Source organism: Cellulomonas sp. PhB143, assembly GCF_003752595.1.
Taxonomy (GTDB): Bacteria; Actinomycetota; Actinomycetes; order Actinomycetales; family Cellulomonadaceae; genus Paraoerskovia.
Genome location: NZ_RKIJ01000013.1, coordinates 282,969 through 339,948, shown reverse-complemented (window position 1 = coordinate 339,948; position 56,980 = coordinate 282,969). Strand labels below are relative to the sequence as shown.

Here is a 56,980-nt window from a genome sequence, read left to right as displayed (position 1 = left end):
AGGGGCTGCGCGCCGCGGCGGACGCGGACCGCCGGGCCGCGACGGCGACCCAGGCGTCGTCGGCCGCGAAGGCGGACCGCGACCACGCCCGCGCGGACGCGGAGGCCGCGGCGCGCCGCGCGGCGAAGGCCAAGGCGGACCGCGACCACGCCCAGGCGCAGGCCACGGGCGCCCGGGCGCAGGCGGAGCGGGCGCGCGCGGAGACCGAGCGTGCATGGGGCCGCGCGGGCAGCGCGAAGGCGGCGCAGAAGGAGACCGCGTTCCAGCTCGCGGCGGTCCGCGAGCGCGAGGCGAAGCTCAAGCAGGAGCTCGCCGACCGGGACACGGACGAGACCCCGGCGACGATCGAGGCGCCGACGCGCGGCCAGCTGCTCCACCCGAAGGACCGGCTGTTCGGCTTCTACACGGAGCAGGCCCCGTGGTCCTGGTCCACGTACGACATGTACGAGGAGCAGGCGCAGCGGGACACGACGATCGTCGGCTACTTCCAGGGCTGGGACCGCGACTTCCGGCCCGAGGGACCGCAGCGGGCGTGGGCGCGCGGCAAGCTGCCCGTGATGACCTGGGAGATGACGGCGCTGACGGCGGGCAACAACGAGTCCACCGCACCGGAGTACTCCATGCCCCGCGTCCTGTCGGGCGCGTTCGACGACTACCTGCACAAGTACGCCAAGGACGTCGCCGCGACCGGCCTGCCGCTGGGGATCCGGCTCAACCACGAGATGAACGGCAGCTGGTACCCCTGGTCCGAGCAGGGCTGGGGCGGCGGGTCCGTCAACGGGAACCGCCCCGGCGACTACGCGAAGGTCTGGCGCCACGTGCACGACATCTTCGAGGAGGAGGGCGCCAACGAGTACGTCATCTGGATCTGGGCGCCGAACATCGTCAACAACCTCTGGGGCGGGTCGAAGTCCCTCGCCTTCACCCGCTCGCTCTACCCCGGCGACGCGTACGTCGACTGGCTGGGCCTCTCGGGCTACAGCCGCCCGCCGTACCGCAGCGGGTACACGCCGACCTTCTCCTACACCTACGGCGACACGCTCGGCCAGCTCCGGCAGATCGCCCACAAGCCGATCATCCTCGCCGAGGTCGGCGCGTCGGAGAGCGGCGGGTTCAAGCCGGACTTCGTGAAGAACTTCTTCGGGGGGCTGCGCGACCCGCGCAACGACGACGTCATCGGCTTCGTCTGGTTCAACCTCGCGATCACCACCTACGTCGGGGGCGAACGGCTCACGAACGACTGGCGGATCGGGTCGCGCAGCGACTCGCTCGCCGCGTTCCGCACCGGGATCACCCTTCCCGACTCCGGGTTCGGCGACCTGCCGAAGCCCTGACCGTCCCCGGTCGGCCCGACCACACCGGGCCCTGTCCCACCGGGCCCCCGTCCCACCCAGCCCCTGTCCCACCGAGCACCGGGAGGAACCATGAGCACGCAGGAGAGCACCGCCCCCACGACGACGGGGGCCCGGGCGCCCCGACCCCGCGCCGCACGGTCGCGGGCGGCGCGGGAGAAGGCCCCGCGCATCAGCGTCATCGGCACCGGGTACCTCGGCGCCACGCACGCCGTCGCGATGTCGACCCTGGGATTCGAGGTGATGGGGGTCGACACCGACCGGTCCAAGGTCGACGCGCTGGCGCTCGGCAAGGTCCCGTTCTACGAGCCGGGGCTGGACGAGCTCCTCGCCGAGCAGCTCGAGTCCGGGCGGCTGACGTTCACCGCCGACCTCTCCCGGGCAGCAGGCTGGGCCGACGTGCACTTCGTGTGCGTGGGCACCCCGCAGCGCAGGACGAGCCACGCGGCGGACCTGCGGTACGTCGAGGCGGCGGTCTCGGGCGTCGCGCAGCACCTGACGCACGACGCGCTGATCGTCGGCAAGTCGACCGTGCCCGTCGGCACGGCCGCGCGCCTGCGCGGGATGATCCAGCCGCTCGTGCGCCCGGGGCTGGACGTCGAGCTGGTCTGGAACCCCGAGTTCCTGCGGGAGGGGAAGGCCGTGCACGACACGCTGCACCCCGACCGCATCGTGGTCGGGGGAGCGAGCCAGCCGGCCGAGCAGCTCCTGCGCCGGGTATATGCGCAACCGCTCTCCGAGGGCACCCCGTTCGTGGCCGCGGACCTGCCCACGGCCGAGCTGGTCAAGGTCAGCGCGAACGCGTTCCTCGCCACGAAGATCTCCTTCATCAACGCGATCGCGGGCGTCTGCGACAAGGCGGGGGCCGACGTCACGGTGCTCGCGGACGCCCTCGGCCACGACACGCGGATCGGGCGCCAGTTCCTCGACGCGGGGCTCGGGTTCGGCGGCGGCTGCCTGCCCAAGGACATCCGCGCCCTCATGCACCGGGCGCGCGAGCTCGGCGCGGACCGGGCGGCCAGCCTCATGCAGGAGGTCGACGAGATCAACATGGCCCAGCGCGAGCGCGTCATCGCGATGGCGCTCGAGGCCTGCGGCGGGTCCGTGCTCAACCGACGCGTCGCCGTCCTCGGTGCCGCCTTCAAGCCCCGGACGGACGACGTGCGCGACTCCCCGGCGCTCAACGTGGCCGCGGCGCTGCACCTGCGCGGCGCCCAGGTCTCGGTGTACGACCCCGTCGCGGGGGACCCCGCGCGGCGCACCTACCCGACGCTCGCCTACGCGACGTCGGTGGACGAGTGCGTGGAGGACGCGGACGTCGTGCTCGTGCTGACGGAGTGGGACGACTTCCTCCGGTCCGACCCGGCGGAGCTCGCGTCCCGGACCGCGACGCCGCGGATCATCGACGCGCGGGGCAGGCTCGACCCGGTGACCTGGCGCGCCGCCGGGTGGGAGTTCACGGGGCTCGGCCGGGCCGCGGCCTGACGCCGCCCCGGCCCAGCGGCCCGGCCGGCCCCGACCGGCCGGGCCGCGTCAGCCGCGTCCCGCCAGCGGCATGCCCGCCGCGGTCAGCTCGACGTGCCCGACGCTGACGTCCAGGGGCAGGCTCGCCATGGCGCAGATCGCCTCGGCCGCGACGCGGACGTCGAAGGTCGGCTCGGCGCGACGCGTGCCGTCGGGCTGCAGCGCCCCCGAGCCCGTGCCGATCGTGCGGGTGATCTCGGTGGCGACGTTGCCGATGTCGATCTGCCCGCAGGTGATGCGGTAGGGGCGACCGTCGAGCTCGGTCGAGCGGGTCAGCCCGGTCAGGGCGTGCTTGCTCGTCGTGTAGGCGACGGACTGCGGGCGCGGGACGCGCGCGGAGACCGAGCCGTTGTTGACGATGCGGCCGCCCTGCGGCTGCTGCGCGCGCATGATGCGGAAGGCCGCGGCGGTGCACAGCATCGTGCCCGTGACGTTCACCGCGAGCGTCGCGGCGAACTGCTCGGGGTCGATCTCGTCGACGCTCCCCGCCGGGCCGAACGTCCCCGCGTTGTTGACCAGGACGTCCACCCGGCCCCAGCTGGCGAGGACCGTGTCGAAGAGGCGCGCGACGTCGTCGGGCGCGGACACGTCCGCGGGGACGACGAGCGCGGCCGGGTCGCCGGCCGCGGCCTCGACCAGCGGATGCTCGCGCCGTCCCGCGAGCGCGACGCGGAAGCCCGCGTCGAGCAGGGCCCGGGCGGTCGCGCGGCCGATCCCGGTGCCGGCGCCCGTGACGACGGCGACGCGCGCGGGTGCGTCGCTCACCCGACGACCAGCTCGCCGGCGATGGCCGCGCCTGCGCGGCGCAGCAGCGGCACCGCGCGCTCGCCGAACGCGTCGTCGACGCGGGACACCGGGCCGGAGACGGAGACCGCCGTAGGAACGGGCGTTCCCGGAACGGCCATGGCGAAGCAGCGCACGCCGACCTCCTGCTCCTGCTCGTCGATCGAGTAGCCGCGCTCGCGGATCGTGGCGAGCTCGTCCAGCAGCGCGTCGACCGTGCCGATGCTGAACGGCGTCGGGGTCACCATGCCGGTGCGCGCGACGATGGCGCGGACCTCGTCGTCCGCCAGGTCGGCCATGAGCGCCTTGCCCACGCCGGTGTTGTGCAGGTTCGCGCGGCGACCCACCTCCGTGAACATGCGCATCGAGTGCGGGGACGGCGCCTGGGCGACGTAGACGACCTGGTCGCCGTCGAGCGTGGCCATGTTGGCCGACTCGCCCAGGTCCGTGACCAGGCGGCGGAGCTCGGGCAGCGCGATGTTGCCGAGCTGGCGGTTCGCCTGCTCGCCGATGCGGATCAGCCGGGGCCCGAGCGAGTACCGGCGGCTGGGGAGCTGGCGGGCGTAGCCGAGCGACACCAGCGTGCGCAGGAGACGATGGATCGTGGGCAGGGGCAGCGCCGTGGAGGTCGCGAGCTCGCTCAGGGTGACCTCGCCGCCGGCGTCGGTGATGAGCTCGAGGATCTCGAACACCCGCTCCACCGACTGGACGCCGCCCGGGTTCTTCGTCGCCATCGCGAAGGGCCTTTCCGTCGTTGTTTCCATGATGCGAGAGACGTCGCCCGCACAAGGTAGCGCACGGGGACGTGCCGGCCGCCGGGCATGGATGCCTGGTTGCCATTCCGCTACGCAGAACATAGTATCCGAGATACGGAAAGAAGTCAGCCGCGGACGTGGTCACGCGTCCCGGGTCTCGACGAGGAGGACGGGAGCCACCGCATGAGCACCAACAGTCCGGGCAACTCGATCACGCTGCGCATCGACGCACGCTCGAGCTTCAGCACCACCAGCGAGCTCGCGCAGGCCGCGGCCGGCGCGAAGGCCGCCATCACGGCGCTCGACGTCGTCGAGTCGCGCCACGACACGATCACCGTCGACCTGACGTGCGACACGTCGGGCCCCGAGCACGCCGAGCGGATCCGCGCCGCGATCGAGGCGATCGACGGCGCCTCGGTACGCGCGGTCAGCGACCGGACGTTCCTCATGCACCTCGGCGGCAAGCTCGAGGTCCGCCCCAAGGCCCGCATCCGCAACCGCGACGACCTCTCACGCGCCTACACCCCGGGCGTCGCCCGCGTGTGCCTGGCGATCGCCGAGGACCCGTCGAACGCGCGCCGCCTGACCATCAAGCGCAACACCATCGCCGTGGTCACCGACGGCAGCGCGGTCCTCGGCCTCGGCAACATCGGCCCGGCCGCCGCGATGCCGGTGATGGAGGGCAAGGCCGTCCTGTTCAAGCAGTTCGCCGACGTCGACGCGTGGCCGGTCGCGCTGGACACCCAGGACACCGAGGAGATCATCTCGATCGTCAAGGCGCTCGCGCCCGGCTACGGCGGGGTGAACCTCGAGGACATCGCGGCGCCGCGCTGCTTCGAGATCGAGCGCCGCCTGCGCGACGAGCTCGACATCCCCGTCTTCCACGACGACCAGCACGGCACCGCGATCGTCACGCTCGCGGGCATCACGAACGCCCTGCGCGTCGTGGACAAGAGCCTCGAGGACGTCAAGATCGTCGTCTCCGGGGTCGGCGCGGCGGGCAACGCGATCATCAGCCTGCTGCAGATCCAGGGCGCGAAGAACATCGTCGCGTGCGACCGCACCGGTGCGCTGACGACCACCGAGGTCTACGACGACCCGCACCGCAACGAGCTCGCGGCGTCGACGAACCCGGAGGGGTTCACCGGGTCGCTGCACGAGGCGCTCGTGGGCGCGGACGTCTTCATCGGGGTCAGCGGGCCGAACATCCTCGGCGAGGAGCACATCGCGTCGATGGCCCCCGGCGCGATCGTCTTCGCCATGGCGAACCCGACCCCGGAGGTCGACCCGCTGCTGGCGGCCAAGCACGCCGCCGTGGTCGCGACCGGGCGCAGCGACTTCCCGAACCAGATCAACAACGTGCTCGCGTTCCCCGGAATCTTCCGGGGGCTGCTCGACGCCGGCGTCTCGGACATCACCCCGGAGATGCTGGTCGCCGCCGCGGAGGCCATCGCGGACCGCGTGGCGCCCGACGAGCTGAACCCGAGCTTCATCATCCCCAGCGTGTTCGACGCGCAGGTCGCCCCCGACGTCGCCGCGGCGATCGTGCGCGTCGTCGAGGAGGCCAAGTCCGCCGCCGAGTCCCCGAAGGAGCAGTCATGACCCTGACCCACACCCCGAGCGACGTGCGCGGCGCCGAGACGATCCTGACCCCCGAGGCGCTCGACTTCCTCGCGGACCTGCACGCCGCGTTCGCCGGCCGCCGCGACGAGCTGCTCGCCGCCCGCGCGGTGCGGCGCCACCAGGTCGCCGCGGGCGCCGGGCTCGACTTCCTGCCCGAGACCGCGGACGTCCGGGCCGGCGACTGGACGGTCGCTCCCGCGCCCGCCGCGCTGCAGGACCGCCGCGTCGAGATGACGGGCCCCGTCGTCCCCGCCAAGATGGCGATCAACGCCCTCAACTCCGGGGCGAAGGTCTGGCTCGCGGACCTGGAGGACGCGAGCGCACCGACGTGGCGCAACGTCGTCGAGTCCCAGGTGAACCTCTTCGAGGCGGCCCGCGGCACGCTCGCGTTCACCTCGGCCGAGGGCAAGCAGTACGCGCTGCGCGACGACGCCCCGCTCGCCGTGCCGGTCGTGCGCCCGCGCGGGTGGCACCTGCCGGAGGCGAACGTGAGCGTCGACGGCTCGCCCGCCGTCGGCGCGCTCGTCGACTTCGGCCTGCACTTCTTCCACAACGCCGCGCTGCTCGCGCAGACCGGCCAGGGCCCGTTCTACTACCTGCCGAAGACGGAGTCACACCTCGAGACGCGGCTGTGGAACGACGTGTTCGTGCACGCCCAGGACGCCCTCGGCATCCCGCGGGGCACGGTCCGGGCCACGGTGCTCATCGAGACCATCCCGGCGGCGTTCGAGATGGACGAGATCCTCTACGAGCTGCGCGAGCACGCGTCGGGCCTGAACGCCGGGCGCTGGGACTACCTGTTCAGCATCGTCAAGTACTTCCGCGACGCGGGGCGCGAATTCGTGCTCCCGGACCGCGGCAGCATCACCATGACCGCGCCGTTCATGCGCGCCTACACCGAGCTGCTCGTCAAGACGTGCCACGCCCGCGGGGCCTTCGCGATGGGCGGCATGGCCGCGGTGATCCCCAACCGGCGCGAGCCGGAGGTCACGGCGCAGGCCTTCGAGAAGGTCCGGGCCGACAAGCGGCGCGAGGCGGCCGACGGCTTCGACGGCTCCTGGGTCGCCCACCCCGACCTGGTGGGCACGTGCCAGGAGGTCTTCGACGACGTCCTCGGCGATCGCCCCAACCAGCTCGACCGGCAGCGTCCCGAGGTCGAGGTCACGGCCGCCGAGCTGCTCGACGTGTCGTCGGCCACCGGCGAGGTGACCGAGGCCGGCCTGCGCGGCAACCTGTACGTGGCCGTCGCCTACACGGCCGTCTGGCTCTCGGGCAACGGCGCCGTCGCGATCCACAACCTCATGGAGGACGCGGCGACGGCGGAGATCTCGCGCTCGCAGGTCTGGCAGCAGGTGCACGGCGCGGTCACCCTCGCCGACACCGGCCGCACCGCCGACGTGGCGCTGGTCCGCGGGCTCCTCGGCGAGGAGGTCGAGCGGCTGCGCGGGGAGGTCTCGGCAGCGGACTTCGAGGCGTACTACGCGCCGGCCGCCCGGCTCGTCGACGAGCTCTGCACCGCCGAGGAGTACGTCGACTTCCTCACCCTGCCGGCCTACGACCTGCTCGAGCAGCGGTGAGCGCCCCTGCCACGTCCGGGGTGCTCACCGGCGCCGACCTCGACGCGGTCGACGCGTCCCTGGCGGGCACGGACCGCCTGCTGGAGACCGCCTACCCGGGCGACAGCGCGGCGCGTCAGCCCGTGCACACGGTGTACGTGCCGGGGGACCGGTTCACGCCGGGCCTGCCGGGGGAGTGGGCGGACGTCGCCCGCGACGCCGTCGACCGGGCCGGCGGGCTCGAGGCTGTGTGCGCCGTCGCGGGGCTCGAGCCCGCCCTGGTCGAGCAGGTCGCGCCGCGCGTCGCGGCGAAGCTCGCGGCCGAGCCGATCGAGGACCTGCGCCTGGACTTCGAGGACGGGTACGGCGACCGCGGCGACGAGGCCGAGGACCGCGACGTGCGGGCGGCCGCGGAGCAGGTGGCCGCGGCCGTGCGCGACGGCGTCGCGCCGCCGTTCGTCGGGATCCGCTTCAAGTGCTTCGAGGCCCCGACGCGCCGGCGCGGCCTGCGCACCCTCGACCTGTTCCTCGGCGGGCTCCTCGCCCGGGGCGGCCCGGACGGGCTGCCCGACGGGCTGGTGCTGACCCTGCCGAAGGTCACCACGGTGGACCAGGTCGACGCGATGATCAGCGTCTGCGAGACGCTCGAGGCGCGCCACGCCCTGACCCCGGGGCGCCTGCGCTTCGAGGTGCAGATGGAGACGCCGCAGCTGATCCTCGCGGCGGACGGCACGGTGCCCGTGGCCCGTGTGCTGCACCGTGCGCCCGGCCGGGTCTCGGCGCTGCACTACGGCACCTACGACTACTCCGCCTCGCTGCAGATCGCGGCCGAGCACCAGTCGATGGAGCACCCGGCGGCCGACCACGCCAAGCTCGTCATGCAGGTCGCGGTCGCGGGGACCGGCGTGAACCTCTCCGACGGGTCCACCAACGTGGTCCCGGTGGGGGAGCCCGACGACGTCCGCGCGGCCTGGGCGCTGCACGCCCGCCTGGTCGCGCGCTCCCTGCGCCACGGGTACTACCAGGGCTGGGACCTGCACCCCGCCCAGCTGCCGACCCGGTTCGCGGCGACCTACGCGTTCTACCGCTCCGGGTTCGCGGCCGCGGCGCGGCGGCTGCACGACTACACCCACCAGGTCGCCGGCGGCGTGATGGACGAGCCCGCGACGGCGCGGGCGCTGGCGCGCTTCGTCGCGCGCGGCGTCGCGTGCGGCGCCGTCGACGCGGGCGAGGTCGAGCGTGACGCCGGCCTCGACGTCCCCGCGCTGCGCGAGCTGGCCTTCCCGGCGCGGGCAGGCCTCACGCCGTCGGCCACCACCGTCCCCACCCAGCAAGGAGCGAACCAGTGAGCACCTACTACGCACCGACCGGCGGGCTGCCGGGCCAGACCGAGCTCCTCACGGACCGGGCCGTCGTCAAGGAGGCCTACACGGTCATCCCCAAGGGCGTGCTGCGCGACATCGTCACGAGCAACCTGCCCGGCTGGGACCGCACCCGCACCTGGGTGCTCGCCCGGCCCGTCGAGGGGTTCGCGACGACGTTCGCGCAGTACGTCGTCGAGGTCTCCCCGGGGGGCGGCAGCGAGCGGCCCGAGCCCGAGGTGGCGGTCCAGTCGGTCGTGTTCCTGCTGTCGGGGACGCTGGAGCTGACGCTGGAGGGCGCAGAGCACCACCTGGAGCCGGGCGCCTACGTCTACGTGCCCGCGGGCGCCGCATGGGCGCTGCGCAACGACGGCGACGTGCCCGCGGCGTTCCAGTGGGTCCGCAAGGAGTACGAGCCGGTCGAGGGCTACGACACGCCGGCGGCGTTCGTCACGAGCGACGCGGAGGTCGAGGGCAAGGAGATGGTGGGGACGAACGGGGCCTGGAAGACCCAGCGCTTCGCCGACCCGGACGACCTGGCGCACGACATGCACGTGAACATCGTGAGCTTCGAGCCGGGCGGCAAGATCCCGTTCGCCGAGACGCACATCATGGAGCACGGCATCTACGTGCTCGAGGGCACGGCCGTGTACCGGCTCAACGACGACTGGGTCGAGGTCGAGGCGGGCGACTTCATGTGGCTGCGGGCCTTCTGCCCGCAGGCCTGCTACGCGGGCGGGCCCGGCCGGTTCCGCTACCTGCTGTACAAGGACGTCAACCGGCAGGTGCGGCTCACCCGCCGCTGACGGCCGGCCGGGCTCGCTGCCCGGATGCTGCTGTGCGGACCCTCGTGCCGTCCTCGCCCCGACCGGGCGGGGGCGGCACGTCGTCGTCCCGGGACCCGCCGCCCGGCGGCGCCGCGTCTCCCCCACGTGTTGACTCCCGCCGACATCCGACCTAGGCTTTTCGCAGAACAGAAGAGAACTTCCACGAAACGGAATTGCCGCAAGTGGAGCACAGCGAACCGACCCAAGGAGCGACGATGCCCTCGACGTCCTACACCGTGAACTGCTCGATCCTGCTGACGGACCTGCCGCTGCTGGAGCGTCCCGCCGCGGCGCGCGCCGCCGGGTTCACCCAGGTCGAGCTCTGGTGGCCGTTCGCCGGGTCCGTGCCCTCCGACGCCGAGGTCACCCGCTTCGAGCGGGCGATCACCGACGCCGGGGTCCAGCTCACCGGCCTGAACTTCGACGCCGGCGACATGCCGGCGGGGGACCGCGGGCTGCTCTCCTCCCCGGCGACGAGCGCGCGCTTCCGCGACAACATCGACGTCGTCGTCGGCATCGGCGAGCGCCTGGGCTGCCGCGCCTTCAACGCGCTCTACGGCAACCGCGACGACGGCTCCAGCCCGCAGGAGCAGGACGAGGTCGGCGCGGAGAACCTCGCGCTGGCCGCCGAGGCCGTCGCCCGCATCGGCGGGACCGTCCTCCTCGAGCCCGTCTCCGGCGCCCCCCGGTACCCGCTCCTGACCTCCGGCGACGCGCTCGGCGTGATCGACCGCGTGCGCGCCGCGGGTGCCGGGGAGAACCTGCGCCTGCTCGCCGACTTCTACCACCTCGCCGTCAACGGCGACGACGTGGACGCCGTGATCGAGCAGCACGCCGCAGACTTCGGGCACGTCCAGGTCGCCGACGCCCCGGGCCGCGGCGAGCCGGGCACCGGCGACCTGCCGCTCGAGCGCTGGATCGCCCGCAGCGCCGAGCTCGGGTACGACGGCGTCGTCGGGCTCGAGTACAAGTCCACCGCGGCCGACCCGTTCGCCTGGCTGCCCGCCGCGGACCGGTCCTGACGCCGGCGCACCCCGCACCCCCACGCCTCGAAGGAGAAGCACCATGACCAACGTCACCGTCATCGGACTGGGCATCATGGGCCTGCCCATGGCCCGCAACCTCGTCGACGCGGGCCACGCCGTCACCGGCTTCAACCGGTCGCCCGGCGCGACGCAGAAGCTCGCCGAGCACGGCGGCACCGCCGCCACGAGCATCGCCGACGCCGTGCGCGACGCGGACGTGATCATCACGATGGTCCCCGACTCGCCCGACGTCGAGGCCGTCGTCCTCGGCGAGGACGGCGTCCTCGCCCACGCCAGGCAGGGGGCCGTATGGGTCGACGCGTCGACCATCCGCCCCGACGTCAGCGTGCGCCTCGCCGCCGCGGCCGCCGAGGCCGGCGTCCGCGCCGTCGACGCCCCGGTCTCCGGCGGCGAGCAGGGGGCGGTCGAGGGCGTGCTGTCGATCATGGTCGGCGGGGACGCCGACGACGTCGAGACCGTGCGACCCGTGCTCGAGGCCGTCGGCAAGACCATCGTGCACGTCGGGCCGGCGGGCTCCGGGCAGACGGTCAAGGCCGCGAACCAGCTCATCGTCGCCGGGACCATCGAGCTCGTCGCCGAGGCGCTCGTGTTCCTCGAGGCGCACGGCGTCGACACGGCCGCCGCGATCGAGGTGCTCGCTGGCGGCCTCGCCGGCAACCGGATCCTCGACCGCAAGGCCGCGTCGATGGCGAAGCGGGAGTTCCAGCCCGGATTCCGGGTCGACCTGCACCACAAGGACCTCGGCATCGTCACCGCCGCGGCCCGCGAGGCCGGTGTCGCGATCCCCCTCGGCGCGATGACCGCCCAGCTCATGGGCGCGCTGCGCGCCGAGGGGCACGGCGACCTCGACCACTCGGCTCTCCTGCTCCTCGTCGAGCAGCTCTCCGGGCGCTCCGGCGCCACCAGCACCGACTGACCACCGACAGACCTACGGGCAGGAGCAGGACCATGGCAAAGATGCGCACCGTGGACGCCGCGGTGAAGATCCTCGAGATCGAGGGCGCGACGGAGGCGTTCGGCCTCCCCGGCGCCGCGATCAACCCCTTCTACTCCGCGATGCGCGCGCACGGCGGGATCCGGCACACCCTCGCCCGGCACGTCGAGGGCGCCTCGCACATGGCCGACGGCTACAGCCGCGCGGCCGCCGGGAACATCGGCATCTGCATCGGCACGTCGGGGCCCGCGGGCACGGACATGATCACCGGGCTGTACGCCGCGGCGGCCGACTCGGTGCCGATCCTGTGCATCACCGGGCAGGCGCCGGTCGCGAAGCTGCACAAGGAGGACTTCCAGGCCGTCGACATCGAGTCGATCGCGAAGCCGCTGTGCAAGATGGCCATGACGGTCCTCGAGCCGGCGCAGGTGCCGGGCGCGTTCGCCAAGGCGTTCCAGCTCATGCGCTCGGGCCGGCCGGGCCCGGTGCTGCTCGACCTGCCGATGGACGTCCAGCTCGCCGAGATCGAGTTCGACCCCGACACCTACGAGCCGCTGCCCGTGGAGAAGCCGCGCGCCTCGCGGCGCCAGGCCGCCAAGGCGCTCGACATGCTGCTCGCCGCCGAGCGCCCGCTGATCGTGGCCGGCGGCGGGATCATCAACGCCGACGCCTCCGACCGGCTCGTGGAGCTCGCCGAGCTGCTCGACGTCCCGGTGATCCCCACCCTCATGGGCTGGGGCGTCATCCCCGACGACCACCCGCTGATGGCCGGGATGGTGGGCCTGCAGACCTCGCACCGCTACGGCAACGCGACGATGCTCGCCGCCGACTTCGTGCTCGGCATCGGCAACCGGTGGGCCAACCGGCACACCGGCAGCATCTCCACGTACACGGCGGGGCGGACCTTCGTCCACGTCGACATCGAGCCCACGCAGATCGGCCGCGTGTTCTCCCCGGACCTGGGCATCACGTCCGACGCCGGCGCGTTCCTCGACGTCGTCCTCGAGGTCGCCCGCGAGCGCCGCGACGACCCCGACGGCGGGGGCCTGCCGGACTACACGGGCTGGGTCGCGGACTGCGCCGAGCGCAAGGGGCGCATGCAGCGCAAGACGCACTTCGAGGTGCAGCCCATCAAGCCGCAGCGCGTGTACGAGGAGATGAACAAGGCGTTCGGCCAGGACACCACCTACGTCTCCACGATCGGCCTGTCGCAGATCGCCGGCGCCCAGCTCTTGCACGTGTTCGGCCCGCGCCGGTGGATCAACGCGGGCCAGGCCGGCCCGCTCGGCTGGACGGTGCCCGCCGCCCTCGGCGTGGTGCGCGGCACGCCGGACGCGACCGTCGTCGCGCTGTCGGGCGACTACGACTTCCAGTTCATGATCGAGGAGCTCGCCGTCGGCGCGCAGTTCAACCTGCCGTACGTGCACGTCGTGGTGAACAACTCCTACCTGGGCCTGATCCGTCAGTCCCAGCGGGGCTTCGAGATGGACTACCACGTGTCCCTGGCGTTCGACAACGTCAACTCCCCGGAGACCAACGGCTACGGCGTCGACCACGTCAAGGTCGCCGAGGGCCTCGGGTGCAAGGCCGTGCGCGTCGAGGACCCGGAGCAGATCGCCGCGGGCCTCGCCGAGGCGAAGCAGCTCGCCGTGACGCACCGCGTCCCGGTGATCGTCGAGGTGATCCTCGAGCGCGTCACCAACATCTCGATGGGGACCGAGCTCGACAACGTCGTGGAGTTCGAGGACCTCGCCGAGCGGGGCGCGGACGCCCCGACCGCCACGATCGCGCTGCTGGACTGATCGTCGTGCGGGTGGTGGTCGCGGTCGACAAGTTCAAGGGGTCGGCGAGCGCCGTCGAGGTGGGCGCCGCGCTGCGGCGCGGCCTCACGGCGCGCGGCGACGGGATCACCGTCGATGAGGTGCCCGTCGCCGACGGCGGCGAGGGCACCTGCGACGCCGCGCTGCGGGCCGGGTTCACGTCCCGCAGCGTGCGGGTCGCGGGGCCGACCGGGCAGCCGGTGGACGCCGTGATCGCGGTGCGGGGCTCCGAGGCGGTCGTCGAGATGGCCGCGGCCTCCGGGCTCGCGCTCCTGCCGGGCGGCGTCCTCGCGCCGCTGGAGGCGACGAGCACCGGCACGGGCGAGCTCGTCGCGGCCGCGCTGGACGCCGGCAGCGAGCACGTCGTGCTGGCGGTCGGCGGCAGCGCGTGCACCGACGGGGGAGCGGGCATGCTCGCCGCCCTCGGCGTCCGGTTCCTGGACGACGACGGCGCGCCCGTCGGTCCGGGCGGCGGCGGGCTCGCGCGTCTCGCCCGCGTCGACGTCACCGGCCTCGACCCGCGGATCGCGGGCACCCGCATCACGCTCGCGTCCGACGTCGACCACCCCCTCCTCGGCGAGCACGGCGCCGCCGCGGTGTTCGGCCCCCAGAAGGGCGCCACCCCCGCCGACGTCGAGCGGCTCGACGCCGGCCTCGCGCGGCTCGTGCGCGCCCTGGGCGCGCAGGACGTCGCCCGGGCCCCCGGCGCGGGGGCCGCGGGCGGCGTCGGCTTCGCGGCGCTCGCGGTCCTGGGCGCCGACCGCGTCTCGGGCGTCGACCTGGTCCGGGACCTCACGGGGCTGGCGGACCGGGTCGCCGGGGCCGACCTCGTCGTGACGGGCGAGGGCAGCCTGGACGCCCAGAGCCTCGGTGGCAAGACCCCGGTCGGGGTCGCCCAGGTCGCGCACGCCGCGGGTGTGCCGGTCGTCGCGGTCTGCGGCGTGTCGAGCCTCGACACGACCGCGCTGGGCGAGGCAGGGTTCGACCGGGTGCACCGGCTCAGCGACCTCGAGCCGGACCCCCGCCGCAGCATGGCGGACGCCGTCCGCCTGCTCGAGCTCGTCGGCTCGGCGATCGCCGACGAGCTGCGCGGCACGACGGCCCCACCGCACGAGCGCACCGCACGAGCGCACCGCACCGACGACCGACCGACCGACGACAGGACGGACCGACACGCGTGAGCACCGACGACCTGACCCCCCGACCGACCGCCACCGACGGACCGGACGCGTTCGACCTCGTCCTGCGCGGTGCGCGCGTGCTGACCGCCGCGGGGCTCGCCCCCGCCGAGGTCGGCGTGCGCGACGGCGCGATCGCCGCCGTGGAACCGCTCGGCGCGGGGCTGCGGGGGCGGCGCGTCGTCGAGCTGGGGGCGGACGAGGTCCTGCTGCCCGGGCTCGTCGACACCCACGTGCACGTCAACGAGCCGGGGCGCACCGAGTGGGAGGGCTTCGCGTCGGCGACGCGCGCCGCCGCGGCGGGCGGCGTCACGACCATCCTCGACATGCCGCTGAACAGCATCCCGCCGACCGTCACGGTCGACGCGCTGGAGACCAAGCGCGCCGTGGCCGGGCCGCAGGCGTTCGTCGACGTCGGCTTCTGGGGCGGTGCGGTGCCGGGGAACGACGGCGACCTGACGCCGCTGCACGAGGCCGGGGTCTTCGGCTTCAAGTGCTTCCTGCTGCCCTCGGGCGTCGACGAGTTCCCCCCGCTCGATCCGCCCGAGATGGAGCGGGACATGGACATCCTCGCGGGCCTCGACTCCCTGCTGATCGTGCACGCCGAGGACGCCGAGACGATCGACGCGGCGCCGCAGCCGCACGGCGCCGCATACGCCGACTTCCTCGCCTCGCGTCCCCGCGACGCCGAGAACCGGGCGATCCGCGCCGTGATCGAGGCGGCCCGCCGCACGGGCGCGCGGGCGCACATCCTGCACCTGTCGTCGTCGGACGCCCTGCCGGAGATCGCGGCGGCGCGCGCGGAGGGGGTGCGGCTGACCGTCGAGACGTGCCCGCACTACCTGACCCTGGTCGCGGAGGACGTGCCGGACGGTGCGACGGCCTACAAGTGCTGCCCGCCGATCCGGGAGGCGGGCAACCGCGACGCGCTCTGGGCGGCGCTGCAGGACGGCACGATCGACTGCGTCGTCTCGGACCACTCGCCCGCGACCGTGGACCTCAAGCAGCCCGAGGGCGGCGACTTCGGCGTCGCGTGGGGTGGGGTCTCCTCGCTCCAGCTCGGGCTCTCGCTCGTGTGGACCGAGGCGCGCAGCCGAGGCGTCGACCTCGAGACCGTCGTGGCCTGGATGTCCTCACGCCCCGCGGCGATGGCGCGCGTGCCGCGCAAGGGGAGCATCGCCGTCGGGAACGACGCCGACCTCGCCGTCTTCGGCCCCGAGGACACCTACGAGGCGCACGTCGCCGAGCTGCACCACAAGAACCCCGTCTCGCCGTACGACGGCAAGGGGCTGACCGGGCGGGTGCGCGCGACGTACCTGCGCGGCGAGCAGATCGACCTCCAGCGCCCGACCGGCCGGCTGATCACCCGCGCCGGCTGAGCGGCGCCCGGCCCGCCCGGACGGTCAGCCCGCCGCGTCCGGCCGGTCCTGACCGGTCGGGCGGGCCCGGGCCCGCTCCTTCTCCCACGCGTCGAGCTGCTTGGTCAGGGCGCTGGCGAGCTCGAACACCTGGTCGGGCGGGATACGCACGCGCGAGACGACCTTCACCGGCGTCGTCATCACGCCCTCGCCCGTGTCCGGGTCGTTCTTCAGCGACGGCGGGGACTTCATCGCGACGAAGTCGATGACGAACGACGACGGCGTGTGCCACAGCGACGCGAAGTCGGCCGGCACGCCGGCCTCGCACTCGGGCGGCAGCTCGATCTGGAAGTTGCGGCGGGTCCGGTCGGGCTCGGTCACGGTCGGCCTCTCGTCAGGGTCCGCGCCGTGGGTGCGGCGCGTCCGTCCGACGGTACCTGCACCGGCTCCGGGCGCCCGGCGTGCGGGCGCTGCCCCCGGGGGCTAGAACCGACCCATGTCGACGACGACGAGACGAGGGACCGACGACGGCCGCGCGCGGAAGGAGCCGGGGGACGGGCTGGGCACCATCACCACGGACATCCCGGCGCGGATGGACCGTCTGCCGTGGGCGCGCTGGCACTGGATGATCGTCATCGGCCTCGGGACCGTGTGGGTCCTCGACGGCCTCGAGGTGACGATCGTCGGCAACCTGTCCGAGGTCCTCAAGTCCTCCGACGGCCTGGGCCTGACGAGCTCCCAGATCGGCGTCGCCGGCGCGGTGTACGTCACGGGCTCGTGCCTCGGCGCGCTGGTGTTCGGCCAGCTCACGGACCGGTTCGGTCGCAAGCGGCTGTTCATCATCACCCTGCTCACCTATCTCCTGGGCACGGTGCTCACCGCGTTCTCGATGAACCCGCTGTACTACTTCGCCATGCGGTTCGTCACCGGTCTCGGCATCGGGGGCGAGTACGCGGCGGTGAACTCCGCGGTGGACGAGCTCATCCCGGCGAGGTACCGCGGCCGCATCGACATCACCATCAACGGCTCGTACTGGCTGGGCGCCGCGGCCGGGGCGCTCGTGACCATCCCGCTGCTCGACCCGGCCCTGGTCCCGGCCGGCCTGGGGTGGCGGCTGTGCTTCGGCCTCGGCGCGGCCCTCGGGCTCGCCGTGCTCTTCGTGCGCAGGCACGTGCCCGAGAGCCCACGCTGGCTGTTCATCCACGGCCGCCAGGAGGAGAGCGAGACGATCGTCCGCTCGGTGGAGGACACCGTCGCGCGCGAGACCGGCAGCGAGCTCGAGCCGGTCGAGACGACGATCACCGTCAAGCAGCGCCACACGGTCGGGCTGGCGCGGATCGCCCGGACGGTGCTGCGCGACTACCCGCGGCGCACGGTCCTGTGCCTCTTCCTGTTCGTCGGCCAGGCGTTCTTGTACAACGCGTTCTTCTTCACCTACGGCGACACCCTGCAGACGTTCCTCGACGTCGACCAGACCGGCGCCTACCTCGCGGCCTTCGCGCTGAGCAACTTCGTCGGGGCGCTCGCGCTCGGCCCGCTGTTCGACAAGGTCGGTCGCGTGCGGATGATCTCGGGCACGTACATCGTCTCCGGGGTGCTCCTCGCCGTCGCCGGCCTGCGGCTCGACAGCCTGACCGCGCTGAGCCTGACCGCGTTCGGCATGGTCGTGTTCTTCTTCGCCTCGGCCGGCGCGAGCTCGGCGTACCTGACGGCGAGCGAGGTCTTCCCGATGGAGACGCGCGCGCTGTGCATCGCGCTCTTCTACGCCGTGGGCACCGCGGTCGGCGGCATCACCGGTCCGTTGCTGTTCGGCCGGCTCATCGAGTCGGCCGAGTCCGCGGGCGACATCGGCGGCATCGCGGTCGGGTACTACATCGGCGCCGGGCTCATGGTCGCGGGCGGCGTCGTGGCGATCTTCCTCGGGGTCGGTGCCGAGCGGAAATCGCTCGAGGACATCGCCACCCCGCTCACCGCCCAGGACGCCCAGGACGATCAGGACGACGAGGCCACGCAGGGCACGCGGGGCACGCAGGACGACGGGCGCTGAGTGTCGCGGTCCCCGGCACCGGGCCGGACGTCGTTACGATCTTCGGGGCGCCGACCGGTGGCGCCACGACCTGCGTCCCGCCGCCGGCGACCGGCGCCGCGGGACCCCATCGACCGAGGGAGAGCCCCATGCCCAACCCCGTACGCCTCGCCGCCCGCGCCCTGACCGCCTCCACCTACGTGGTGATGGGCGCCGACGCGCTGCGGCAGCCGGGCGGGCGGCCCGACGTCGCCGCCGACACGCTCGCGGCGATCCGCAAGGTCGTCCCGCTGCCCGCGGACGACGAGCTGCTCGTGCGCGCCAACGCCGCCACCCAGGTCGTCGCGGGCTCGCTGCTCGCGATCGGGCGGCTGCCGCGCCTGTCCGCGCTCGCGCTCGCGGCGTCGCTCGTCCCGACGACGCTCGCCGGCCACGCCTACTGGAGCATCGAGGAGGAGGGCGCGCGCAAGGCGCAGCGGACCCAGTTCCTCAAGAACCTCACGATGCTCGGCGGCCTCCTGTTCGCCGTCCTGGACACCCCGGGCGGACGGGCCGGCACCTCGACCGACGGCTGACCGGCAGCCGACCGACTGCCGACCGGCAGCCGTTCTGGCCCCGCAGGCGTCAGTCGGTACGATCGTCAGGGCACCGCCGGTCCGGCGGTGCCCTGACCACTGCCCGAGGAGAAGCTCCGTGTCCGACGCCGCACCCCCCCTGTCCATCACCGTCGACGGCGAGCAGGTCACGGTGGGCACGGGGACGACGGGCACCGACCTGTTCGGCTCGCGGCGCGAGGTCGTCGCCGCGCGGGTCGACGGCGCGCTGCGCGACCTGTCCGCCCCGATCGCCCCGGGCTCGGTCGTCGAGGCGGTGGAGATCGGCTCGCCCGACGGGCTCGACATCCTGCGCCACTCGGCCGCGCACGTGCTCGCCCAGGCCGTGCAGCAGGTCAACCCCGAGGCCAGGCTCGGCATCGGGCCGCCGATCACGGACGGCTTCTACTACGACTTCGACGTCGAGACCCCGTTCACCCCGGACGACCTCAAGGCGCTCGAGAAGGCGATGACGCGCATCGTCAAGGAGGGCCAGACCTTCGTGCGCCGCGTCGTCACCGAGGACGAGGCGCGTGCGGAGCTGGCCGACGAGCCCTACAAGCTCGAGCTCGTCGGCCTCAAGGGCGGCTCGGCGAGCGCGAGCGACCAGGACGCCGGCGTCTCGGTCGAGGTCGGCGCCGGCGAGCTGACGATCTACGACAACGTGCGCGGTGCCGGCCGCGAGACCGAGACCGTCGTCTGGAAGGACCTGTGCCGCGGGCCGCACCTGCCCAGCACGCGGCTCATCGGCAACGGCTTCGCCCTGACCCGCAGCGCCGCCGCGTACTGGCGCGGCAGCGAGAAGAACCCGCAGCTGCAGCGTGTCTACGGGACCGCCTGGCCGACCAAGGACGCGATGCGCGCCCACCTCGACCGGCTGGCCGAGGCCGAGCGGCGTGACCACCGCCGGCTCGGCACCGAGCTGGACCTGTTCTCGTTCCCCGACGAGATGGGTTCGGGGCTCGCCGTCTTCCACCCCAAGGGCGGCATCATCCGCACCGAGATGGAGGACTACTCGCGGCGCAAGCACATCGAGGGCGGCTACTCGTTCGTCAGCACGCCGCACATCACGAAGGAGCGGCTCTACCAGGTCTCCGGCCACCTGGACTGGTACGCGGACGGGATGTACCCGCCCATGCACCTGGACGCCGTCGTCGACGACGAGGGCAACGTCACCCGCCAGGGGCAGGACTACTACCTCAAGCCGATGAACTGCCCGATGCACAACCTGATCTTCGACGCCCGCGGGCGCTCCTACCGCGAGCTGCCGCTGCGGCTGTTCGAGTTCGGGACCGTGTACCGGTACGAGAAGTCCGGCGTGATCCACGGCCTCACCCGGGCCCGCGGGTTCACCCAGGACGACGCGCACATCTACTGCACCCGTGCGCAGATGAAGGACGAGCTGAGCACCACGCTCACCTTCGTCCTCGACCTGCTCAAGGACTACGGGCTCGACGACTTCTACCTCGAGCTCTCGACCCGCGACCCGGAGAAGTCCGTCGGTTCCGACGAGGTGTGGGAGGAGGCCACCGCGACGCTCGCCGAGGTCGCCCGCGCCTCGGGCCTCGACCTCGTCCCGGACGAGGGCGGCGCGGCGTTCTACGGCCCCAAGATCTCCGTCCAGGCCCGCGACGCCATCGGCCGCACCTGGCAGATGTCGACCATCCAGCTCGACTTCAACCTGCCCGAGAAGTTCGGCCTCGAGTACACGGCGGCCGACGGCTCGCGCCAGCGCCCCGTGATGATCCACCGCGCGCTGTTCGGGTCGATCGAGCGGTTCTTCGCCGTCCTCCTCGAGCACTACGCGGGCGCCTTCCCCGCCTGGCTCGCCCCGGTGCAGGTCGTGGCGGTCCCCGTGGCGGAGCCGTTCAACGACTACCTTCACGACGTCGTGGCGCAGCTGCGGGCGCAGGGGATCCGCGCGGAGGTCGACGTCTCCGACGACCGGTTCGGCAAGAAGATCCGCACGGCGAGCACCCAGAAGGTCCCCTTCGTGCTCATCGCCGGCGGCGAGGACGCCGAGGCCGGTGCCGTCTCGTTCCGCTACCGCGACGGGCACCAGGACAACGGGGTACCCGTGGCCGAGGCCGTCGAGCGGATCGTCGCCGCCGTCCGCGACCGGGTGCAGGTCTGATCGCATGACGCACGAGAGCCCCGTGCCGCAGGAGGGCGCTGCGCCGCAGGAGGATGTGCGGGTCGACGCCGCGACGGACTTCCCGCCGGCCGAGGACGCGGTCCAGCGCCTGTGGACGCCGCACCGCATGGTGTACATCGGCGGGCAGGACAAGCCTGCCGACGCGACGGCGGGCGAGTGCCCGTTCTGCCGGATCCCGGCGCGCGACGACGAGGACGGCCTCGTGGTCGCGCGCGGGACGACCTGCTTCGTGGTGCTCAACCTCTACCCGTACAACCCGGGGCACCTGCTGGTCTGCCCCTACCGGCACGTGGCCGACTACACGGACCTGACCGCGGCGGAGACCCACGAGCTCGCCCGGCTCACCCAGACCGCGATGCGCGTGGTGCGGGAGGTCTCGGGGCCCGCGGGCTTCAACCTCGGCATGAACCAGGGCGAGGTCGCGGGCGCCGGGATCGCGGCCCACCTGCACCAGCACGTGGTGCCGCGCTGGCTCGGCGACGCGAACTTCCTGCCCGTCGTCGGACAGACGAAGGCGGTGCCGCAGCTGCTCGCCGACACGCGCGCCCGGCTCGCCGCCGCATGGCCTGCCGAGCCTGCCGAGCCTGCCGGGCCTGCCGAGCGGGGGGACGCCTGATGTTCGGCCGCCTGCGCGCCTTCTTCACCTGGCTGTTCACCCCGCTGGGCGCCGCCCTGCTGCGCCTGGGCGTCAGCCCGGACGCGGTGACGATCACCGGCACCCTCGGCGTCGTGGTCAGCGCCCTGTGGCTCTTCCCGACCGGCCACCTGTTCTGGGGGACCATGGCGATCATGGTCTTCGCGTTCTCGGACGTGCTGGACGGGAACATGGCGCGCCAGCGCGGCACGAGCGGGCCGTGGGGCGGGTTCCTCGACTCGACCCTCGACCGCGTCGCGGACGGCGCGGTGTTCGCCGGCGTGCTGCTCTACCTGTGGACGCAGGACGGCGCCTGGGCCGCCTGGGGCGTCGCGTTCGCCCTCGCCTGCCTGGTGCTCGGCGGCGTCGTGCCCTACGCCCGGGCGAAGGCGGAGAGCCTCGGCCTGACGGCGTCCAACGGCATCGCCGGCCGCGCGGACCGGCTCGTCCTGACCCTCGTGGCCGCGGGCCTCGTCGGCCTCGGCGTCTGGTCGGGCCTGCTCGTCGTCGTGCTGGGCCTGCTCGCCGTCGCGAGCCTCGTGACCGTGGTCCAGCGGATGCTCACGGTGCGCCGGCAGATCGACGCCATGGACGACAGGGCCGCCGGCCCCGGAGGCGTCGCCGGATGAGCGTCGACACCGGCGCGTTGTTCACCTTCGCCTGGAAGCACGCCCACCGGGTCCCGCAGCCGCTGCTGCGCGCGGTCTTCGGCACGGTGGCGGACGTGGCCTGGTTGCGCCACGGCGCGGGGGTGCGACGCCTGGAGGCGAACCTCGGGCGCGTGCGCCCCGAGCTGTCGGACCGGGCGCTGCGCCGGCTGAGCCGGGCGGGGATGCGCTCGTACATGCGCTACTACCGCGAGGCCTTCACGCTGCCCGCGTTCACGCCCGAGCAGATCGCGGCCCGGGTGCGGCTCAGCAACGGCGAGGCGCTGCGCGCCCACATCGCGGCGGGCCGCTCGCCCGTGCTCGCGCTCGGGCACCAGGGCAACTGGGACCTCGCGGGCGCCTGGGCCAACCCGCACCTGAGCCCCGTGCTGACGGTCGCGGAGCGCCTCGAGCCCCCCGAGCTGTTCGCGGAGTTCCTGCGCTTCCGGAGCTCGATCGGCATCGAGATCCTCGCGCTGGGGGACGACGACGTCTTCCGCTCGCTCCTGCGGGCCAGCCGGCAGCCGGGGCACATCCTGCCCCTGCTCGCCGACCGCGACCTGGGCGCGAGCGGCATCGAGGTCGACCTCTTCGGCGAGCGCGCCCGCGTGGCCGCCGGCCCGGCGGCGCTCGCGGTGGCGGGCGCCCCGCTGTTCGTCGCGAACATCTACTACGAGCGCCTGCGCGGCGCGCGGCGCCGCGCGGCCGGCTCGCCGTGGGGCCTGGTCGTCGAGATCTCCGACGAGATCGAGGTCGACCGCACGCTGCCGCGCCGGGAGCAGGCGACGGCCGTGACCCAGGCGTGGGTGCGGGCCTACGAGGGGCCGCTGCGCGAGCACCCGCAGGACTGGCACATGCTGCAGCGCGTGTTCGTCGCGGACCTCGACCCGCGCCGGGACGCCGCGGTCCGCGCCGGCGTCGCGGAGGCCGCCGCATGAGGGTGGGTCGACGGCGCGGGCGCCTGCGGGTCGGCATCGTGTGCCCGTACTCGTTCGACGTCCCGGGCGGCGTGCAGTTCCACGTCCGCGACCTCGCGGAGGCGCTGATCGCCGAGGGGCACGAGGTCTCCGTGCTCGCCCCGGCGGACGACGGCGCGGACCTGCCGGACTGGTTCACCACCGTGCCCGGCGCGATCCCGGTGCGCTACAACGGCTCGGTCGCGCGGCTGACCTTCGGGCCGCGCGTCGCCTCGCGCGTGCGCCGCTGGCTCGAGACGGGCGACTTCGACCTCATCCACCTGCACGAGCCCGTCACCCCGAGCCTGAGCATCCTCGCGCTGTGGGCCACGTCGACGCCCGTCGTCGTCACCTGCCACAGCGCGCTCGTGCGCTCGCGCGCCCTGCAGGCGGCGCTGCCGCTCGTGCGCTCGAGCCTGGAGAAGATCGACGGGCGGATCGCCGTCTCGGAGGACGCGCGGCGCACCGTCGTCGACCACCTGGGCGGGGACGCCGTCGTCATCCCCAACGGCGTGTACGTGGACACCTTCGCCCGGGCGCTGCCCGACCCGCGCTGGACGGGCACGCCGCAGGCACCGACCGTCGCGTTCCTCGGGCGCCTCGACGAGCCCCGCAAGGGCCTGCCGGTCCTCACGGCGGCGGTCGGCCAGGTCCTCGCCCAGGTGCCGGGCGCGCGCTTCCTGGTCGCCGGGCGCGGCGACGCCGGTCGGGACGCCGCGATCGAGGCGCTGGGCCCGCACGCCGGGTCCGTGGAGTTCCTCGGGTCGATCACCGACGAGGAGAAGGCCAGCCTGCTCTCCTCCGTGGACCTGTACGTCGCCCCGCAGACGGGCGGCGAGAGCTTCGGGATCGTGCTCGTCGAGGCGATGAGCGCCGGCGCGTGCGTCGTGGCCAGCAACCTCGGTGCCTTCCGCCGGGTGCTGGACGACGGCGCCGCGGGCGCCCTCTTCGAGGTCGGTGACGGCGACGACCTCGCCCGGGCCGTGCTGGCCACCCTGGGCGACCGCGCGGCCCGGGACCGCTACGTCGAGCAGGCCTCGCGCTTCGTGCGGCGGTTCGACTGGTCGACCGTCACCGCCGAGGTCGTCGCGGTCTACGAGACCGTCCTCGCGGCGTCCGACGCGTCCGCGGGCGTGCGGGCCGACCCGACGCTGCGGGGCCGGCTCGGCCTGCGCCGGCGCGCCGAGCCGGAGGTGCTCGGATGAGCATGACGCAGACGGCCGAGACGGTGCTGATGCTCGCGCTCGCCGTGGTCCTCGTGCTCGGCTGGCTCCTGTGGGTCTCGGCCTCGCGCCTCGACCGGCTGCACCGCAAGGTCGTCGCCTCGCGCATCGCGCTCGACGGGCAGCTCGTCCGCCGGGCCTCCGCGGCCGCCGACCTCGCCTCCGCCGGGGTGCTCGATCCCGCGAGCTCGATGCTCGTCGCCGAGTCGGCGGCCGCCGTGGTCCTCGACGACGACCTGGGCGACCGCGAGCTGGCGCTCGCGGTGCCGGACCTCGCTGCGTTCCTGCACGAGCGGTCCGCGGCCGGCGCTCGGGTCGCGGACGGCCCGGGACCGGCCCCGACCGTCCGTGACCGGCTCGCCCAGGGTTTCGACGCCGAGCGCGCGACGGCGGAGAGCGAGCTCTCGGCGACCCTGCGCGAGGCGCTCGGCGGCCCGGACGAGGTCCGCGAGCTGTGCGCCGACCCGCACGCGGATGCGCTGGTCCGGGCGCTCGGGGCCGCCTGGTTCCGGGTCCAGCTCGCGCGCCGCTTCCACAACGAGGCGGTGCTGCGCGCCCAGCACGTGCGGCGGCAGTGGTACGTGCGCCTCTTCCGCGTCGCCGGGCACGCGGCGATGCCGGTGACGGTCGAGCTGGACGACGCGTGGCCCGACGGGCTCGGTGCCGCGTCCGGCGTCGGCCCGCAGGCCTGAGCACGCGCGAGGGGGCCGGGCCGCCGCGCGTAGAATCGACCCGATCGACGCGGCCGCCCGCAGGCGCCGCGAAACCCAGTCAATCGGATGTGAGGTTGCGGTGAGCAGCGAGAACAGCCCCGAGCCCGCGAGCGTCGGCACGGCACGCGTCAAGCGCGGCATGGCCGAGATGCTCAAGGGCGGCGTCATCATGGACGTCGTCAACGCGGAGCAGGCGAAGATCGCCGAGGACGCCGGCGCGGTCGCCGTCATGGCGCTCGAGCGGGTGCCCGCGGACATCCGCGCCCAGGGCGGCGTCTCCCGGATGAGCGATCCCGACATGATCGACGGCATCGTCGAGGCCGTCTCCATCCCGGTGATGGCCAAGGCGCGCATCGGCCACTTCGTCGAGGCGCAGGTCCTGCAGTCGCTCGGCGTCGACTACGTCGACGAGTCCGAGGTGCTGACCCCCGCCGACTACGCGAACCACATCGACAAGTGGTCCTTCACGGTCCCCTTCGTGTGCGGTGCGACGAACCTCGGTGAGGCGCTGCGCCGCATCACCGAGGGCGCCGCGATGATCCGTTCCAAGGGCGAGGCCGGCACGGGCGACGTCTCGAACGCGACGACGCACATGCGCCAGATCCGCCAGCAGCTGGCGCGGCTCGCGTCGCTGCCCGAGGACGAGCTGTACGTCGCGGCCAAGGAGCTCCAGGCCCCGTACGAGCTGGTCAAGGAGGTCGCCGCGACGGGCAAGCTCCCCGTGGTGCTCTTCACCGCCGGCGGCATCGCCACCCCGGCGGACGCCGCGATGATGATGCAGCTCGGTGCGGAGGGCGTGTTCGTCGGCTCCGGCATCTTCAAGTCGGGCAACCCGGCCGAGCGCGCGGCCGCGGTCGTCAAGGCCACGACGTTCTACGACGACCCCGACGTGATCGCCAAGGTCTCGCGCGGGCTCGGCGAGGCCATGGTCGGGATCAACGTCGACGAGATCCCCGAGCCGCACCGCCTCGCCGAGCGCGGCTGGTGACGAGCAGGCACGCATGACCCAGGGCTCCGAGCAGGTGCCCGGGACCCGGCCCGGCCCCGAGGCCGGGCCGGGTCCCGACTGGGTGCGCGGCGCGGACGGGCTGCTGTTCCGGCGCGCCGCGCGCGTCATCCTTCTCGACCCGGACGACCGCGTGCTGCTGGTCCGTGGGCACGACGTCGACCAGCCCGCCCGCAGCTGGTGGTTCACGGTGGGCGGCGGGATCGACGCGGGGGAGAGCGCGCGCGAGGCCGCGCTGCGCGAGGTGCGCGAGGAGACCGGCATCGTCCTCGCCGACGACGCCCTGGTCGGGCCGGTCGTGCGCCGCTCCGCGATCTTCGACTTCTTCGCCGCGCACTGCCGCCAGGACGAGGTGATCTTCCTCGCCCGCGTCGACGCGGCGGCCGCGGCGGCCCTGAACCGCGACGGGTGGACGGACGGGGAGCGCGACGTCCTCGACGAGCTCGCGTGGTGGGACCTGGCCGCGCTGGCGGCCGTCGACATCGAGGTCTTCCCGGTCGGGCTCGCGGAGCTGGTGCGCGGCCTCGTCGGCGGGTGGGACGGCGTCGTCGTCGAGCTCGGCCTCGCCCGGGAATGACCTGTGGCACCTGTGGCACCTGTGACCAGGGGCGGCGACCCGGGGGCCGTCGGGCGCTGACTAGGATGTCCCGGTGATCCCTACCGTCGGAGTCCTCGCCCTGCAGGGAGACGTGCGCGAGCACGTCCGCGCGCTCGAGCGGTCCGGGGCGCGCGCGGTCGGGGTGCGCCGGCCCGCCGAGCTGGCGTCCGTGGACGGCCTGGTCCTGCCGGGCGGGGAGTCGACGACGATCGACAAGCTGCTGCGGATCTTCGAGCTGCGCGACCTGCTGCGCGAGCGCATCGCTGGCGGGCTGCCGGTCTACGGCTCGTGCGCCGGGATGATCCTGCTCGCGGACCGCGTCCTGGACGGCACGGCGGACCAGGAGACCCTCGGCGGGATCGACATGACCGTGCGGCGCAACGCGTTCGGCCGGCAGGTCGACTCCTTCGAGACGCACCTGGACGTCGTCGGCCTCGAGGGCGGCCCGGTCGACGCGACGTTCATCCGTGCGCCGTGGGTGGAGGAGGTCGGCGCCGGCGTCGAGGTCCTCGCCTCGGTCCCGGCCGATGAGGCGGCGGGCGCCGCCGGTAGGATCGTCGCAGTACGTCAAGGAGCTCTGCTCGCCACCTCGTTCCACCCGGAGATCACCGGTGACGCACGGGTGCACGAGCTGTTCGTCACGATGGTGAAGGAGTAAGTCGGGCAATGTCAGGTCACTCCAAGTGGGCTACGACCAAGCACCAGAAGGCCGCGAAGGACGCCAAGCGCGGCAAGCTCTTCGCGAAGCTCATCAAGAACATCGAGGTCGCCGCGCGCACCGGCGGCGGTGACCCCGCGGGGAACCCGACCCTCTTCGACGCCATCCAGAAGGCCAAGAAGACCTCGGTCCCCAACGACAACATCGACCGGGCCGTCAAGCGCGGCTCCGGCCAGGAGGCCGGCGGCGCCGACTACCAGACGATCCTGTACGAGGGCTACGGCAACGGCGGCATCGCCGTGCTCGTCGAGTGCCTGACGGACAACAAGAACCGCGCGGCCGCGGACGTCCGCCTGGCGTTCACCCGCAACGGCGGCCAGCTGGCCGACCCGGGATCGGTGTCCTACCTCTTCTCGCGCAAGGGCGTCGTCGTCGTGCCCAAGGACGGCACGACGGAGGACGACGTGACCGAGGCCGTGCTCGAGGCCGGCGGCGAGGACGTCACCGACCTCGGCGAGGCGTTCGAGGTGCTCTCGGAGGCGACGGACCTGGTCCCGGTGCGCACCGCGCTGCAGGAGGCCGGGATCGACTACGACTCGGCCGACGTCGTCTGGCACCCGTCGATGCAGATCGAGGTCGACGCCGACGGGGCGCGCAACATCCTGCGCCTGATCGACACGCTCGAGGACAGCGACGACGTGCAGAACGTGTACGCGAACTTCGACGCCCCCGACGAGGTCCTGGCCCAGCTCGACGAGGACTGAGCCGCGAGAGCGGGCGCGCGGGGCGCGGGGCCGCGCGCCTGACCGGGCCCTCGCCGGCGGCGTGAGAGCCTGACCGGCGTGCGCGTGCTCGGTGTGGACCCAGGACTGACCCGCTGCGGGATCGGCGTCGTCGACTCGCTGCCGGCGCGGCGCGCCGAGCTCGTCGCGGTCGGGGTGCTGCAGAGCCCCCCGCAGGACAGCGTCGACCTGCGCCTCCTGCGCATCTCCGAGCGCCTCGACGTCTGGCTCGACGAGCACATGCCCGACGTCGTCGCCGTCGAGCGGGTCTTCGCCCAGCACAACGTCGGCACGGTCATGGGCACCGCCCAGGTGGCCGGCCTGGCGATGGTCGCGGCCGCGCGCCGCGGGGTCCCCGTCGCCCTGCACACCCCGAGCGAGGTCAAGGCCGCGGTGACCGGCAGCGGGCGCGCGGGCAAGGAGCAGGTGCAGCGCATGGTCGCCTCGATCCTCGGGCTGGCGGAGCCGCCGCGCCCCGCGGACGCGGCCGACGCGCTCGCGCTCGCGATCTGCCACCTGTGGCGTCCCGCCGGCGCGCTGCAGGGCGGCGAGCGCAACCAGCTCACGCCGGCGCAGCGGGCCTGGGCGGCCGCGGAGCACGCGGCACGCCGGGGTGTGGGCTGAGCCTTGCGCTCGCGCGTGCGGTGCTAGGGTGACGGCCAGTCGTACAGGTGTTCGGTCGGGAGGCTCTGCGTGATCGCGTCGTTGTCCGGGACGGTCGCGTCCGTCTCGCTGGAGGCCGCCGTGCTCGACGTCGGCGGGGTCGGCTATCTGGTGCACGGCACGCCCGCGACGCTCTCGGCGCTGCGCGTGGGCGAGGCGGCCCGGCTGGCGACCTCCCTGGTGGTCCGCGAGGACTCCATGACGCTCTACGGCTTCGCGGACGACGACGAGCGGGCGGTCTTCGAGAAGGTCCAGACCGTCAGCGGCGTCGGCCCACGGCTCGCGCTCGCCATGCTGGCCGTGCACACGCCGGACGCGCTGCGGCGAGCGGTCTCCGGGGAGGACATCGCGGCCCTCGTGCGCGTGCCCGGCATCGGCCGCAAGGGTGCACAGCGCATCGCTCTCGAGCTCGGCGACCGGCTCGGCGCCCCGGGCGCCGTGGCCGGCGAGGCACCGTCCGTGGCGGCCGGCGACCAGCGCGAGCAGGTCGTCGAGGCGCTCGTCGGGCTGGGCTGGACCGCGAAGGTCGCCCAGGACACCGTCGCCGCCGTGCTCGCCGATGCGGGGGAGCAGCCGTTGGCGCCCGACGACGTCGCGGGCACCCTGCGGGCGGCGCTGCGGCTCCTCGGGGCCCACCGTGGCTGAGCACGCCGACGCCGGGTCGGCCGGGCACACCGACGGGACCGGCGACCCGGTCTCCTCGGAGCGGATCGTCGCCCCCGGGGCGGACGACCTGGAGCGCGCGGCGGAGGCGGCGCTGCGCCCGCGCAGCCTCGACGACTTCGTCGGCCAGAAAATCGTGCGCGACCAGCTCTCGCTCGTGCTGCACGCCGCGCTCGGACGCGGCGCGGCACCCGACCACGTGCTGCTCTCCGGCCCGCCGGGGCTGGGCAAGACCACCCTCGCGATGATCATCGCCACGGAGCTCGGCACGTCGCTGCGCGTGACGTCCGGCCCGGCCATCCAGCACGCTGGCGACCTCGCGGCGGTCCTGTCCTCGCTCGAGGAGGGCGAGGTGCTGTTCATCGACGAGATCCACCGCCTCGCCCGGCCCGCGGAGGAGCTGCTGTACGTCGCGATGGAGGACTTCCGGGTCGACGTCGTCGTCGGCAAGGGGGCGGGGGCGAGCGCGATCCCGCTCAGCCTGCCGCCGTTCACCGTCGTGGGCGCCACCACGCGCGCCGGCCTGCTCCCGGCGCCGCTGCGCGACCGGTTCGGCTTCACCGGGCACCTCGACTTCTACGACAGCGAGGACCTGGAGCGCGTCGTGGTGCGCTCCGCCGGGCTGCTCGGCGTACCGCTCGCGCACGCGGCGGCCCACGAGATCGCCGGGCGTTCCCGGGGTACACCGCGTGTGGCGAACCGGTTGCTGCGCCGGGTCCGGGACTGGGCGCAGGTGCGCGGCGACGGCACCCTCGACCTCGCCGCGGCGCGTGCGGCGCTCGAGGTGTACGAGGTCGACCGGCTCGGCCTCGACCGCCTGGACCGCGCGGTGCTGCGGGCGCTGTGCACCCGGTTCGGCGGCGGCCCGGTGGGCCTGTCGACGCTGGCCGTCACGGTGGGGGAGGAGGGCGAGACCGTCGAGACGGTCGCCGAGCCCTACCTCGTGCGCGAGGGGCTCATCGGGCGCACGCCGCGCGGCCGCGTCGCGACGCCCGCCGCGTGGGCGCACCTGGGCCTCGAGCCGCCGTCGGACGGGCTGTTCGCGGCCGTCTGACCGGCTGCGGCCGGGGCGACGGACCAGGCCCTAGACTGGTCGGACCGACGGTGCGGGTGCCCAGGGGCTGCCCCGGGCGCAGACGCTCGTCGACCGAGCCCGTACGTGCGCCTAGACTGCCGCGCAGACTCCACCGCAAAGGACGTGCTACACCCCATGGATCCCACATTCGTGATCTTCGCCGTGCTCGCGATCGGGCTGCTCTTCTTCATGAGCTCGCGCACCCGCAAGCAGCAGCGGACCCAGGCCGACTTCCGCTCGACCCTGACGGAGGGCGTCGAGGTGATGACCGCCTCGGGGATGTTCGGCACGATCGTCGAGATCGACGAGGAGTCCGACGTGATCACGCTCGAGGCCGAGCCGGGCGGCAGCCGCACGCGGTGGCTGCGCGCGGCGATCTCCAAGCGCGTCGACCCGCCCGTGGAGCTCGAGCCGGAGACCGACCCGGAGGACGTGCCCGTCGTGGGCACCGCCGTCGTGGACGCGCCCGTCGTGGACGAGACGGGCCGGCCGGTCGACGAGCAGCGCCTCGACGTCCCGGACGACCTGTCGGGCCTCGAGCCGCAGCCGGGCACCGCCGACCGGGACGACGACGACCCGGACCAGGACCGCAAGAACAGCTGAACGAGCGGTCCCGGGGCGCTGGTGCCCCGGCCGCCTGAACCGTGCTGCCGCCGGGTGGCTCGACGACGAGAAGAGACGGACAGTTGGCCAGCAGCAAGGCACGCACGCGACCCGTTCGCACACTGGTAGTCCTGGGTGTCCTGATCCTCGCGGTCTTCGCGACGATCTTCACCGGGACGCAGGTCGACCCGAAGTCCGACGACAACCCCGGTGGCGCCAGCTGGGCACCGGGGCTGGCGCTCGACCTCGAGGGCGGGACGCAGCTCATCCTCGAGCCCGTCACCGAGCCCGGCTACGAGGTCACCGACGAGGACATCAACCAGTCCATCGCGGTGATCCGCCAGCGCATCGACTCCTCGGGCGTCTCGGAGGCCGAGATCACCCGGCAGGGCGACAAGAACATCGTCGTCGGAATCCCGGGTGACGTCAGCGACGAGACGATCCAGCTGATCGTCACCCCGGCGCAGATGAACTTCCGTCCGGTGCTCCAGGTCGGCAGCCCGGTGCCGGCGTCCGCCGCGCCGACGGCGGAGCCCACCGAGGGCGCGACCGACGCCCCCGCCGCCACGGACGGGGCGAGCGAGGCGCCGTCGGACGGTGCCACGGAGCAGTCGAACCAGCTCTCGGACGGTGCCGGCGCGAAGGTGGCGAGCGCGGCCGAGGCGGCCGCCGCCACCGCCGAGGGCAAGGACGCCGCGACGCAGGCCGCCACGGCCGACCCCGCGGACGGCGAGACGGCCGCGCCGGCCGACGGCGCCACGACCGCGCCGTCGGACGACGCGACGGCCCCCGCCGACGGCTCGAAGGCCGCCGACCCGAGCGACCTGAGCCAGATCACGCCCGAGGTGCAGAAGGAGTTCGACGCGCTCAGCTGCGTCGACGACACCGACGAGTCGCTCGGCAAGACCGACGACCCGGACTCCGTCCTGGTCACGTGCGCCGACGACGGCACGGCGAAGTACATCCTCGGGCCGGTGGAGATCGCCGGCACGGAGATCGACAGCGCGACGTCCGGCATCCGCCAGCAGAACGGCGCCTCGACCGGCGAGTACGTGGTGAACATCAAGTTCACGTCGAAGGGCACCGAGGAGTTCGCCGACTCGACGCAGCGCCTGTACGGGCTCCCCGCGCCGCAGAACGCGTTCGCCATGGTGCTCGACGGGAAGGTCATCTCCGCGCCGACGGTCAACGAGCCGATCCCCAACGGCCAGGCGGAGATCTCCGGGAACTTCACCCGCGACACGTCCGCGACGCTCGCGAACCAGCTGAACTTCGGCGCCCTCCCCCTGACGTTCGACGTGCAGAGCCAGGAGAAGATCTCGGCGACGCTCGGCGCGGACCAGCTCGAGAAGGGCCTGATCGCCGGCCTCATCGGCCTGCTGCTCGTCGCGATCTACTCGCTCTTCCAGTACCGGGCCCTCGGCCTCGTGACCCTGGCGTCCCTGATGGTGGCCAGCGTGATCACCTACGGCGTCATCACGCTGCTGTCGTGGACGCAGGGCTACCGGCTCTCGCTGCCCGGCGTCGCGGGGCTCATCGTGGCCATCGGCATCACCGCCGACTCCTTCATCGTCTACTTCGAGCGCATCCGTGACGAGCTGCGCGACGGGCGGGGCCTGGTCGGCGCGGTCGAGCGCGGCTGGGACCGGGCGCGGCGCACGATCGTCGCCTCCGACACGGTGAACTTCCTCGCGGCCGCGATCCTCTACCTCCTCGCCGTGGGCGGGGTGCGCGGGTTCGCGTTCACCCTGGGGCTGACGACGATCGTCGACCTGGTGGTCGTGTTCATGTTCACCCACCCGGTGATGCAGCTGCTCGCCCGGACGAAGTTCTTCGGCGAGGGGCACCGCGGCTCGGGCCTGGACCCGCGCCGGCTCGGGGTCAGCGCCCCGCGCTACGCGGGACGCGGCCGGGTCTCGCGACCCGCCGGCGCCCCGGACGTGGCGGACGCCGGCCCGGCGGCCGCCGAGGACGCTCCTGCGGGCACGCAGGGCGCCACGACGCGCCGAACGCCGGTCCCGGCGGGCGTCGGAGCGAGCGCACCCGACGGGACGCGGATGACCATCGCCGACCGTCGCGCGGCGGCTCGCAGGGCTGAGGCGGCGTCCGCGGCGGACGCCGTCCAGGACGCCCCGCAGGACGACGCGCCGACCGAGGACGGGCCCCCGGAACGGCCCGACGGGCCCGCCACCGGACCGGACCAGACCGCGACGAACGAGGAGAAGCACTGATGGCCAGCGGATTCTCCCAGTGGGGGAACGACCTCTACACCGGCCGCCGCTCGTACGGGATCGTCCGGCACCGGCGCGCGTTCTTCGTCGCGTCGGCGATCGCGGTGCTGCTGTCCGTGCTCGTCGTCGGGTTCAAGGGCTTCGACCTCGGGATCGAGTTCCGCGGCGGCTCGCAGTTCGTCGTCTCCGACGTCAGCGACACCGACGAGCAGATCGCGCTCGACGCCGTCGCGGGCGTCGCGCCCGACGAGGTGCCCCGCGTCTCGTCGCTCGGGTCCGACGCCGTGCGCGTGCAGACGGAGAAGCTCGACACCCACGAGGTCACCGAGGTCACCTCCGCGCTGGCCGACGGCTACGGCGTGGACGAGGCGGAGGTCGGCTACTCCTACATCGGCCCGTCCTGGGGACAGGACGTCTCCAGCTCCGCCCTGCGCGCGCTGGTGATCTTCCTCGCGTTCGTCGCGGTCGTGATGTCGCTGTACTTCCGCAGCTGGCGCATGGCGGCCTCCGCGCTCGTCGCGCTCTTCCACGACGTGATCATCACCGCGGGCGTCTACGCGCTGATCGGCTGGGAGGTCACGCCCGCCACGGTGATCGGGTTCCTGACGATCCTCGGCTACTCGGTGTACGACACGGTGGTCGTCTTCGACAAGGTGCGCGAGAACACCAAGGGCATCCTGGACCAGACCCGGTCCACGTACGCCGAACGGGCGAACCTGGCGATCAACCAGACGCTCGTCCGCTCGATCAACACGTCCGTCGTGGCGCTCCTGCCGGTCGCGTCGATCCTGTTCATCGGCGCGTTCGTGCTCGGCGCGGGGACGCTGCGGGACATCGCGCTCGCCCTGTTCATCGGCATCATCGTCGGCGCCTACTCGTCGATCTACATCGCGACGCCGTTCGAGGTGATGCTCCGCGAGCGCGAGCCGAAGATCTCGGCGCACACCGCGAAGGTGACGGCCGCGCGCGAGAAGGCGGCGCAGGCCTCCGGCGCGGACGACCAGGACGCCGCGCTGGCCGCCGCGGGAGCCACGGGCGGGGCGCAGCTGGTCCCGGGCTCCCACCAGGGCAACAAGGCCCAGCCGCGGCGCCGCCGCCGATGAGCCTCGAGCCCAGGGACGTCGAGCGGCTCGGCCTGTCGCCCGAGCGGGCGGCGCAGGTCGCGGCCCTCGTGCGGGCGGTGCCCGACTACCCCGAGCCCGGCGTCCTGTTCCAGGACATCACCCCGCTGCTGGCGGACGGGGGCGCGCTCGCCGACGTCGTGCGCACCTGCGCGCAGAGCGTCGCGGGCCGGCACGTCGACGTCGTGGTGGGCATGGAGGCGCGCGGGTTCCTGCTGGGCGCCCCGCTGGCGATCGAGCTCGGCGTGGGGTTCGTGCCGCTGCGCAAGGCGGGCAAGCTCCCGCCGCCCACCGAGCGCGTCACCTACGACCTCGAGTACGGCACGGCGGAGCTCGAGGTCCGCTCGGCGACGATCCCGCGGGGCTCGCACGCCGTCGTGATCGACGACGTCCTGGCCACCGGCGGGACGGCGGCCGCGGCCCTCGAGCTCGTCGAGCGCTGCGGCGCGGAGGTCGTCGACGTCCAGTTCCTGCTCGAGCTGGACGGGCTCGGCGGGCGGGCCCGCCTCGACGGTCGCCGGCTGACCTCCCTGTGGGGGGTCCCGGCGTAGGATGACTGCACTCCGGCGGGGCGGTCCCGCCGGGTGCGGGACCCGCACGGTTCGCGGCACGTCGGCGAGCCAGGCGGACCGGGAGCGTCCACGGCCTGTCGTCCGCCGGCCGGCCCGGGGACGGCCCCCACCGGCGACCGAGGAGGCCACATGAGCGACGACACCCGGACCAGCGGGGCCCAGGGCTCCAAGGTGCGCTCACGCCTCGTGCGGTTCGCGAGCCGACCGCAGGGCACCCCGGCGCTGGAGCCGCTGCTCCAGGCGGTGCGCACCAACCACCCGAAGGCCGACCTGTCGGGGATCGAGCGCGCCTACCGGACGGCGGAGAAGGCGCACCGCGGCCAGATGCGCAAGAGCGGCGACCCGTACATCACCCACCCGGTGGCCGTCGCGACGATCCTCGCGGAGCTGGGGATGACGCCGTCGACCCTCGCGGCCGCGCTGCTGCACGACACGGTCGAGGACACCGACTACTCGCTGGACCGGCTGCGCGCCGAGTACGGCGACGAGATCGCGATGCTGGTCGACGGGGTGACCAAGCTGGACAAGGTGCAGTACGGGGACGCCGCACAGGCGGAGACCGTGCGCAAGATGGTCGTCGCGATGGCCCGCGACATCCGCGTCCTGGTGATCAAGCTCGCCGACCGGCTGCACAACGCCCGCACGTGGAAGTTCGTCCCGGCGGCCTCCGCGCAGCGCAAGGCCCGCGAGACCCTCGAGATCTACGCGCCCCTGGCCCACCGGCTCGGGATGAACACCATCAAGTGGGAGCTCGAGGACCTGTCCTTCGCGACGCTGTACCCGAAGGTCTACGACGAGATCGTCCACCTCGTCACGGAGCGGGCCCCGGCCCGCGAGGAGTACCTCGCGGTGGTGCGCTCGCAGGTCACCTCCGACCTGCGCTCGGCGAAGATCAAGGCGACCGTCACGGGGCGCCCGAAGCACTACTACTCGATCTACCAGAAGATGATCGTGCGCGGCCACGACTTCGCGGAGATCTACGACCTCGTCGGCGTGCGGGTCCTGGTGGACTCGGTGCGCGACTGCTACGCGGCGCTCGGCGCGCTGCACGCGCGGTGGAACCCGGTCCCCGGCCGGTTCAAGGACTACATCGCGATGCCGAAGTTCAACATGTACCAGTCGCTGCACACCACGGTGATCGGTCCCGGCGGAAAGCCGGTCGAGATCCAGCTGCGCACCCACGACATGCACCGGCGGGCCGAGTACGGCGTCGCCGCGCACTGGAAGTACAAGGAGGCCGCGAAGTCGGCCGGCGGCGCCGGCGGGGACGGCGCCGACATGCAGTGGCTGCGCCAGCTCGTCGACTGGCAGCGCGAGACGGCGGACCCGGGCGAGTTCCTGGACTCGCTGCGCTTCGAGATCGGCGGCGGGGAGGTCTACGTCTTCACGCCCAAGGGCGACGTCATGGCGCTGCCCGCGGGGTCCACGCCGGTGGACTTCTCCTACGCGGTGCACACCGAGGTCGGGCACCGCACCATGGGCGCGCGGGTCAACGGCAGGCTCGTCCCGCTCGACTCGACGCTCGAGAACGGCGACGTCGTCGAGGTGCTGACCTCCCGCTCGGAGAACGCGGGGCCGAGCCGGGACTGGCTCGCGTTCGTCAAGAGCCCCCGCGCGCGCAACAAGATCCGCCAGTGGTTCTCCAAGGAGCGGCGCGAGGAGGCCGTCGAGGTCGGCAAGGAGAACCTCGTCAAGGCGATGCGCAAGCAGAACCTGCCGATCCAGCGTCTCCTGTCGCACGAGTCGCTGCTCGCGCTCGCCAACGAGATGCGCTACTCGGACGTCACCGCGCTGTACGCGGCGATCGGCGAGGGCCAGACGTCGGCGGCCAACGTCGTCACGAAGCTCGTGCACTCCATCGGCGGCGACGACGCGACCGTCGAGGACGTCGCGGAGGTGGCGCGGCCGGGGGAGACCGCGCGCCGGGTGCGCACCGGCGACCAGGGCGTCGTGGTCAAGGGGGTCGACGACGTCTGGGTGAAGCTCGCGAAGTGCTGCACGCCGGTCCCGGGCGACGAGATCATCGGCTTCGTCACCCGCGGCAGCGGCGTGAGCGTGCACCGGGCGGACTGTCAGAACGTCGAGGGGCTGCGCAGCCAGCCGGAGCGGTTCGTCGACGTGTCCTGGTCCACGAGCGCGAACACCATGTTCCTCGTGCAGATCCAGGTCGAGGCGCTCGACCGCTCGCGGCTGCTCTCGGACGTGACGCGCGTGCTGTCCGACTACCACGTGAACATCCTGTCGGCGGCCGTGTCCACGTCGAACGACCGCGTCGCCGTCTCCCGCTTCGTCTTCGAGATGGCCGAGCCCGGGCACCTCGCCCAGGTGCTCAAGGGGGTCCGCAAGATCGAGGGCGTGTTCGACGTCTACCGCATCACCGGGTCGCGCGCCGCGGAGCACCCGAGGCTGCCGGCCTGACAGCCGGCGCGACGGGTGGGAGCATCGCTGCCATGGACCTGCCCGTGATGCCGCCCGTGCGCCCGATGCTCGCCAAGGCCGTCTCGGGCGTCCCCCACGCGGGCACGGCCGGAGGGCTCGTGTACGAGCCGAAGTGGGACGGCTTCCGCTGCCTCGCGTTCCGCGACGGCGCGGAGGTCCTGCTGGCGAGCCGCAGCGGCAAGCCCCTGGACCGTTACTTCCCGGACGTCGTCGACGCGGTGCGCGAGGCGCTGCCCGAGCGCTGCGTCGTCGACGGGGAGATCGTCGTCGCCCTGGACGCGCGCCTGGAGTTCGAGCTGCTGTCCCAGCGGGTGCACCCCGCCGCGTCCCGCGTCGAGCGCCTCGCGCGCGAGACCCCCGCGGCCCTGGTCGTCTTCGACGTCCTGGCGCTCGGGGACGACGACGTCAGCGCACTTCCCCAGTCGCGGCGCCACGAGATCCTCGACGGGCTCGGTCTGGCCGGGCCGCTGGTGCACGCCACGCGCCGCACCCGGGACGCCGACACGGCGCGCGAGTGGTTCGCGTCGTTCGAGGGCGCGGGGCTCGACGGCATCGTGGCCAAGCCCCTCGACGCCCCGTACCAGCAGGGCCGGCGCGCGATGCTCAAGGTCAAGCACGAGCGCACCGCGGAAGTGGTGCTGGCGGGCTACCGGCCGCACAAGGACTCGATACCGGAGGCGCCGCTCGTGGGCTCGCTCCTGCTCGGGCTGTACGACGACGCGGGGACGCTGCAGTTCGTGGGCGCGGCGTCGTCGTTCACGGCGGCGCGGCGGGCGGAGCTCGCCCGCGAGCTCGCGCCCCTGGAGGTCACCTCCGGTCACCCGTGGCTGACGGAGGGCACCGGTGGCGGGGGTGACGCCGCCGGCGAGGCGCACCGGGCGCCGGGGGCGCAGTCGCGCTGGACGGGCGGCAAGGACCTGTCGTTCGTGGCGCTCGAGCCCACGCAGGTGCTCGAGGTGGCCTACGACCACATGGAGGGCACGCGGTTCCGGCACACCGTCCAGCTGCGCCGCGTCCGCGGGGACCGCGAGCCGGAGAGCTGCCGGTTCGACCAGCTCGAGGAGCCCGTGTCCTACGACCTGGCCGAGCTGCTGCCCGGGGCGCCCGGGGCGGCCTGACCGGCGGCGCGGTCGGAGCGCGCGGGTCTCAGGGCTTCTTCGCGCGGCTGGGCTGCACCCGGCTCGGCTCGCCGGGCATCTTCGGGTACTCGGGCGGGTAGGGCAGGTCGCCCAGGTCGTGGTCGCGCTCGTCCTTCGCCGCGAGCTCGAGGAGCGCGTCGAGCGAGCCCGCCGCGTCGGAGGCACCTCCCGCGGAGGCGCCCGCGAAGAGGTCGCCGACGTCCGCGAACCGCGCCGCGAACGTGCCGACCGTGAAGTCGTCGGGGGAGACCTCCCCGACCTCCGACCAGCGCAGGGGAGCGGAGACGGTGGCCCGGCCGTTGGGGCGCACCGAGTACGCGGAGGCCATGGTCCGGTCGCGCGCCATCTGGTTGTAGTCGACGAAGATCTTCTCGCCGCGCTCCTCCTTCCACCACGCCGTCGTGACGCGGCCGGGGTTGCGGCGCTCGAGCTCGCGGCCGAACGCGATCGTCGCGCGGCGCGCAGTGGTGAAGTCCCAGCGCGGCTCGACGGGGGCGAAGACGTGCAGGCCGCGGCCGCCGGACGTCTTGGGGAAGCCCGTGAGGCCGACCTCCTCGAGGAGCCCGCGCACGTCGTCGGCCAGCCGGGCGGCGTCCGCGTACCCGGTGCCCGGCTGCGGGTCGAGGTCGATGCGGAGCTGGTCGGGCCGCTCGACGTCGTCCCGGCGCACGGGCCACGGGTGGAACGTGATGGTCCCGAGGTTGGCGGCCCAGGCGACGACGGCGAGCTCGGTGGGCGCGACCTCGTCGGCCGAGCGGCCGCTCGGGAAGGCGATGGTCGCCGTCTCGACGTAGTCCGGTGCGCCGCGCGGGAGGCGCTTCTGGAAGAACGCGTCACCCGTGCTGTCGGTGCGGGTGCTCAGGCGAAAGCCCTCGAGGACGCCCTTCGGCCAGCGCTCGAGAGTGGTCGGCCGCTCGCGCAGGGCGGCGAGGATCCCCTCGCCCACGTCCACGTAGTGCTGCACGACGTCCAGCTTCGTCAGGCCGGGACCCGGGAAGACCACCCGGTCCGGGCTCGAGACCCGCACCGTGCGGCCCGCGACGTCGAGCTCGACCGGAGGGGTCTTGGCTGCCATGGGATCACGCTAGGGCAGGTCCGGGCGCCGGGCGAGCCGCGGAGGCCGCCTCGAGCACGCGCCGCGCCGTCCGGCGCCCGTGCCACCGCGGCCGCAGCTCGAGCGCCCGGCGCACGCCCGAGACGTCCAGGTCGCACACCCGGCACAGCCGCACCACCAGGGCCGCGGCGCGCTCCACCTCGGCGTCCGACGGCCGCGCGGGCCCCGGCCCGCCCCTCGACCCGTGTCCGGGTGCGGCAGGCCCGCGGCCCGGCGCGGTCGCGACGTCGAGCGCGGTGCGCAGGACGCTGGTGACGCGGATCCCGCCGAGCAGCACGTGCTCGTTCCCCAGGAGCAGCGCGCGCCGCACCGAGCGGTCCTCCCCGGAGACCGGCAGGTGCGCGGCGGCCGGCGCGACCAGCTCGACGTGCCGGGGCGCCCCGCCGCCGGCGTGCACCCAGGCGGCCGCCTCCCCGCCGAGGACCGTGCCGGGCAGCACGAGGTCCGCCAGCGTCGTCGCGCGCACCGTGCGGTCCACGGGGCGCGACCGGGGGACCGCGACGCCGTCCCGGACCGGCCGCAGCGCGCCCTCGCGCAGCAGGACCTGGAAGGCGACGGCGCCGCCGACGTCCGCGGGGCGCACCACGCCCGGCAGCGGCCCCGCGTCGGCGCACGGCTGGCGGAGCCACTCGGTGAGCGTCGGGCCGGGATGCGGGTCTCGCGTGACGGGCATGGTGCCCACCCTGACGCAGCACCGCCCGTCGCCACCAGGGCGACGGGCGGTGCTGTGGACGGATCAGCCGCGCGAGTCCTGCGCGGCCCTGACGATCTGCTCCAGCCACGAACGGCGCGCCTCGAGCGCCGCGGTGGCCTCCGCGACCCGGCGCTCGTCGCCCGCCGCCTGCGCCGCCGACAGGTCCGCCTCGAGCTCGGCGATCGCCGACTCCAGCTGCGCGGCGGCGCCCTCCGCCCGCGCCTGCTGCTCAGGGTTCTTGCGCGACCACTGCGCGTCCTCGGCGTCCCGGACGGCCTTCTCGACCGCCCGCAGGCGCCCCTCGACGCGCTGCAGGTCGCCGCGCGGCACCTTGCCCGCCTCCTCCCAGCGGTCCTGGATGTCGCGCAGCGTGTTCTTCGCGGTCGCCAGGTCGGTGACCGGCACGAGCGCCTCGGCCTGGGTGAGCAGCTCCTCCTTGACCACGAGGTTCTCGCCGTACGCAGCGTCGATCTCCGCGTTCGCAGCGTCGCGCGCATGGAAGAACTCGTCCTGCGCCGCGCGGAACCGCGCCCACAGCGCGTCGTCGTCCTTGCGGTTCGCCCGCCCGGCGGCCTTCCACCGTGCCATGAGGTCCCGGTACGTGCCGGCGGTGGGGCCCCAGTCCGTGCTCGAGGCGATCCGCTCGGCCTCGGCGACGATCTCCTCCTTGGTGCTCTTCGCCGACGCGTTGCGCTGCTCGAGCTCGGCGAAGAAGTGCCGGCGCTCGCGGTCGAAGGCCGTGCGGGCGTGGCTGAAGCGCTTCCAGAGCGACTCCTCGCTGCTCCGGTCGATGCGCGGCCCCGACCGCTGGGCCTCCTTCCAGCCGTCGAGCAGGGCGCGCAGCTCCTCGCCCGCGGGGCGCCACTGCATGCGCTCGGGGTCCGTGGCGGCGATGCGCTCGGCGGCCTCGACGATCTGGGTGCGCGACGCCACCGCCGCGGCCTTCGCCGCCGCGCGCTCGGCGGCGATCTGCTCGCGCCGGCCCGCGGCGGTCGCGGACAGGCGCTCCACCTGCTCGCGCAGCGCGTCGAGGTCGCCGACGGCGGCCGGCTCGGCCGTCTCCTCCTGGAGCTTGGCGAGGGTCGCGTCGATCTCCTTGACGGTCAGGTCCGTGCTCGCCAGGCGCGCCTCGAAGAGGGCGACCTTGGCGTGCAGGTCGAGGTAGCGCCGCACGTACAGCGCCATCGCCTCGTCCGCGCCGACGCCGGGGAACTGGCCCACGGACCGCTCGCCGGCGGCCTCGCGGACGTACACCGTGCCGTCATCGTCGACCCGCCCGAACGCGACGGCGGCCTTCGTGGCGGCGGCCTCGTCGGGTACCACCGGGTGCACGTCGCCGGCGGGCGCCGCGGGCGCTCCGGCGGCGGCCGCGCCGGGGCGGGGTGCGCCCGGGCGGGGCGCGCGCGGGACCGCGGCGGGGGTCGGGACGGGGCGCGGGCGGGGTACCGGCGTCGGGGCGGGGGCGGCCTTCGAGGTGTCGGCCGGGGTCGCCGAAGCCTCGGGGATCTCGGTCGGGGCCTCAGGGGCCGGGGCCTCGGGCGACCCCGTGCCGGCCTCGGGCGCCTGCGCCTCCGGTGCGACGGCCGGAGTCGCTCCGGTGTCCGGCGAGCCCGGCTGTGCCTCGGTGGGCTGTGCCTCGGTGGGCCGCGCCTCGCTCGACTGCGTCTCGGCGAGCGGCGTCTCGGCAGCCCCGTCCGCGTCCTGCGCCTCGGGCGTCGGGTTCTCGGTGCTCTCGCTCACTGGACTTCTGCTCCTTCGATGGTGACCGGGGTGGCTGGGGGCCCGTCCGACGTCCCGTCCGCCGTCCCTGCGTCAGCGACAGCCCGGACGGTGTCCAGGCCAGAGGTGATCGTGCCGAACACTGTGTACCCGCCGCCGTCGGTGGGCAATTCGGTGTCCTCGTAGACGAGGAAGAACTGGGAGCCCATCGAGTCGGGCGTCGACGCGCGCGCCATCGCCACCGTCCCGGCGGGGTAGACGCCGTCGGCGGGCGCGTTCTCGATCGGGCCGAACGTGTAGCCGGGGCCGCCCGTGCCCGTGCCGGTCGGGTCGCCGCACTGCAGCACGTAGATACCGGACGTCGTCAGGCGGTGGCAGTCGGTGCCGTCGTAGAACCCGCGGCCGGCGAGGTCGACGAAGTTCGCGACGGCCTGGGGAGCCGCGGCGCCGTCCAGCGTCAGCCCGATCGTCCCGGCCGACGTCGTCAGCGTCGCGTCCCGGTCGCGACCCTCGGCGAGCGCCGGGTCGGGGGCGGCGGTGCCGGCGGGCCGGGGCGTGGCGGCGGCCGAGGAGGCCGAGCTGGTGGGTGCGCCCGTCGTGCCCGACCCGGGGTCGTCGTCGAGGACCACGGCGGCGGCGACGATCCCGCCGAGCACGACGAGGGCGGCCGCGAGCCCCGCGACGGACCAGCGCCGGCGGCGCACCGCGGCCTTCTGGGCACGGCGGTGCGCGTACTTCTCTTGCTGGCGGCGCGCCCTCTCGCGCTCGCGCTGGGCCCTGGTGGCCAATCCGTCTCCTCGGTGCGTCCTCGCGGTGCAGCGGCGCGCGCGGGGGCGTGCCGTCGTCGTGCACAGGGGCCGGTGGGCTCCCTGATCGCGCACAGTCTAGGTGCACGGGTGCGGCCCGCACCGGGGTCGGCGCGCGGCGGGGCCGCACCGGCGCGAGCGCAGCCGGCGACCGCTAGCCTCGGCGCGTGACCCACGAGACGCGAGGCGAGCAGAGCCCGGACCCGTCGGCCCCGCCGTTGCGCGTCGAGGCGGTGGTCTCCCCGGTCTTCGGTGCGGTGTGCCGGGTGCTGGGCGGGGCCGACGGCGGCCCGTGCGTCATCGTCGACCCCGGCGTCGCCGTCGCCGGCGGGGTGCGCGCCGCGGTGGCGGCCCACGGGTGGCGGCCGCTCGCCGTCCTCGCCACCCACGGGCACGTGGACCACACGTTCGACGCGGCGGAGCTCGCCGACGGGTACGGGGTGGCGCTGCGCCTGCACCGCGCGGACGCCTACCGCGTGGAGGACCCCTTCGGGACGATCGAGGGACCGGTCCCCGGTGTGCTGAGCGCCGCGCTGCGCGCGGGCGGCGCGGACCCGGCGGCCTACCGCGTCCCGCGCCGCGTCGAGCCGTTCGGCGGGGGCCCGGGCGGCGGGGACGGCGCCGCGACGGGGCCCGGCCCCGCCGACGGGCTCGGGCTGCGCGCGGTGCACGCCCCCGGGCACACCGAGGGGTCGACGCTGTACGTCGGCGGCGGGCTCGCGCTGACCGGGGACGTGCTGTTCGCCGGGACCGTGGGGCGCACCGACCTGCCCGGCGGCGACGCCGACGCGATGCGCCGGACCCTGCGCGACGTCGTCGGGCGTCTCGGGGACGACGTCGTCGTGCTCCCCGGGCACGGCCCGTCGACGACCATGGCCCGCGAGCGCGCGGCCAATCCCTTCCTGCGGGTCTGACGAGGCGCCGCGATCTGGGAGGATCGGGCCATGGCACGCCCCACACCCCTGTCCGGATTCCCCGAATGGCTCCCCGACGGCCGGATCGTCGAGCAGCACGTCCTCGACCGGCTGCGCCGCACCTTCGAGCTGCACGGGTTCGCGGGCGTCGAGACGCGCGCGGTCGAGCCGCTCGACCAGCTGCTGCGCAAGGGCGAGACGTCCAAGGAGGTCTACGTCCTGCGCCGCCTCCAGGAGGACCCGAAGCCGGACGCCGCCGCGGACCAGGACAAGGCGCTCGGGCTGCACTTCGACCTCACCGTGCCCTTCGCCCGGTACGTCCTGGAGAACGCCGGCCGCCTGGCCTTCCCCTTCAAGCGCTACCAGATCCAGAAGGTCTGGCGGGGCGAGCGGCCCCAGGACGGGCGCTTCCGTGAGTTCGTGCAGGCCGACATCGACGTCGTCGGCGCCGGCGAGCTCCCGTACCACTTCGAGGTCGAGCTCCCGCTGGTCATGGCCGAGGCGCTCGGGTCCCTGCGCGACGTGGGCGTGCCCGAGGTCCGGGTGCTCGTGAACAACCGCCGGGTGGCGGAGGGCTTCTACCGCGGGATCGGGCTCGAGGACGTCGAGGGGGTGCTGCGCGCCATCGACAGGCTCGACAAGATCGGAGCCGACGCCGTCGCCGCGGAGCTCGTCGCCGTGTGCGGGGCCTCGCCGGAGCAGGCCCGCGCGTGCCTCGACCTGGCCGCGATCCACGGCGCCGACGCCTCCGTCGTCGACGAGGTGCGGGCGCTCGCGGACGTGCACGGCGCGGCCAACGAGCTGCTCGAGCAGGGCCTCGGCGAGCTCGGCGCGCTCATGGCCGTCGCGGCGGTGCGCGCCCCGGGGGTCGTCGTCGCCGACCTGAAGATCGCCCGCGGCCTCGACTACTACACGGGCTCGGTCTACGAGACGGTGCTCGTCGGTCACGAGCAGCTCGGCTCCATCTGCTCGGGGGGCCGGTACGACACGCTCGCCTCGGACGGCAAGAACACCTACCCCGGAGTCGGGCTCTCGGTCGGCGTCTCGCGGCTCGTCTCGCGGCTGCTGGGCGCGGGCCTGGTCCGAGCGACCCGGTCCGTGCCCGCCGCGGTCCTGGTCGCCGTCACCGACGAGGAGCACCGCGCGCAGTCCGACGCCGTGGCCGCGGCCCTGCGCGCCCGGGGGATCCCGTGCGACGTGGCGCCGACGGCCGCGCGGTTCGGCAAGCAGATCCGCTACGCGGACCGCCGCGGGATCCCGTTCGTCTGGTTCCCGGGCGCGGTGGACGACGACGGGGTGCGGGGTCCGGACCAGGTCAAGGACATCCGCTCGGGCGAGCAGGTCGACGCCGACCCGGCGGCGTGGGCGCCGCCCGAGCAGGACCTGTGGCCCGGGCTCGAGCCGGCCGGCGCCTGAGCGTCCCCGTCCTGGCCGGCCCTACCCGGCCAGGAGGGCGCGCGGGCCGGTGAGCCAGCCGCCCGCCGCCCCGCCGGCGAGCACCGCGGCGACGACGCCGAGGACGGCGAGACCCGCGACGACGTCGCCCGCCGTGAGGGGAACGGGGTGCGCCACCGTGCGCGGACCCGAGCCGAGCCCGCGCGACTCCAGCGCCACGGAGATCCGCTCGGCGCGGCGCACCGCGCCGACCAGGAGCGCGAAGGTCGCCGAGGCCAGGGCCCGTCCCGAGCGGGGCAGCCGGCCCGGCCTGCGCCGCGGGTCGCGGACGGCCTGGGCGCGCCGGATCGCCCGCCACTCCTGCGGGAGCTGCTCGAGCACGCGCAGGCCGGCGAGCACGGCGTAGGTCGCGGCCGCCGGGAGGCGGGCGTGCTGGTGCAGGCTGGTCATCAGCCGCACCGGGTCCGTGGTCGCTACGAGGACGACGGAGACGGTCCCGAGGTACAGGGTGCGCAGCGCGAGCGACGTGGCGACCGCCAGAGCACCGGAGGTCACCTCGACGGGACCGAGCGTCGCGAGCACGTCGCCCGACGCGCGCAGCAGCACGTTGGCCACGAACAGCGAGACCGCGAACCCCGCCAGCGCGGCGTGCGCCAGCGCGAGGTCGCGGGGCGCGACCCGGGCCGCGGTCAGCGCGCCGGCCACCGCGAGGAGCCACAGCACCGCCGGGGTCACGGGGTCCGTGACGAGCATCGCCGTGGCCGCCGCGACGAGGAGCGTCGTGAGCCGGACGGTCGGGTTCCAGCGGGCGGCGGCCGACGTGCGCGCGTCGCGCCGGGCGCGCCCGGCGGCCGTGGGAGCGGTCGGGGCGGTGGCGGTCATCGCGCGGCTCCCGCGGGACGCTGCGCGCGCTCGACCGCGGCGTCGAGGCCGTCCAGCAGCGCGCGCAGCGGGGGCCGGGCCGCAGGTGCGGTGCCGGCCCACCACGACAGCAGCGCGCCCGGGACGAGGCCGGCGCGGGCGAGCAGGGCGGCGTCGGCGAGCACGGCGTCGGTCGGGCCCAGGGCGAGGGGCCGCCCGCCCGCCAGGACCAGGACCCGGTCGGCGTGCTGGGCGACGAACGTCAGGTCGTGGCTGACGAGCACGACACCGCCGCCCGACGCCGCGACCTCCCGCAGAGCACGCCCGGTCGCCGCGCTCCCGGCCCGGTCGAGCCCGAAGGTCGGCTCGTCGGCCAGGAGCACGTCGCCCGGCAGGACGACGGCGGTGGCCAGGGACAGGCGGCGCTGCTGACCGCCGGAGAGCCGGTACGGCGAGCGGTCCGCGACGTCCGCGAGGCCGAAGCGGTCGAGGGCCGCGCACACGGCACGGTCGACGGCCTCGGGCGCCAGCCCGGCGCGCCGCGGGGTCCACGCGACCTCGTCGGCGACGGTCCGGGCGAGGAGCTGGTGCTCGGGGTGCTGCACGACCATCGCGACGCGGCCCGTCTCGAGGGCCCCGCGGGTCTCCTCGAGGCCCGCCAGGCCGTGCAGGAGGGTCGACTTGCCGGACCCGTTGACCCCGACGACGGCGACCACCTCCCCGCCGCGCAGGGTGAGGTCGACGCCGTCGACCACGGGCGGGCGGCCCGGTCCGCGGCCGCCGGCGCGGCGCCCGCGACGCCGCCCGCCACGCGGCCCGCCGAGGTGCACGGCGAGCCCCTGGGCGCGCAGCACGGTCCGCGGGGCGACTGTGCCACCCGTGGGGTCCGCCTCGCCCGGAGGCGCCGTGGATCCGGGGAAGACCGTGGACCCGGCGCCGGCCCGCGCGACGTCGGCGAGCCAGGCGTCCGTGCGCGGGTCGCCGAGCGGGGCGGGCGCCCCGGCGAGGGCGAGCAGGTGCTCGAGCGGGAGCCAGCACCCGGCGCGGGCCAGCCCTGCGGCGTGCTCGCCGAGCACCGCGCCCGTCGGTCCGAACGCGACGAGGCGGCCCGCGTCGAGGACGGCGGTGAGGGCGGGCAGCGGGCGGAGGTCGTCCAGGCGGTGCTCGACGACCAGGCACGCCGTCGGCCCGGCGGCCAGCCCCCCGACGAGGGCGCCCACCTCGCGTGCCCCGGCGGGGTCGAGGAGGGCGGTCGGCTCGTCGAGCAGGAGCACTGCAGGGTCCGGGGCGACGGCGGCGGCGACCGCGACGCGCTGGCACTCGCCGCCGGACAGCTCGCCCGTGCGCCGCCCGGCGAGCGGCGCGGCCCCGACCCGGGCGAGCGCGCGCGCCGCGGCACCGGGGACGAGCGCGGGGTCCCAGGCGCGGTTCTCCAGGGCGAGCTCGACCTCGGCGTCGACCCGGTCGAGGCACACCTGGGCGAGGGGGTCCTGCTGGACGAGCCCGAGCGAGCGCGAGGTCGCCCGCGGCCCGTCCGCCCAGGACGCGCCGCCCGCGACGTGCACGGTCCCGCCGACGTCCGCGTCGACGGTGTGCGGGACGACGCCGGCGAGGGCCGCCACGAGCGTCGACTTGCCGGACCCGGAGGGCCCGACGACGAGCACCCCCGCCCCGGACGGGACCGTGAAGGAGACCTCGCGCAGGACCGGTCCCGCCGCGCCCGGGTACGTCACGGTGAGACGGTCGACGACGAGGGCGGCGCCGGTCCCGTCCGGTCCGGCCGCGCTCATCGCCCGGACCGGGCGCGGTCGGCGCGCAGGCGCGCGGCGCGACCGATGGCGTGGTTGTCGAGGACCCCCGCGCGGAGCAGGCCGTCGCCGAGCAGGCGCGCCGCGACGCCGGACAGCAGCACGCAGGACACGACCTGCACGGCCAGGCGCACGACCACGAGGTCCTGGCCGAGGTAGCCGTAGGTCACGCACTGGTAGGCGAACGTGACGACGGCGGCGCTCACGCCGGACGCGACGAACACGCCCCAGCCGTAGCGCCGGTAGCGGGTCAGGGCGAAGGGCAGCTCGGCACCCACGCCCTGGACGAGCCCGCTCAGCAGGACCGCGGGGCCGAACGGTGAGCCGAACACCACGAGCTCGACCGCGGCGGCGAGCAGCTCGGCGCCGATGCCGGCGAGCGGGCGCCGCACGATGTGCAGGGCGAGCGGCGCGACGACGATCCACGCGCCCGCGAGGACGTTCTCGCCCAGGGTCGCGAACGGTCCCAGCGCCAGGCTCAGCGGCGCGTACACCTGGTCGGCGACCCAGAAGACGAAGCCGAACGTCACGGCGAGGACGGCGAGCAGGACCGTCGTGTGCAGGCCGCTCGCCCGCCGTGCGACCAGTGCCGGCGCAGGCACGTGTGCCGGGTCGTCCGTCGGGGGTGCGCCGTTCGTGCTCGCCGGGCTGCGTCGCGCCATGGGTGCTCCTCGGACGGCCCGGGGGTGGCGCACGGCCGCGCCGGCGGCGCCCGCGTGCACACCGCGGGGGCGCGCACAGGGACGGCCGAGCGTCGCCCTGCTCCCTTCGCTGGTACGAACCAGATCAGGTTCCACGGGTCAGCGGACTCTCCGCTCTCTCAGCGCCGTGCGGCGCTCCCCGGGGGCTTGTGGCGACCACGCTAGGGCCCCCCACCGTGAGCTGCAACGTCACCGGGCGCCGTTGACACCGACTCGAACACGTGTTCGACTGACGGTCGTGCGCGAGTGCCGCGCGAACGGTCGAGGGGACCAGGTCAGGAGCACGCATGCGGTGGGACGGGCAGTCCGTGACGGCGGACGACGGTGCGCTGCCCGGGCTGGGGCGGGCGGGCCTCGGGCGCACCGTGACGACGCCCGACTTCGCCGGCGTCACGTTCCACGAGGTCCTGGCCCGCAGCGCCCTGAGCAAGGTGCCGGGGGAGTCGCTGCCGTTCCGGTGGACCGTGAACCCCTATCGGGGCTGCCTGCACCGGTGCGTGTACTGCTTCGCGCGCCCGACCCACCGCTATCTCGACCTCGACCCGGGCGACGACTTCGACCGGCAGATCGTCGTCAAGACGAACGTCGCCGAGGTGCTGCGGGCGGAGCTCTCGCGGCCGTCGTGGTGCCACGAGCCTGTCGCGCTGGGCACGAACACCGACCCCTACCAGCGGGCGGAGGGCCGCTACCGGCTGATGCCCGGCATCGTCGACGCGCTGGCGTCGTCGGGCACGCCGTTCTCCGTGCTGACGAAGGGCACGCTGCTGCGCCGGGACCTGCCGACCCTCGCGGACGCGGCACGCGAGGTGGACGTGCGGGCGGCCGTCTCGGTCGCCGTCCTCGACCCGGAGCTCCAGCAGTCCCTGGAGCCCGGGACCCCGACGGCGCGGGCTCGCCTGGACCTCGTGCGCGCGGTGCGCGACGCCGGGCTGCCGTGCCGGGTGATGGTCGCGCCGGTGCTGCCCTGGCTCACCGACTCGACGGCGCACCTCGAGGGCCTGCTCGACCAGGTCGTCGCGGCGGGCGCCACGGGGGCGACGGTCCTGCCGCTCACCCTGCGGCCCGGCGCCCGCGAGTGGTTCCTCGCGTGGCTCGCTCGGGAGCGACCGCGGCTGGTGGCCGGCTACCGGAGGGTCTACGGGTCGGGCACCACCGCGAGCCGGGGGTACCGCTCCTGGCTCGCGGCGCGGGTGCGCCCTCTGCTCGCCGCCCGCGGGCTGGACCGCGACACCGAGGAGGGCGCGCCGCGGTTCGTGCCGCGAGACCCGGCGCGCTCGGGGCGTCCGGCCCCGCGCGCCGCGCCCGCGGGCCCGACGCTGTTCTGAGCGGTGCCGGCTGAGCGGCGCCGGCTGCGCGGTGCCGCGTCGCGGGCGCCGGGCGGCGCGCTCAGCCCTGCGCGAGGCGCGCGGGGAAGCCCCCGGTCGCGACCGGGCCCCAGCGCTCGATCGTCACGCGGACCAGCGACTTGCCCTGGTCCACCATCGCGCGCCGGTACTCGTCCCAGTCGGGGTGCTCCCCGGAGATGCTGCGGAAGTAGTCGACGAGGGGCTCGACGGAGTCCGGCGGGTCGAGCACCTCGGCCGTGCCGTCGACCTGCACCCAGGGGTCGGAGAAGTCGGCGCCCAGCAGGCACAGCGACGCCCGGGGGTCGCGGCGCAGGTTCACGGCCTTCGCCCGGTCCGGGTAGGTCGAGACGACGACGCGGCCCTCGGCGTCGACCCCGTAGGTCACCGGGCTCATCTGGGGGCCGCCGTCGCGGCGGTAGGTGAGCAGGATCGCGTCGGTGCGCGTGCGGGCGAGCTCGAGCAGCCCCGCGCGGTCGACGCGGTCTGCGGTGGCGATACGGCGGGCCATGGGAAAAACCTCCGGTCTCGGGTGCCTGCACAGACTAGACTGGTGCGGTCCCGCGACCCGCGCACCCGTCCGGTGCCGCGACCCGCGGGCGGACCATCCCCGAACGTCCCCGGAAGGAATCCTTCGTGCTGCGCACCCACACGGCCGGCTCACTGCGGGCCGAGCACATCGGTCAGACCGTCACCCTCACCGGATGGGTCGACCGGCGTCGCGATCACGGGGGAGTGGCGTTCATCGACCTGCGGGACGCCTCGGGCATCGCCCAGGTCGTCGTCCGCGACGAGGCGGTCGCCCACCCGCTGCGCAACGAGTTCGTCCTGCAGGTGACGGGCGAGGTCTCCCGCCGCCCCGACGGGAACGAGAACGCCAACCTCCCCACGGGCGAGGTCGAGGTCGTGGTGAGCGACGTCGTCGTCCTCAACGAGTCGGCACCGCTGCCCTTCCAGGTGTCCACGGCGCTCGAGGGCACCGAGACCGTCGGCGAGGAGGCGCGCCTGCGCCACCGGTATCTCGACCTGCGCCGCCCGGCGCCGGCGCGGGCGATCCGGCTGCGCTCGAAGGCCAACCAGGCCGCCCGCCGGGTCCTGGACGCGCAGGAGTTCGTGGAGATCGAGACCCCGACCCTGACGCGCTCGACCCCCGAGGGGGCCCGCGACTTCCTGGTGCCCGCGCGCCTGGCGCCGGGCTCGTGGTACGCGCTGCCCCAGTCGCCGCAGCTGTTCAAGCAGCTGCTCATGGTCTCCGGGATGGAGCGCTACTACCAGATCGCGCGCTGCTACCGCGACGAGGACTTCCGCGCCGACCGGCAGCCGGAGTTCACCCAGCTCGACGTCGAGATGAGCTTCGTCGAGCAGGACGACGTCATCGCGCTGGGCGAGAAGATCCTCGTCGCCCTCTGGGACCTCATCGACGTGGAGGTCCCGACGCCGATCGAGCGGATCACGTTCGCCGACGCCATGCGGCTGTACGGGTCCGACAAGCCCGACCTGCGTTTCGCGAACCCCATCGTCGAGCTCACCGAGTACTTCGCCCAGACCCCCTTCCGGGTGTTCCAGGCGCCGTACGTCGGCGCCGTGGTCATGGCCGGCGGCGCCTCCCAGCCCCGCCGGCAGTTCGACGCCTGGCAGGAGTGGGCCAAGCAGCGCGGGGCCCGCGGCCTCGCCTACGTGACGTTCGCCGCCGACGGCACGCTCGCCGGCCCGGTCGCCAAGAACCTCTCGGACGCCGAGCGCGAGGGGCTCGCCGCCGCGACCGGGGCGCAGCCCGGCGACGCCGTCTTCTTCGCCGCCGGCAAGGTCACCGAGTCCCGGACGCTCCTCGGCGCCGCTCGCGTGGAGATCGCGCGCCGCACCGGCCAGATCGACGAGAACGCGTGGTCGTTCGTGTGGGTGGTCGACGCGCCGCTGTTCAAGCCGACCGGCGAGGACGACGACGTGGCGGTCGGGGACGGGGCGTGGACCGCGGTGCACCACGCCTTCACCTCGCCGACGCCCGAGTGGATCGACCGGTTCGAGGAGGCTCCGGGCGAGGCGCTCGCCTACGCCTACGACATCGTCTGCAACGGCAACGAGATCGGCGGCGGGTCGATCCGTATCCACCGGCGCGACGTCCAGCAGCGGGTCTTCGAGGTCATGGGGATCGGCGAGGCCGAGGCCCAGGAGAAGTTCGGGTTCCTGCTCGACGCGTTCGCGTTCGGCGCGCCGCCGCACGGTGGCATCGCGTTCGGGTGGGACCGGATCGTCGCGCTGCTCACCGGGGCGGAGTCGATCCGCGACGTCATCGCCTTCCCGAAGTCGGGCGGCGGTTTCGACCCGCTGACGCAGGCGCCGGCGCCCATCACGCCCGAGCAGCGCAAGGAGGCCGGCGTCGACGCGAGGCCCGCGTCCGGCACGCCCCCGCAGCTGACGCAGCAGGAGCAGGCGACGCTCGGCGGCGACCCTGCCTGAGCCGGCTCGCGCGGTCGCACCGCCCCGGGGTGCGGGGCCCCTCGGGGGCCTCGCACCCCGTTGGCGTGCGCACCCGTGGGTGCGGGTCGAGGGGGCGAGGCGCGACGTCCGCGCGACCTGGAGCAGCCCCGGCGCGTGCCTCCTGCTGGCCGCGGCCGTCGAGCCGTCGCGCCCCGGCGGCGCCGCGCCCGGCTGGCCCACGCCCGGCGGACGCAGCGGACCGGACCGCCTGGCCCTGTGGGCGCTCGGGGAGCCCGAGGCCGCGGCGGAGCTGATCCTCGCGGTCGCCCGCGCCGGCGGGCTGCCGGGGCCGGACGACGCTGCGCAGGTCGTGGGCGGGTGCGTCCCCCGCGGCACGGCGACCCTCGACGTCCTCGAGCCGACGCGGGCGGGTGCGCCGCCCCTGCCGGAGATCCTCGGGCGCCCGGCCACGTCCGCGTGGGACTGGTGGTCCACGACGACGCCGCCGGCGTGGGCCGGTGCGGCGGGCGGCCCCGCGGCTCGTGAGCTCTCGGGCGACGCGGACCGCGCGGCGGTGCTCGGCGCCCTCGCGGCGGGGAACCCCGGTGCCGAGCTCGACCCGACCGACCTCGCCACCCGGTGGTGGGGGGTGCGGTCCGCGGCCACCGGGGAGCTGCTGTCCGTCGCGGGGGCCTCGGTGCACCCGGCGGGGTGGGAGATCGGTGGCGTCGCGACCGTGCCGCACGCGCGTGGCGCGGGGCTGGGGTCCGCCGTCGTGGCCGGTGCGGCGGCCGTCGCGCTCGCCCACGCCCCGTACGCCACGCTCGGGATGTATGCCGACAACGACGCCGCGCGGGCCGTCTACGCGAGGCTCGGGTTCGTCGTCGGGCAGGAGTTCGCGGGGTGGCGGGTCCGGGTCAGTGGCGCAGGGCGACCCGGTCCGTCAGGCGGCGCACCGGGGCGGGCGCCCACCACGCCGTCCGCCCCAGCACCGTGAGGGTGGCCGGGACCAGCAGGAGACGCACCAGGGTGGCGTCGACGAGCACGGCGACCGCGAGCGCGAAGCCGACCTCCTTGATCACCAGCAGGTCCCCGGCCACGAAGCCGGCGAACACGACGACGATGATGGCCGCGGCGGACGTGATGATGCGGCCCGAGCGCTGCAGTCCCGCGCGGACCGCCTCGTCCGGCCCGACGCCCGCGTCGTGCAGCTCCTTGACGCGCGAGAGCAGGAACACCTCGTAGTCGGTCGCGAGACCGAACGCGAAGGCGACCACGAGGGCGACGACGTAGGTCTCGATGCCGCCCACGGGGTCGAACCCGAGCAGCCCGGACAGGTGGCCGTCCTGGAAGACGAGCACGAGGACGCCGAGGCTCGCGGCGAGCGAGAGGGCGTTGGTCACCAGCGCCTGGACCGGGATGACGACCGACCCCGTCATCAGCAGCAGCAGCACGAACGTGGCGATCACGACGATCCCGAGCGCCCACCACACCCGCTCGTGCATGGCATCGACGAAGTCGATCTGCCCGGCGGCCTGGCCGCCCACCCACGTCTCGAAGGGGGCGTCGAGGGCGCGGACGTCGCGCACGGCCTGCTCCGCGGCCGCGCCGCCCGCGTCGTCGGTGTCCAGGTAGACGCTCACGACGCTCGTCGAGGCGCCCGGCGCGGTGGCGCTCGCCGCGGAGACGTGGTCGACGCCGTCGACCTTCTCGACGTCGGCGGCCCAGGCGTCGGCGGCCTCGGGCGTGGAGTCCGTGACGACGAAGAGCTCGGGGCTGGGGGCGTACTGCTCGTCGAGGGTCTCCACGAACTCGCGCTGCGGGGCGTCCGCGGGCAGGAGCGCGATGGTGGTGTTGCGCATCTGCAGGCCGAGCAGCGGCAGCGCGAGCAGGACCAGGAGGGCGACCGACCCGACGAGCACGGGCCAGCGCCGGCGCTGGACCCACCCGGCGAGACGCGAGAACGCGCCCACGTCGGTGGTGACGTCGGACGTGCGGTGCACGAGCCGGCGCAGGCCGGGGACCCTGCCCAGGGCGCCGGGGCGGGCGAGGCGCCGCCCGCTGAGCACCAGCAGCGCGGGGACGAGGGTCAGGGCTGTCGCGGCGGCGATCACCACGACCGCGCACCCGGCGGCGCCGATCGAGCGCAGGATGTCCGGGCTGAAGACGGTCAGGCCCGCGATCGAGATCGCGACGATCAGCGCGGAGAACGCGACGGTGCGCCCGGCGGAGCCCATGGTCCGCTCCAGCGCCGTGTGCACGACGTCGTCCCCGCGCCGCCGGCGCCTCGGGGGCAGCGCGCCGCCGTCGATCGCGGCGTGCAGCTCCTCGCGGTAGCGGGAGACGACCAGCAGCCCGTAGTCGACGGACAGGCCCAGGCCGAGCAGGGTGACGACGTTGACGACCGACGCGTCGACCTCGAACCAGTACGTCATGCCGAACAGGACGCCGAGCCCCGCGCCGATCGAGGCGATCGCACCGACGAGGGGCATCGCCGCCGCGAGGAACCCGCCGAAGACGAGCACCATGATCACCAGTGCGACGGGCAGCGCCACGGCCTCCCCGGTGCGCAGGTCCTGCTGCACCTGCCCGGTGATCGCCTCGACGATGAGGTCGTTGCTGCCGACCAGGCCCGTCGCGCCCGGCGCGACGTCCTGCAGGTCGGAGTCGACGGCGTCGAGGCGGTCGACGACGGCCGCGCTGTCCTGGGCGAGCGCGTCGTCGTCCAGGTCCGCGTCGAGGGTGACCTCGACCACGAAGCCGTGGCCGTCCTTCGCGAGGAGGCTCGCCGCAGCCGGGTTGTCGAGCCCCTCGGGCAGCACGTACGGGTCGATGACCGTGTCCACGCCGTCGAGCGCGCGCAGGTCGTCCGCGACGCCGGACATGACCGTGGCGACGTCCGCGTCCGCCGGGTCGACGCCGTCGACCAGCAGGGTGATCGACTCGCCGTCGTCCGCACCGGCGGAGACCAGCTCGTTCGCGTGCGCGCTCTGCGACCCCGGCACCGTGGGCTCGCCCGTCGTGATGCGGTCGAAGAGGTTCTGGCCCTGCACGCCGAGCAGCGCGAGGGCGAACCCCGCGACGGCGAGCACGGCCCACACGACGACGGTGGTGCGGGGGCGGCGGGCGACACGACGTCCGAGGGTCTCGAGCACGACGCCAGCATGCCATCTCGGTGCGGCCGACGAGGCGCGCGTCCGGCCGGGGTCCGGTGGTGTCGGTGGGCTTCCGTAGGCTCGTGCCATGGATCTGTTCGAGTCCACGACGACCGGCGCGCACGGCACGCCCAGCCCGGCGCCCGGCGCGCCGCTGGCCGTGCGGATGCGCCCGGCGTCCCTGGACGAGGTCGCGGGGCAGGAGCACCTGCTCGCCCCGGGCTCGCCGCTGCGTCGCCTCGTCGAGCCCGCCGGGCCGGGGCAGCGGCGCGCCGCGCCCGGGTCCGTGATCCTCTGGGGGCCGCCCGGCACCGGCAAGACGACGCTCGCGTACGTCGTCGCGGCGACGTCCGGGCGACGCTTCGTGGAGCTCTCGGCGGTCACCGCCGGTGTGCGGGACGTGCGCGCCGTCGTGGAGGACGCGCGCCGCCGGCTCGCGGCCGGCGGGGAGGAGACCGTCCTCTTCGTCGACGAGGTGCACCGCTTCTCGAAGTCCCAGCAGGACGCCCTGCTGCCCAGCGTGGAGAACCGCTGGGTCACGCTCGTCGCCGCGACGACGGAGAACCCCAGCTTCTCGGTCAACTCGCCGCTGCTCTCTCGCTCGCTGCTGCTGACCCTGCAGCCGCTCGGGACCGAGGACGTGCGCGCGCTCGTGCGGCGGGCGGTCGCCGACGAGCGAGGCCTCGCGGGGGAGGTGCGCCTCGCGCAGGACGCGGAGGAGCACCTGCTGCGGCTGGCCGGCGGGGACGCCCGCAAGGCCCTGACGATCCTCGAGGCGGCGGCGGGCTCGGTCCTCTCGGCGGGCCCGGTCGTCTCGGCGGGCTCCGACGACGGTGCGCCGCCGCTGGTGGACCTCGCCGCCGTCGAGCGCGCCATCGACGTCGCTGCCGTGCGGTACGACCGCGACGGGGACCAGCACTACGACGTGATCAGCGCCTTCATCAAGTCCGTGCGCGGCTCCGACGTGGACGCCTCCCTGCACTACCTCGCTCGGATGATCGCCGCCGGGGAGGACCCGCGCTTCATCGCGCGGCGGATCATCATCTCGGCCGCCGAGGACGTCGGGCTCGCCGACCCCAGCGCGCTGCAGACGGCGGTCGCGGCCGCCCAGGCCGTCGCGATGATCGGCATGCCGGAGGCCCGCATCGTGCTCGCCGAGGCCGTGGTGCACCTCGCCACCGCCCCCAAGTCCAACGCGGCGTACCTCGGCATCGACGCGGCGCTCGCGGACGTGCGGGCGGGCCGCGCCGGCTCCGTGCCGGCGCACCTGCGCGACGCGCACTACGCGGGGGCGAAGGGCCTCGGGCACGGCAAGGGCTACCGGTACGCGCACGACGCGCCGCACGCCGTAGCGTCCCAGGCCTACCTGCCCGAGGAGCTGGCCGGAGCGCGCTACTACGAGCCCAGCGACCGCGGTTTCGAGCGGTCGGTCGGCGAG

The 56,980-nt window shown here is 74.5% G+C and carries 50 protein-coding genes and 1 riboswitch (2 of these 51 only partly in view); of the genes, 38 read left to right on the top strand and 12 right to left on the bottom strand.

Translation table 11 applies throughout. From position 1 onward, the window contains the following. Positions 1-1,334 carry the 3' portion of a glycoside hydrolase family 26 protein gene (locus EDF32_RS11735; RefSeq protein ID WP_123308710.1) on the top strand. Its footprint begins 535 nt before the window's first position, so 1,334 of the gene's 1,869 nt are visible here — the last part of the coding sequence; its start codon lies off the left edge, out of view; it ends in the stop codon at positions 1,332-1,334. A 90-nt stretch (positions 1,335-1,424) separates the two neighbouring features. Beyond that, positions 1,425-2,837, top strand: coding sequence for a UDP-glucose/GDP-mannose dehydrogenase family protein (locus EDF32_RS11730; protein WP_123308709.1), 1,413 nt, complete (start codon positions 1,425-1,427; stop codon positions 2,835-2,837). Positions 2,838-2,885: 48 nt separating this feature from the next. On the opposite strand, the gene EDF32_RS11725 is transcribed toward EDF32_RS11730, so the two are convergent. Next, positions 2,886-3,641, bottom strand: a complete 756-nt coding sequence (locus EDF32_RS11725; protein ID WP_123308708.1) for an SDR family oxidoreductase — start codon at positions 3,639-3,641, stop codon at positions 2,886-2,888. After that, the gene (locus EDF32_RS11720) at positions 3,638-4,393 is read right to left on the bottom strand and encodes an IclR family transcriptional regulator (protein WP_123308707.1); all 756 of its coding nucleotides are present in this window, start codon (positions 4,391-4,393) and stop codon (positions 3,638-3,640) included. Before EDF32_RS11720 ends, EDF32_RS11725 begins: the two co-directional genes overlap by 4 nt. Before the next feature lie 204 nt (positions 4,394-4,597). Between EDF32_RS11720 and EDF32_RS11715 the strand changes: the two genes are divergently transcribed. The 9 genes from EDF32_RS11715 (at position 4,598) to allB (ending at position 16,138) form a co-directional block, all read left to right on the top strand. Continuing rightward, complete coding sequence (locus tag EDF32_RS11715; protein WP_123308706.1) at positions 4,598-6,016, top strand: NAD-dependent malic enzyme; 1,419 nt, start codon at positions 4,598-4,600, stop codon at positions 6,014-6,016. Continuing rightward, the gene (gene aceB / locus EDF32_RS11710) at positions 6,013-7,614 is read left to right on the top strand and encodes a malate synthase A (protein ID WP_123308705.1); all 1,602 of its coding nucleotides are present in this window, start codon (positions 6,013-6,015) and stop codon (positions 7,612-7,614) included. Before EDF32_RS11715 ends, aceB begins: the two co-directional genes overlap by 4 nt. Next, positions 7,611-8,942: an aldolase gene (locus EDF32_RS11705; protein WP_123308704.1), complete on the top strand. Its 1,332-nt coding sequence runs from the start codon at positions 7,611-7,613 to the stop codon at positions 8,940-8,942. Before aceB ends, EDF32_RS11705 begins: the two co-directional genes overlap by 4 nt. Continuing rightward, a complete protein-coding gene (locus EDF32_RS11700; protein ID WP_123308703.1) occupies positions 8,939-9,760 on the top strand; it encodes a bifunctional allantoicase/(S)-ureidoglycine aminohydrolase in 822 nt (273 codons plus the stop codon). Before EDF32_RS11705 ends, EDF32_RS11700 begins: the two co-directional genes overlap by 4 nt. A 236-nt stretch (positions 9,761-9,996) precedes the next feature. After that, complete coding sequence (locus tag EDF32_RS11695; protein WP_123308702.1) at positions 9,997-10,803, top strand: hydroxypyruvate isomerase family protein; 807 nt, start codon at positions 9,997-9,999, stop codon at positions 10,801-10,803. A 43-nt stretch (positions 10,804-10,846) separates the two neighbouring features. Continuing rightward, positions 10,847-11,743 (top strand): 2-hydroxy-3-oxopropionate reductase, encoded by an 897-nt coding sequence (locus EDF32_RS11690; protein ID WP_123308701.1) that lies wholly within the window; start codon positions 10,847-10,849, stop codon positions 11,741-11,743. A 32-nt stretch (positions 11,744-11,775) separates the two neighbouring features. Continuing rightward, complete coding sequence (gcl, locus tag EDF32_RS11685; RefSeq protein WP_123308700.1) at positions 11,776-13,563, top strand: glyoxylate carboligase; 1,788 nt, start codon at positions 11,776-11,778, stop codon at positions 13,561-13,563. Positions 13,564-13,574: 11 nt separating this feature from the next. Next, positions 13,575-14,762 (top strand): glycerate kinase, encoded by a 1,188-nt coding sequence (locus EDF32_RS11680; RefSeq protein ID WP_370449976.1) that lies wholly within the window; start codon positions 13,575-13,577, stop codon positions 14,760-14,762. Next, the gene (allB, locus tag EDF32_RS11675; RefSeq protein WP_233565878.1) at positions 14,759-16,138 is read left to right on the top strand and encodes an allantoinase AllB; all 1,380 of its coding nucleotides are present in this window, start codon (positions 14,759-14,761) and stop codon (positions 16,136-16,138) included. Before EDF32_RS11680 ends, allB begins: the two co-directional genes overlap by 4 nt. A gap of 24 nt (positions 16,139-16,162) precedes the next feature. Here allB and EDF32_RS11670 read toward each other — a convergent pair whose 3' ends face one another. Next, positions 16,163-16,498: a DUF3467 domain-containing protein gene (locus EDF32_RS11670; RefSeq protein ID WP_123308698.1), complete on the bottom strand. Its 336-nt coding sequence runs from the start codon at positions 16,496-16,498 to the stop codon at positions 16,163-16,165. 115 nt (positions 16,499-16,613) lie between these two features. Here EDF32_RS11670 and EDF32_RS11665 point away from each other — a divergent pair, with 115 nt between their 5' ends. The 21 genes from EDF32_RS11665 (at position 16,614) to EDF32_RS11565 (ending at position 38,593) form a co-directional block, all read left to right on the top strand. Continuing rightward, on the top strand, positions 16,614-18,164 hold the full coding sequence (locus EDF32_RS11665) for an MFS transporter (RefSeq protein ID WP_123308697.1): 1,551 nt from the start codon (positions 16,614-16,616) through the stop codon (positions 18,162-18,164). A 128-nt stretch (positions 18,165-18,292) separates the two neighbouring features. Beyond that, the gene (locus EDF32_RS11660; protein WP_123308696.1) at positions 18,293-18,718 is read left to right on the top strand and encodes a DoxX family protein; all 426 of its coding nucleotides are present in this window, start codon (positions 18,293-18,295) and stop codon (positions 18,716-18,718) included. A 118-nt stretch (positions 18,719-18,836) separates the two neighbouring features. Continuing rightward, complete coding sequence (thrS, locus tag EDF32_RS11655) at positions 18,837-20,870, top strand: threonine--tRNA ligase (protein WP_199734915.1); 2,034 nt, start codon at positions 18,837-18,839, stop codon at positions 20,868-20,870. Between the two features lie 4 nt (positions 20,871-20,874). After that, a complete protein-coding gene (locus EDF32_RS11650) occupies positions 20,875-21,507 on the top strand; it encodes an HIT domain-containing protein (protein ID WP_123308695.1) in 633 nt (210 codons plus the stop codon). Further along, a complete protein-coding gene (gene pgsA / locus EDF32_RS11645; RefSeq protein ID WP_123308694.1) occupies positions 21,507-22,154 on the top strand; it encodes a phosphatidylinositol phosphate synthase in 648 nt (215 codons plus the stop codon). The genes EDF32_RS11650 and pgsA overlap by 1 nt, the downstream gene beginning before the upstream one ends. Then, positions 22,151-23,110, top strand: coding sequence for a phosphatidylinositol mannoside acyltransferase (locus tag EDF32_RS11640; RefSeq protein WP_123308693.1), 960 nt, complete (start codon positions 22,151-22,153; stop codon positions 23,108-23,110). Before pgsA ends, EDF32_RS11640 begins: the two co-directional genes overlap by 4 nt. Next, complete coding sequence (locus tag EDF32_RS11635) at positions 23,107-24,333, top strand: glycosyltransferase family 4 protein (RefSeq protein WP_123308692.1); 1,227 nt, start codon at positions 23,107-23,109, stop codon at positions 24,331-24,333. The genes EDF32_RS11640 and EDF32_RS11635 overlap by 4 nt, the downstream gene beginning before the upstream one ends. After that, positions 24,330-25,043 carry a hypothetical protein gene (locus EDF32_RS11630; protein WP_123308691.1) on the top strand — a complete coding sequence of 238 codons (714 nt, stop codon included), beginning with the start codon at positions 24,330-24,332 and terminating at the stop codon, positions 25,041-25,043. The genes EDF32_RS11635 and EDF32_RS11630 overlap by 4 nt, the downstream gene beginning before the upstream one ends. Positions 25,044-25,143: 100 nt before the next feature. Continuing rightward, a complete protein-coding gene (pdxS, locus tag EDF32_RS11625) occupies positions 25,144-26,052 on the top strand; it encodes a pyridoxal 5'-phosphate synthase lyase subunit PdxS (RefSeq protein ID WP_123308690.1) in 909 nt (302 codons plus the stop codon). Positions 26,053-26,065: 13 nt separating this feature from the next. Then, positions 26,066-26,647, top strand: a complete 582-nt coding sequence (locus tag EDF32_RS11620) for an NUDIX hydrolase (protein ID WP_123308689.1) — start codon at positions 26,066-26,068, stop codon at positions 26,645-26,647. A gap of 73 nt (positions 26,648-26,720) precedes the next feature. Beyond that, positions 26,721-27,326 (top strand): pyridoxal 5'-phosphate synthase glutaminase subunit PdxT, encoded by a 606-nt coding sequence (pdxT, locus tag EDF32_RS11615; protein WP_305037914.1) that lies wholly within the window; start codon positions 26,721-26,723, stop codon positions 27,324-27,326. 8 nt (positions 27,327-27,334) lie between these two features. Beyond that, a complete protein-coding gene (locus EDF32_RS11610) occupies positions 27,335-28,090 on the top strand; it encodes a YebC/PmpR family DNA-binding transcriptional regulator (protein ID WP_123308688.1) in 756 nt (251 codons plus the stop codon). A 78-nt stretch (positions 28,091-28,168) separates the two neighbouring features. Further along, positions 28,169-28,732: a crossover junction endodeoxyribonuclease RuvC gene (gene ruvC, locus EDF32_RS11605; protein ID WP_123308687.1), complete on the top strand. Its 564-nt coding sequence runs from the start codon at positions 28,169-28,171 to the stop codon at positions 28,730-28,732. A gap of 69 nt (positions 28,733-28,801) precedes the next feature. Beyond that, positions 28,802-29,416, top strand: coding sequence for a Holliday junction branch migration protein RuvA (gene ruvA, locus EDF32_RS11600; protein WP_123308686.1), 615 nt, complete (start codon positions 28,802-28,804; stop codon positions 29,414-29,416). A 64-nt stretch (positions 29,417-29,480) separates the two neighbouring features. Continuing rightward, complete coding sequence (gene ruvB / locus EDF32_RS11595; protein ID WP_233565886.1) at positions 29,481-30,488, top strand: Holliday junction branch migration DNA helicase RuvB; 1,008 nt, start codon at positions 29,481-29,483, stop codon at positions 30,486-30,488. A gap of 156 nt (positions 30,489-30,644) precedes the next feature. Next, entirely contained in the window at positions 30,645-31,112 is a 468-nt protein-coding gene (gene yajC, locus EDF32_RS11590; protein ID WP_123308684.1) for a preprotein translocase subunit YajC, read from the top strand. Between the two features lie 83 nt (positions 31,113-31,195). Further along, positions 31,196-33,343: a protein translocase subunit SecD gene (gene secD, locus EDF32_RS11585; RefSeq protein WP_123308683.1), complete on the top strand. Its 2,148-nt coding sequence runs from the start codon at positions 31,196-31,198 to the stop codon at positions 33,341-33,343. Beyond that, positions 33,343-34,446 carry a protein translocase subunit SecF gene (gene secF / locus EDF32_RS11580; protein WP_123308682.1) on the top strand — a complete coding sequence of 368 codons (1,104 nt, stop codon included), beginning with the start codon at positions 33,343-33,345 and terminating at the stop codon, positions 34,444-34,446. The genes secD and secF overlap by 1 nt, the downstream gene beginning before the upstream one ends. Beyond that, positions 34,443-35,015 carry an adenine phosphoribosyltransferase gene (locus tag EDF32_RS11575; protein WP_123308681.1) on the top strand — a complete coding sequence of 191 codons (573 nt, stop codon included), beginning with the start codon at positions 34,443-34,445 and terminating at the stop codon, positions 35,013-35,015. The genes secF and EDF32_RS11575 overlap by 4 nt, the downstream gene beginning before the upstream one ends. A gap of 150 nt (positions 35,016-35,165) precedes the next feature. Beyond that, a complete protein-coding gene (locus EDF32_RS11570) occupies positions 35,166-37,454 on the top strand; it encodes a bifunctional (p)ppGpp synthetase/guanosine-3',5'-bis(diphosphate) 3'-pyrophosphohydrolase (protein ID WP_123308680.1) in 2,289 nt (762 codons plus the stop codon). Positions 37,455-37,486: 32 nt separating this feature from the next. Continuing rightward, positions 37,487-38,593: an ATP-dependent DNA ligase gene (locus EDF32_RS11565; RefSeq protein ID WP_123308679.1), complete on the top strand. Its 1,107-nt coding sequence runs from the start codon at positions 37,487-37,489 to the stop codon at positions 38,591-38,593. A 28-nt stretch (positions 38,594-38,621) separates the two neighbouring features. On the opposite strand, the gene EDF32_RS11560 is transcribed toward EDF32_RS11565, so the two are convergent. The 4 genes from EDF32_RS11560 to EDF32_RS11545 form a co-directional block, all read right to left on the bottom strand. Next, entirely contained in the window at positions 38,622-39,689 is a 1,068-nt protein-coding gene (locus EDF32_RS11560; protein ID WP_123308678.1) for a DNA polymerase domain-containing protein, read from the bottom strand. Positions 39,690-39,693: 4 nt separating this feature from the next. Next, positions 39,694-40,401 (bottom strand): hypothetical protein, encoded by a 708-nt coding sequence (locus EDF32_RS11555; RefSeq protein ID WP_148061598.1) that lies wholly within the window; start codon positions 40,399-40,401, stop codon positions 39,694-39,696. A gap of 63 nt (positions 40,402-40,464) precedes the next feature. Then, complete coding sequence (locus EDF32_RS11550; protein ID WP_123308676.1) at positions 40,465-42,162, bottom strand: DUF349 domain-containing protein; 1,698 nt, start codon at positions 42,160-42,162, stop codon at positions 40,465-40,467. Beyond that, on the bottom strand, positions 42,159-42,929 hold the full coding sequence (locus EDF32_RS11545; RefSeq protein WP_123308675.1) for a peptidylprolyl isomerase: 771 nt from the start codon (positions 42,927-42,929) through the stop codon (positions 42,159-42,161). Before EDF32_RS11545 ends, EDF32_RS11550 begins: the two co-directional genes overlap by 4 nt. A 185-nt stretch (positions 42,930-43,114) precedes the next feature. Between EDF32_RS11545 and EDF32_RS11540 the strand changes: the two genes are divergently transcribed. After that, positions 43,115-43,861: an MBL fold metallo-hydrolase gene (locus EDF32_RS11540; protein ID WP_233565877.1), complete on the top strand. Its 747-nt coding sequence runs from the start codon at positions 43,115-43,117 to the stop codon at positions 43,859-43,861. 30 nt (positions 43,862-43,891) lie between these two features. Continuing rightward, positions 43,892-45,277, top strand: a complete 1,386-nt coding sequence (gene hisS, locus EDF32_RS11535) for a histidine--tRNA ligase (protein WP_123308674.1) — start codon at positions 43,892-43,894, stop codon at positions 45,275-45,277. A 21-nt stretch (positions 45,278-45,298) separates the two neighbouring features. On the opposite strand, the gene EDF32_RS11530 is transcribed toward hisS, so the two are convergent. The 3 genes from EDF32_RS11530 to EDF32_RS11520 are packed head-to-tail and all read right to left on the bottom strand — an operon-like array spanning position 45,299 to position 48,587. Continuing rightward, positions 45,299-46,138 (bottom strand): energy-coupling factor transporter transmembrane protein EcfT, encoded by an 840-nt coding sequence (locus EDF32_RS11530; RefSeq protein ID WP_123308673.1) that lies wholly within the window; start codon positions 46,136-46,138, stop codon positions 45,299-45,301. Then, positions 46,135-47,907: an ABC transporter ATP-binding protein gene (locus tag EDF32_RS11525; RefSeq protein ID WP_123308672.1), complete on the bottom strand. Its 1,773-nt coding sequence runs from the start codon at positions 47,905-47,907 to the stop codon at positions 46,135-46,137. Before EDF32_RS11525 ends, EDF32_RS11530 begins: the two co-directional genes overlap by 4 nt. Next, the gene (locus EDF32_RS11520; RefSeq protein WP_123308671.1) at positions 47,904-48,587 is read right to left on the bottom strand and encodes an ECF transporter S component; all 684 of its coding nucleotides are present in this window, start codon (positions 48,585-48,587) and stop codon (positions 47,904-47,906) included. Before EDF32_RS11520 ends, EDF32_RS11525 begins: the two co-directional genes overlap by 4 nt. An 82-nt stretch (positions 48,588-48,669) precedes the next feature. Continuing rightward, positions 48,670-48,778, bottom strand: a riboswitch (TPP riboswitch). A gap of 135 nt (positions 48,779-48,913) precedes the next feature. Between EDF32_RS11520 and EDF32_RS11515 the strand changes: the two genes are divergently transcribed. After that, positions 48,914-49,951, top strand: a complete 1,038-nt coding sequence (locus EDF32_RS11515) for an Rv2578c family radical SAM protein (protein ID WP_123308670.1) — start codon at positions 48,914-48,916, stop codon at positions 49,949-49,951. Between the two features lie 61 nt (positions 49,952-50,012). Here EDF32_RS11515 and EDF32_RS11510 read toward each other — a convergent pair whose 3' ends face one another. Beyond that, the gene (locus EDF32_RS11510; protein ID WP_123308669.1) at positions 50,013-50,480 is read right to left on the bottom strand and encodes a PPOX class F420-dependent oxidoreductase; all 468 of its coding nucleotides are present in this window, start codon (positions 50,478-50,480) and stop codon (positions 50,013-50,015) included. Positions 50,481-50,605: 125 nt separating this feature from the next. On the opposite strand from EDF32_RS11510, the gene aspS reads away from it, so the two are divergent. Both aspS and EDF32_RS11500 read left to right on the top strand, forming a co-directional pair. After that, positions 50,606-52,426 carry an aspartate--tRNA ligase gene (aspS, locus tag EDF32_RS11505; protein WP_123308668.1) on the top strand — a complete coding sequence of 607 codons (1,821 nt, stop codon included), beginning with the start codon at positions 50,606-50,608 and terminating at the stop codon, positions 52,424-52,426. Positions 52,427-52,505: 79 nt separating this feature from the next. After that, on the top strand, positions 52,506-53,384 hold the full coding sequence (locus EDF32_RS11500; protein WP_123308667.1) for a GNAT family N-acetyltransferase: 879 nt from the start codon (positions 52,506-52,508) through the stop codon (positions 53,382-53,384). Here the strand turns inward: EDF32_RS11500 and EDF32_RS11495 are convergent. Continuing rightward, positions 53,305-55,542: an MMPL family transporter gene (locus tag EDF32_RS11495; RefSeq protein WP_233565876.1), complete on the bottom strand. Its 2,238-nt coding sequence runs from the start codon at positions 55,540-55,542 to the stop codon at positions 53,305-53,307. The two genes, EDF32_RS11500 and EDF32_RS11495, sit on opposite strands and share 80 nt — an antisense overlap. 88 nt (positions 55,543-55,630) lie before the next feature. Between EDF32_RS11495 and EDF32_RS11490 the strand changes: the two genes are divergently transcribed. Then, a protein-coding gene (locus EDF32_RS11490) for a replication-associated recombination protein A (protein WP_123308665.1) crosses the window boundary here: on the top strand, positions 55,631-56,980 show its 5' portion. The gene runs 60 nt beyond the window's last position; only the first 1,350 of its 1,410 coding nucleotides appear in the window; the start codon lies at positions 55,631-55,633; its stop codon lies off the right edge, out of view.

What these genes read in the sequence shown, in the direction of transcription:
- EDF32_RS11530 (WP_123308673.1), bottom strand. Translation starts at nt 46,138, where the DNA reads ATGACCGCCACCGCCCCGACCGCTCCCACGGCCGCCGGGCGCGCCCGG.
- hisS (WP_123308674.1), top strand. Translation starts at nt 43,892, where the DNA reads ATGGCACGCCCCACACCCCTGTCCGGATTCCCCGAATGGCTCCCCGAC.
- pgsA (WP_123308694.1), top strand. Translation starts at nt 21,507, where the DNA reads ATGTTCGGCCGCCTGCGCGCCTTCTTCACCTGGCTGTTCACCCCGCTG.
- EDF32_RS11560 (WP_123308678.1), bottom strand. Translation starts at nt 39,689, where the DNA reads ATGGCAGCCAAGACCCCTCCGGTCGAGCTCGACGTCGCGGGCCGCACG.
- aceB (WP_123308705.1), top strand. Translation starts at nt 6,013, where the DNA reads ATGACCCTGACCCACACCCCGAGCGACGTGCGCGGCGCCGAGACGATC.
- EDF32_RS11620 (WP_123308689.1), top strand. Translation starts at nt 26,066, where the DNA reads ATGACCCAGGGCTCCGAGCAGGTGCCCGGGACCCGGCCCGGCCCCGAG.
- EDF32_RS11660 (WP_123308696.1), top strand. Translation starts at nt 18,293, where the DNA reads ATGCCCAACCCCGTACGCCTCGCCGCCCGCGCCCTGACCGCCTCCACC.
- secF (WP_123308682.1), top strand. Translation starts at nt 33,343, where the DNA reads ATGGCCAGCGGATTCTCCCAGTGGGGGAACGACCTCTACACCGGCCGC.
- EDF32_RS11575 (WP_123308681.1), top strand. Translation starts at nt 34,443, where the DNA reads ATGAGCCTCGAGCCCAGGGACGTCGAGCGGCTCGGCCTGTCGCCCGAG.
- EDF32_RS11570 (WP_123308680.1), top strand. Translation starts at nt 35,166, where the DNA reads ATGAGCGACGACACCCGGACCAGCGGGGCCCAGGGCTCCAAGGTGCGC.
- EDF32_RS11730 (WP_123308709.1), top strand. Translation starts at nt 1,425, where the DNA reads ATGAGCACGCAGGAGAGCACCGCCCCCACGACGACGGGGGCCCGGGCG.
- EDF32_RS11695 (WP_123308702.1), top strand. Translation starts at nt 9,997, where the DNA reads ATGCCCTCGACGTCCTACACCGTGAACTGCTCGATCCTGCTGACGGAC.
- EDF32_RS11665 (WP_123308697.1), top strand. Translation starts at nt 16,614, where the DNA reads ATGTCGACGACGACGAGACGAGGGACCGACGACGGCCGCGCGCGGAAG.
- EDF32_RS11565 (WP_123308679.1), top strand. Translation starts at nt 37,487, where the DNA reads ATGGACCTGCCCGTGATGCCGCCCGTGCGCCCGATGCTCGCCAAGGCC.
- EDF32_RS11720 (WP_123308707.1), bottom strand. Translation starts at nt 4,393, where the DNA reads ATGGCGACGAAGAACCCGGGCGGCGTCCAGTCGGTGGAGCGGGTGTTC.
- gcl (WP_123308700.1), top strand. Translation starts at nt 11,776, where the DNA reads ATGGCAAAGATGCGCACCGTGGACGCCGCGGTGAAGATCCTCGAGATC.
- EDF32_RS11555 (WP_148061598.1), bottom strand. Translation starts at nt 40,401, where the DNA reads ATGCCCGTCACGCGAGACCCGCATCCCGGCCCGACGCTCACCGAGTGG.
- EDF32_RS11520 (WP_123308671.1), bottom strand. Translation starts at nt 48,587, where the DNA reads ATGGCGCGACGCAGCCCGGCGAGCACGAACGGCGCACCCCCGACGGAC.
- EDF32_RS11635 (WP_123308692.1), top strand. Translation starts at nt 23,107, where the DNA reads ATGAGGGTGGGTCGACGGCGCGGGCGCCTGCGGGTCGGCATCGTGTGC.
- EDF32_RS11690 (WP_123308701.1), top strand. Translation starts at nt 10,847, where the DNA reads ATGACCAACGTCACCGTCATCGGACTGGGCATCATGGGCCTGCCCATG.
- EDF32_RS11630 (WP_123308691.1), top strand. Translation starts at nt 24,330, where the DNA reads ATGAGCATGACGCAGACGGCCGAGACGGTGCTGATGCTCGCGCTCGCC.
- EDF32_RS11525 (WP_123308672.1), bottom strand. Translation starts at nt 47,907, where the DNA reads ATGAGCGCGGCCGGACCGGACGGGACCGGCGCCGCCCTCGTCGTCGAC.
- EDF32_RS11650 (WP_123308695.1), top strand. Translation starts at nt 20,875, where the DNA reads ATGACGCACGAGAGCCCCGTGCCGCAGGAGGGCGCTGCGCCGCAGGAG.
- EDF32_RS11640 (WP_123308693.1), top strand. Translation starts at nt 22,151, where the DNA reads ATGAGCGTCGACACCGGCGCGTTGTTCACCTTCGCCTGGAAGCACGCC.
- EDF32_RS11510 (WP_123308669.1), bottom strand. Translation starts at nt 50,480, where the DNA reads ATGGCCCGCCGTATCGCCACCGCAGACCGCGTCGACCGCGCGGGGCTG.
- EDF32_RS11515 (WP_123308670.1), top strand. Translation starts at nt 48,914, where the DNA reads ATGCGGTGGGACGGGCAGTCCGTGACGGCGGACGACGGTGCGCTGCCC.
- EDF32_RS11610 (WP_123308688.1), top strand. Translation starts at nt 27,335, where the DNA reads ATGTCAGGTCACTCCAAGTGGGCTACGACCAAGCACCAGAAGGCCGCG.
- yajC (WP_123308684.1), top strand. Translation starts at nt 30,645, where the DNA reads ATGGATCCCACATTCGTGATCTTCGCCGTGCTCGCGATCGGGCTGCTC.
- EDF32_RS11715 (WP_123308706.1), top strand. Translation starts at nt 4,598, where the DNA reads ATGAGCACCAACAGTCCGGGCAACTCGATCACGCTGCGCATCGACGCA.